Here is a 57,671-nt window from a genome sequence, read left to right as displayed (position 1 = left end):
CTATTGGCAGATTTTCAGGTGCGCAATATGCAAGACTTAGAAAAGTTAGTCCAGACTGATAAATTGGATAACCATGCCGGTTTTGGTAAAAAAAGTGTTCAGAATATTCGCGAAGCCCTGACTAGAGTAAAAAAAGAAAGTAAGCGTTTACCTTTAACTGCTGTATTTCCTGTGGTTTATCGCTTATTAGCATATATGAAGCAACATCCTGCCTGTGAGAGTATTACCTATGCAGGGTCGCTAAGAAGATTTGAGGATACTATTGGTGACGTCGATTTATTGACCACTTCCAATCAGGCGGAACAATTGATTACTCATTTCGTCAATTTCCCGGAGAGCACACTCGTTCAGTCTCAAGGTGACACAAAAGCTTCCATTATTGTTGACGAGAATTTGCAAATTGATTTGCGAGTAGTAGAACCGAACAGTTTTGGGGCTGCTTTACAATACTTTACTGGATCCAAAGATCACAATGTTCATTTACGAAATATTGCCAAAGATCAAGGCCTGAAATTAAACGAGTATGGTGTCTTTCGGGGAGAAGATAATATTGCTAGTAAAACCGAGGAAGAAGTATATAAATTATTAGGTCTAAATTTTATTCCTCCAGAATTAAGAAGAGACCAAGGTGAAATAGATGAGGCAAGAGAGAAACCATTTCCTGCTTTTATTAGCACTGAAAGCTTAGCTAGAAATATTCCTCTTGCTGAAGAGAATTGTACTGAAATTATACCGAGTATTTGGGAAAACTATCCTGTACTATTAAACAGGGTTCATGAAATCACCAAAGAAGGCAAATTCCCTTTATTCCGATTCTCAGAAAGACTACCGATAAGCAACACCTGGCAAGTTATCGCTCGCAACAGCGATAATGTCGTGCTCGACTTCAGTTCAATTAATGAACACGAACAATGGAAAAAAGAAATCGTGATCGGTTTCATGAGACGCTCCAGAGTACTGGCCGAACAGGGATTTTTGCTCTTAGCCAAGTCACAGAAACGTGCTAGTATCGGCACCGTAGAAAATAAAGCATGATTCAAATTTATACTGGTAAAGGCAAAGGGAAAACCACCGCTGGCTTGGGATTGGCAATACGAGCATTTGGCCAAGGACTCAAAGTAGCTATTATCTATTTTGATAAAGGTGGCGAAGATTACGGTGAAAGAAAGATTTTGAGCCAAATCGGTTTAGACTTTTTTCCTACCGGTCTAAATCGACGCAATAGTGATGGATCATTTCGATTTTCTATCACCCCAGAGGACACCCTAGAAGCAGAAAGAGGCTTAACTTTAGCTACTACATTACTAACTAAAGGCTACGACCTTTTAGTACTCGATGAAATTAATTCTACTGTTGCTCTAAAAATGCTAAGCACGGCAGCAGTTTGTGATTTTATCAAAAAAGTCCCCAGTACCATGGAAGTAGTACTGACTGGCCGTAATGTCCCAGAAGAAATGATGGCATTGGCAGATCTGATTACCGAGATGAAACCAATTAAGCACTATATGGAAAAAGGTGTGCCAGCAAGACGGGGCATTGAGTTTTAAGTAATTGTATGGCTGCATCGAATAGCGACACTACCCAGTCATCGCTACTGGAACAACAACAGTATTACTCACTGAGAGAGCGTCTATTAGCTTTTTATGAGCAATATCATTATCACGGCAATGCTGATGATGAAAATCAGATTTTCACTTCATATGATCAGCAAGAAGCCTTAGCTTACTTTGATGCTGCTGGTGAAAACATTAGCCACGAAGAATTATTGCAACGCCGCTCACGCATGATTTTCATGCTCGAGCAAACAAAAGCCTGGGCTCAAGGCTACAAACGTAAGTTTCTCAGCCGACTCTATCAGCTTGATATTGCTCTTGATCGAAAAAAAGAACTAGAAAAAGAATTCTGCTCAGGTTCATTTCGTGATAAAAGCCGCTTGTTCGAGTTTATTGTAGCAGAAGAAAATCGTATCGAAAGAAAAAAGACTCAACAAATGATGGAAAGAGAAAGCTATAAAAGCTCATTTTATGCTTTTTTTGAAGCCAACGCTGAGTACTTTTGTCCCGAGGACCGAATTAGCGCGTGGAATAATGTAGTGATCAGTCTCAATAGCTTTCAAACGCATATTGGTAAGATGCGCCGCCTCAGAATGCTATTAGCTATGCTGCCAGCAAATTTGGAATACGCCCGCAGTTTAGACAATAAATATCAGCAATTATTAGCTCATCACATTGAGGATGATGAGCGCAGAGGTAAATGCCTTGAGGCTTTTCGAAAGTGTACTTTTGAACATAAACTAAAACGCATCCAAGAATTAGAGAAGTCGCCCACAACTAGCGAACAGCAGCAAAAGTTAGCAAAAGAAAAGCTAGCCAATAATACTCTTTTTAATAATCTATTCGCCCTTTTTCCCCATGGCCTCACACCAGAGCAATTCGCGGATTTATCTCTTGAAGAGCAAAAAAAAGCTTTAAGCAAAAAGTTAGAGACAAATAATAGAGAAGAAGAATTGGTTACTAACCTACTCAAGCATGAAGGGATAAGCACGGAAACGCTTACCCGCTTCCGTGCAATGTCTATAGCTAGCAAAAAAGACTATTTGGCAACCGCTACGCAAACACAAAGGGAATCTACCAGTGACAAAGCTGAAACTGAACCAGAAGAGAAGCAAAAGACAGTAACCTCAATCAAACCTTTAAAAATTTGTGCCATTGCTGTATCAGTATTACGCAATCGGGAAAAAAAAGAATTTGCTGACGATAAAGCCCGAATCAAAACTATAAAAACTAAAATGATCGAAGAAGGAATATTGGGTGAGTTTACCGCTACACATTTAAATATTCTCCGCGATATTATTGCTGCTATACCTGAAGACGAAAGAGAAACTTCCCAGGCATTACAATGGATCGATAAACAAATGAGGGAACGTATTTATATGGGGGAAAGTCACAATGCCAATATCAGAAAAGAAACAACAAATCACATCAAAAGTGCTCGCACAAAAATGCCCAACTTCGCTCAAAATGCTTAATTACACTTAATCGTTAAAATCATGCTCAATCACTCCTACTTAGTACTAGATTTGGAAACTAAAAAACTATTATTTGAGGTTGGTGGCAAACAAAACCTGGGTCAATTAGGGATTTCTGTAGCAGGTGTGTTTGATTCACGAGAGCAACAGTATTTTTGTTTAAGAGAAGAAGCTATTAAAGATCTCGTTCCCCTACTTAACGGCGTAGATCGTATTGTCGGTTTCAACACAGAAGGATTTGATTTTGACGTATTACAACCTTATATTCCCGATCTCAATCTAAAAAAGCTCCCTTCTTTGGACATATTAAGTGAAATAGCAAAGATCACGGGTCACAGAGTAAGTATGGAAAAAGTAGCTCAAGCCACCCTCGGCATAGGGAAAAGTGCCGATGGCTTGATGGCAATTAAATGGTATCATGAAGGTAATTATGTTGACTTGGAAAAGTACTGTCTCCAAGATGTAGAGGTAACCAACAAACTTTATCTCTATGGTTTGGAACATGGTGAACTGAAGTTTCCTTTGAAAGACAGTAATGAAATTAAAACTATTAAAGTGAATTTCCATTTCGAGCCTGAATTAACTCTTTTTTAAAAAATTCCATGGCCCTGCTCGCTGACATCAAAAATATCACCGTACACTTGAATCAAAAAAAAATCATTGAAGATGTTTCTTTCTCCATCCATAAGGGCCAAATAATTGGCCTAGTAGGTCCCAATGGTGGCGGTAAATCTACCATACTTAAAGTACTTTTAGGTCTCCTGAAACCCAGTAGCGGCAAAGTGATTTTGGCCAATGATCTTACCTTTGGTTATTTGCCTCAAAGACCACCGAATTCATTTGAATTACCAATCACCGTCAATGAAGCCTTAGCAATATTTCAAGCAACCACAACAAAAGCCCAAGCCTTATTAAAACAATTGGCATTGAGTCACATACTCGCCAGCCCATTACGACAATTATCCGGTGGTGAATTACAAAAAGTTTTTCTCACTATCGCTTTGGCTCAAAATCCCGATTTATTATTGCTCGATGAACCTAGTGCAAATATTGATACCCATAGTGATATTGCTTTTAGAGAATTGCTCCAACAAGAGAAGGCCCAAGGGAAAAGTATCGTGATCGTTTCTCATGATGTGGATAGCATTATCCAATTAACTGATGAAATTCTGTGCTTAAACCAACGAGTTTGCTGCTATGGCAAAACCTCATTCGTGATTCGCAGTCAGGAGTTTCAAGAATTGTTTCATGACCAACATTATCACCATCATCATGAGTAATTTTTTCAGCATTTTTGATTTACCTTTCATGATGAGAGCTTTGCTGGCAGGCTGCTTAGTAGCCTTGCTTACATCGCAATTGGGCGTATTGGTTATCAGCAGAAAGTTGGCCTTTTTGGGTGATACCCTTTCTCATGCTGCTTTCACAGGTATAGCCATAGGCATAGCCTTGGGCATAAATCTCAATCTCACGGTATTTTTATTAGCGGTAATTATTGCCTTTGTACTTACTTGGCTACAAGATAAATCTTCGCTTTCTTCTGACACATATATTGCCCTACTCTACTCCTCATTATTGGCTTTTGGCATAGTAATTGTCAGTCACAGTCAAGGTTTACGAGCAGAACTTTTCCAATATCTATTTGGCGACATATTAGCTGTATCTTTTACTGATATTATAATCATGGCTAGTGTAGTCATCATCAGTATTTTACTATTAATAATTTGCTACCGGCCCCTGCTCATGATCACCATTGATCAAGACCTAGCCCATAGTCAGGGAGTGAAAGTAAAAATATACAACTATTTATTCACATTACTTTTGGCCTTAGCCACTGCAATCACTATTAAGCTCATTGGTGTATTGCTTCTTAGCGCTTTATTGATTATTCCTGCCGCTATAGCCTTAACTATAGCCAGAAGTTTAAAGCAAACCCTTATCCTTTCTTTGCTCAGCGCTGAACTGATGGCAATCATCGGCATCTTTGTTTCTTATCTATACGATTTACCTACTGGACCAACGATAATTTTGATCGGAACAGGATTTTTTGTGTTAATAAATGTACTGAAAAGATTGAGCTGGAAAACTGGTCAGTAAAAAAGTTGGACTGTGAATGTTTATTTGCTACGTCAGCATGAGATCTCTCCACGAGGTCGAGATGACAAGTGAGTGAGTTGACTCAGCAAACAATCTTGTCAGTTTTTACTGTAGCAACGAATAACTGACCCATCTGCTGAGTTACCAACTCTCCCTCAACTGTCATACCGGACTTTGATCCGGTATCCAGTTTGGTATGGCAAGGGGCTTGGGGACGATGACCTGGCTGATTGGTCAAATACTTTCTGTCTCAGCAAAAACTCATGACCAGATTGTTAGGTGAACAACCACACTCACCTGTCATCCCGAGCGCAGTCGAGGGATCTGATACTGATAAAGTCTGTAAACATTCACTTCTCCTACGGCCCAAAGAACTAAACCTTCTATGCAGCCCAAAGCTCCATCAAACTTCCCCTGGTAAAGTAACATAAGGTTCTCCTTCTTCATGCACAGCTATCAAACCATCTTTTTCTAAACCTTGTACAATTTCCGGCCAAGAATACTTTTGAATATCATAGTCTTTGGCTAATTCTGCTAAGGTAAGCTTTTGCTTGCTATGCAAAGTCTTGATTAATTGCCCACGATAGAAACGGCGGGAATGAGGGAAATGTGATTGTTTTGGTCTTTTCACTAAAAACTGTTGTTTAGCAAAAGCCTGACAACTCTCACGTAACGGACATATAGTACATAACGGTTTTGCTTTACAAATTGCCGAGCCAAAATCCATTAAGCCTTGAAAGAAAAAGCGTGAAAAAACTACTTTTTTCTTACTCGCTTCGATAATTACCTCCTCTAAGAGAGTCGTCACTCTCGCTCTTTTCGCTTCAGGCTCAGCCCAGAAGTATCGCAAAACAATTCTTTCAATATTGGTATCAATCACTACTATTTCTTTTTCAAAAGCAAAAGAGCTCAAAGCTGCAGCAGTATAAGGACCAATACCTGGCAACTTTACTAACTCTGCTGCATTATCAGGAAGTTTTCCTTGATAGTGATCGACTACTACTTGAGCCAACTTTTGTAATCGTAAAGCACGTGAGTTATAGCCCAAACCAGACCAGAGCCGCAGCACATCCGCTGTTTTGGCTTGAGCCAAAATCTCCCAAGTCGGAAAAGTAGCTAACCAGGCTTCATATTTAGGGATCACTCTCTCCACCTGAGTTTGCTGCAGCATATACTCAGAAACACAAATAGCATAAGGATCGCGCGTATTCCGCCAAGGCAAATGATGTCTGCCATGTTGATTAAACCAGTTTAGAATTGTCTTGGACCAAAACATAAAAAAATTACGAATTACGAATTACAAATTACTAATTGGGGCTCGAGGGTACAAGTGGATAAGAGAAAAAAATGCTTTTTTTCCTCATTACATTATGCTACATTCCGGGCGTGACTCTTCTTTGTTTTTTCGCGGCTAAAGTACAGGCATATTTTTCTCTACAATTCGTGCTAATGGAGTTCGAATCGTCTTGGTTCCGTGGAATTCGAGACTGAGGACACCACCCTAGATTTTATCAGGGGAACACATCTTGTACATCACGCGCTTAGAGGGGTCTACGAGTCTCGCAACTTTGTGAGACAAGTATTATTCCTAATTCCTAGCGCCTTTTTCCTCTTTGAGGGATTGCAGCGAGACTCAGGAAATAGGAACAAGGAAAAAGGAATAACTATTTATTACCGCTACGCTGAATTGGGCAGAACACTTTTCACTTTGCTCTTTACTCTTTACACTCCACTTGTAATTCGTAATTTGTAATTTTTTATGCGTTCTCATCGCTTTCTTCTCTGGACTACTTTTATTTCTGGTATGAGCTTGATGGCATTAGAGATTAATGCTTCTCGTATTTTAGCTCCCTATTTCGGCACCTCATTATTTGTCTGGAGCAGCATTATCGGTATTGTTTTGCTTGCTTTATCGATCGGCTATTACTTTGGTGGGAAAATGGCTGACAAGTATCCTCGATCAGAGATGCTTTATGGCATTCTTTGGGCTGTAGGTATCTGGATGATGGTATTACCCTGGCTTAGTACCTTTTTGCTTAATCTCATCACCCAACAAGGGATTAGTGTTTCTTTGCTGATTTCAGCTATAGTGATTAGCATTGTTCTCTTTTTGCCACCTTGTACGCTCATGGGCATGGTTTCTCCTTACGTTCTCAAGCTCTATGCAGACCATTTCAAAGAATTGGGACGAGAAGCTGGTACTCTGTATGCTATTTCCACCCTAGGAAGCTTGATTGGCACATTTCTTCCATCACTGGTTACTATCCCCTTGATTGGCAGTTTGAGAACAACACTATTTTTTGCATGCGTATTACTTATTACTGCCACTATTGGCTTAGGTAAAAAGTGGTTGATCGTTTTTCCCATTATAGCAGCTCTACTTTTAATCTTTGCTAAGCCGGCGGTAACTAATGCCTATACGGTTTATCAGACAGAATCTAGTTATGGGTACATTCATGTTTATGATCATAATGACATTCGTTTTTTACAATTAGACGCACCATATGGAGTCCATTCAATTAAACGAGCTGATTCATTGTTCACCCAAAATTATTGGGATTATTACACGGTTATCCCTTATTATCTGCCGGTAGAAAAAACACTATTATTGGGTGTAGCTGGGGGGAATATTAGTACTTTGTTAAGCCACTATTTTCCTCAAATGCAAATTACGGGGGTAGAAATTGATCCTGCGATTATTAAAACCGCTCAGCAATATTTCGATTTAGACAAACCAAATTTAAAACTGGTCGAACAAGATGCCCGCAGTTTTTTGCATCAGACTGATGAAGATTATGACTTAATTATCATGGATGCTTATCATAATTTAAATATTCCCGTACATCTCTCCACAAAAGAATTTTTTGCTGAAGCGAAAAGTCATCTCACTAATAATGGCTTACTGGCAATCAATGTCGCTCATAGTGGTCCTGGCTCTAAATTAGATAGTTATTTGGCAGCTACTCTCCATAGTATTTTCCCTTATGTTTATACAATAGACACGAATAATGGCTATAATACGGTCTTAATCGGCAGTCAAAACGCTTGGGTAATTCCAAGCAATATTAGCCAAATTCAAGCAAATTATCCTGAACTCTATCATATCTGGCGTAAATATCCTCCAATACAAATCACAGATTTTGACCTGAATTTGATCCAAACGGATGATAGCAATATCCTCGAATTGATAGCCGGTGAAGAAGCCTTCCATGTAGTGAAGAAATAAGCTAGTATTCGCTCCGCAGTTTTCCAAGCGTTGACTCAGTGGTTATTTTGTTTTATATTGACTTTTCTTTTAAAAATTTTGTTATGCATCGTTTAAGTGAAACCAGCGAACCTCCTGCCTCGGTCCATTATGAGCTAGAAGGCAGGGTACGACAGTATTTTTCAGGACCAATTCGAATAATTCAGGATCGCAATGCCGCTATTTTTCATATTCATGTCCAGGTAGCTGGAGAATCTTTTGAAATTCAAGTAATGACAGTACCAATGGATAATCACCGTTTTAATATTGTCAAAATAGTGCACGGTGAAATACCAATCTGTTCTCAATTCAATTCAAACTTCACTCCCGAAAAACCTGAATATGTCGGCCTCACCCCATGTCACATTGAACAGATCGCCCAATCATTAGCTACTCACGCAGAACAGGCGCGACAACGTTCGCACATCAGAAGAAAAGCACAATCATCTGTACGCTCACCTCGTATTTTTGCTGCACTGGGTCTGGGCATAGCCTTTTTAAGTCCTAGCTGCGTAGAAGAACTTAGTAGCAGTTCTCACGCTGTTAGTCAGGCAACAATGACAAGTTTACCATCTATTCTCACAAATGGAGCTGAACATGGTCACACCAGGAGAAAAGAGACAGCTACCCAATTGAAACAAACTCATCTCCCCAAGCCTTAATTCACTCCAGCAGATACAAAACCAGACAAAATTAAAGAAAAGTGGTATATTACTTTCTCTTTGAAATTATATGATTGATACTTTTGGCCCTGAGAAACCAACTACTACTGGATTAGACAATCTCGTCATCAATAGAGACGCAGAGAAGCTGAGCATTTCCAGAGCTGCAACTCGAGCAGCTTTGATTGAAGCAGGAGAAAGTCAAGAAATCCTAACAGCACACATGAAAGCTCTTTATGATTCTGTGAGCACAGATATCACTGAGTTGAGCAGAACATTTGATCCCTTACGAGCACTAAAAGCATTGCGACGTTTTCATGCAGATCATACTAAAGCTGTAGCAGTATTAAATCCTATCCTAACAAGCACTGAATTTCATCAGTTGGCCAGCTTTGGCGGTGGAAGAGCGTATCTTCATGCTGCTCAACAATGCCAAGAACTAACGGATTTAGCAGGAAAATACTTTATCCGTCCATTGCTAGGTACAACGATAACTACTTATGCCAGTGAAGGAGCGAAAAACACTGTTACTATCAAAAATATTGCGTTGCATGATGGTTTTGAACCTTTAGTTGAAACTGACCATGGCCATAGTTTCACTTTATCAAGTTTTATCCGTATTGCCACCGATCCTAAATTGGCCGCACCAAAATACAATACAGCAGCAAGCGTACAGCAATACATTTCATATGTTTCTGGTACTACTGTATCCCATATTCAAGTTACCAATACCACTGATGACACGTATCAAGTTCGCATTCTTACTGAGCAAGGGCCAGAGATTACATATCGGAGTCTACCAGCCATAGAATTTACAGTTCGCTACGGCCTAGACAAAAATGGCTACAAAACTTTACAAGTCATAAGAGCAAGAGATAAGTCACTGCAAGGCCAGCCTCTTACGAAAGCATCTATTGTTACGCTACTTAATCCTCACAAATCAACTAAGAAAGAAAATGCTGGTTCAGCAGCTTGGTGGCAGAAGGGGGCTAATTTATTAACCTCAGCAAGAAGCATAGCCAGAAAGTGGCTAAACAAGCTATTTTAGAAATTGACAACTCAAATAATCACAATTATATTACTATTTATTTTTATTTATAGAGACATATATGACTACTAATGTGGATCAACGAACCCAACCAGCAATTGAGGCTCAACTTATCTCCTTTCCTGAGATACAAAGTTTTGAATGGTTTGACAGGTTACTAACGGTTGCATCAGGCGCTTTAGGACAGATTGATGAAAATCCAAACAACAGATTCGTACGTGAGAGATGTACAACATTGCTCAGTGGTTTTCATGCTGAACTGACAAATTTACATGACTTATTCCAGAGAGACGTACCAATGGCATTGGTTCGACAGCCAGACGCAAAACGAGACAGTGGTACTTATTCTCCTGTAGCCTTAGCTATTTTTCATTTATCAAATTGGTTAGAAAGACGACTGCGAGGGGTAATGACAGAGTGTGAATCACAGATGTTCCCTGAAATTAAAGAACAGGTGATAGGAAAGTCTTTCAGTGTAGATTCACAAGATCTTACTGCTGGTGAACAAAGATATTTAGCTAAACTTCGCCAAGCAGAGAGTTTTGCTGAACTACGCAAGAACCTAGCTTCTGGAAAATTAAGTGATCGACATACTAGCACTCAAGAGGCAATTGAAACCGTTATCAACAATCCCCAAAACTTATCTTCACCAGTATTCCCTCTCTATCATTGGCTAAGAATACTTGTTGAAGGGAATATCATAGCTAGAAATAAAACCCTAGAACTAATTATTGCCACTTGTTCTCCACGAATTATCGGGCTCATTAATCAGAATACAGAAGTCGCCGTCGACAGGGTGGCTAGAGGAACAAAAACATATCAAATAACAGTGGCCCCAGCTCCTATTACTTTGGCAACCAACAAGCATGATGTATTAGTGGTACCATTAATGGTTGGTGAAAGAACCTATAATTTATCTGTAAGGTTCATAAGAGAACAGAGAGATCAAGTGCTTCCGACTCAAGATGTTTTTGAGTTAGTTTCGGTAGAAGCGACAACTAGATCGGAAACCAGAGCACTAAGAAAAGTGAATAGTACCTTAACAGAGAAATCCCCCCGCCTTAATGATGATACAGCTAGAACCACTTTTCTTGAGCAGATGGCAATGGCAATAGATAATTTTAACATTGCCCAAGAAAATCGCATCACCGGAAAGAAAGTCCTAGCAACTGCGAGACAACATAGAAGAGCTATTTTAGCAGCACTAGTAGGTGCACTGGGCATTCAAGCCTTAGACTTAGGACTTACCGTAAACGCTCATAGAAGTGAACCTCTACCTGCAGTCGCGAGCGGTAATAGAACACATAGAAGTACTACAATGTCACTTAGCAGCATGGATGCTGGCACTGCCTCAGCTACAAATCAGCATAATGCTAGCGTCGCTGATGCTGGAATTCCATACTTAGATTCATCACTCTTAGAAGATGTCAGTGAGGATCATATAGTGGTAGCTGTGCCGTCACCAACTCTTCCGACAGTAGCACCACCATCACTGCCTAGCCCTGCACCAACATTTGGCACTAGAGTAGATACTTTTGCTGTACAGCATGGTTACCAAGCCAATATACAGTTTGCAGTACAGACAATGTTGCGTAGAAATCGTAGTTTAACGAGCGGCCTCTCCCCAGAAGCTGTGGCTGACTATTGGGCAAGTCAAAGAGCTAAAAGTCCCGTATCTTTAGATCGTATTGATGATCCAGTGGGTCCCAGACATACCAATATTGGCGACCAATTCACCCTTTATCAAGATGGATCCAGAGGCTTTAACTTGGTACAAGTCACTCGCCGCGGTGAGCAGCGTGTTATCCATTTTAATTCTGTCACTGAGGGAAAAGATGCTGCTAATACGGAAGCCAGAGCTCGTAGAGTTCGCCTGCGCACAATTATCTTAGAAAATCGATCTGAGTCAGAGGGCCAAGAAGTCATTGCCTCACCATCAGGCGAAACCGTTCCAGCTGTAATCCCTGCGGAGCAAGCATATGCGTCAGCCTATAGCTTAGCCGATGAATTGCGCCGTCGTACAGCTAGAAGCCCTCAAAATCCTAGACATACACTGCAAAAAGGCGGAGAAAGTACACTCTACTTAGAGCCAGGCTCTACGAGGTACAATCATGCTCTTAATTATCAGCCTAAGACAGAACGTCCCCAATCGAGAGGAAGATTACAAAATCTCTGGCATAAAGTAAGTAATTGGTTTGGTGGTAGAAGAACCGCTCCTAAAACACGCTACGCTGATCCTTCATCTGCTGAATATCGCGCTATGACGACTACTGACCGAAAAGTTTGGGTAGACTCGCGAGCAGCTCACACCATCATTCATAACCTTGATGAGCAAAGACCATCGAAGACTTTGCGTCAAAGATTGAGCGGTTTTATTGCTTCTTTATGGAACTAGCTCAACAACTCTCATGGCCAGTATTTTAGAATTATGAGGACAAGCTTGCATGTAGTTCCCCCACCACTTCCCCTAGAAGAGGAAGTCACAGCTATATTAGAAAAGCTTGCTCGGGAAAGAAAACGCCTTGAAGTTAAGACACCGTCGCACAATCACACATTAATTCTGGGCACAGGAATGGTCCCTGGCGTATTGTATCGAGCAGAACCAATTGGAACCTCTGATCCACTGATCACTGTCAGAACGGATGCTAATCTCAGGGCTCAACAAGTCAGTATCGATACTGAAGCTGAAGAACTTCATCAAGCCCCCCAAGCAATTCCTGCCCTAAACTTTCTGCTGAAAGAAGTAGTGGAAGCACTATTAATAGTGGCTACCAATAGTGCTAGACAACAAGTTGATGAGATTGTGCATCATCGTCTTACACGCCTCGTAAAATTACGGGCCGCATTTAGTAATTTACAGGCTGTCATTAAAGAAAGACGGACAACAACTAGCGTAGTAATGGATGATTGGCGAATGAGCCGTTGGGAAATCTTAGTACAAGGCCTCCAAAAAATCGCCATGACCACAACAAAGGGCAAAGCCAACTACTTCCTATTTGTTCCCAAAGAAATTACTGCTTCAGGAGAAAAAAGCCAATTATTTCAGGTCAGCATACTAGCTGACGCACTAAGAATAACAATCACATTTGGTGAAATTACTCATTCACGAGCAAAAGGCGCATCAGTAAGCTATATTATTGGCAATAGTGACTGGGTTAGACCTGTGCCCTTGCCACCACTTTTCGCCACGCTTATCCAAGCAATATTGCGTGTATATGGCCAGGCCCATTAGCAGAGGATAAAAAAAGAGGTATAATAAGAAGAATACAAAAATAAAATATGGCTCAAGAAGGATTAAAGTTGTTAGATGAGGGCGTCCAAAGTGGTGTTCGTCCAGCCACACCAGCACGACCCTCCATAGCAGCAGGATCTGCTATCAGAAACACACTACGACAGATCACTACACCTGATCAGCCCTCAAGAGATGCTGAACTTGTGTATGGTACAGAAATCAAAATCATTGCTGATTGTCTCCAGACAATAAGTAAAGTCGCTGAGGAACATAAGCCTCCTTTCGCGTTTTTCTCTCCCATAGGAGTGTTAGATGAGCTCACCCAAGCGACCATTACACCGGCACGGCTTGCTACTGTTTTGAGCCGGATTGATGAAAGGATTAGAGCAATTGCGTCCCTAACCAATACGCGAAGATTTACTAATGCAATTAGCGACGCATTAGCTTCTACTCAAAGAATACGACGCAGTATCAGAGAGCAAAATCCTGCCACTACTATTGCTTTACGAATCGCAGAACCAAAAGCATCAGTGGATATAGCCTCAGGCAATACAACCCAACGAATGGAAGCAGTCTCACCTTCAGCAATGTTGGGTACTCAAACTGGATTATCGGCAAAGCTAGGTGAAAATATTGAAAGCATCGTAGCGACAAAAGAAGTCAATGAACCAGTTGTCGAAACTGTTCGGTATGATAATGGCTGGAAACCGATCTTAGCTGAATTTACCACAGCACGAAACACAAGGCCATTACCCCAGCTTAATGGGCAAGAATTCTATGCTAATCAATTACTGCAGCACTATAGAGAACTACGCAGATTGGCAAGTTTACCAGCTGATAACTCTATTGAAGAGGCGGTTGTCGCTATCAAAGCCGGCCAACTTTCTGCTCCTGACATCCAACAGCTCGCCACCACCTTACGAGACGCTTTAATAAAAAATATTCCTGCCCGCAATAATTTGCCGGCAACTACATTAAGTCTTATTCATTTCGAAGTAGGGATGATAGTGGATAATCTCTCCTACTTAATTCAAGTGAGAAACGGCACTTATCAGCCATTGAGTTTGCCAGAGATTACCTTTAGCGGAACTACAAATACTTCTGGTCCAGAAACAGTTGCTCAAGAAGAGCCAGAAAGTAGCAAATTTGTCATGGCGGAAAGACCAGTAGTAGAGCAAGAGAGCAGGGGCGGAGTAAAAGGGTGGCTAACAAAAGCCAAAGCCTGGTTGAAGAGACGCGCAGACAAACCAGCTGAAGTCAAAAAAACATCGGCACAAAAACCAAAAGTAGCAAATAGATGGTTTGCTACAGCCGCTCTAGCGGGATTTTTGGGTATATTAGGTGGACTTGGTATCAGTAGCAAAAAAAACCAGGAACAAAACGCTGACATAGCAACGACAACAGTAATAGCTCCTCAACCTGCTACTGACATTGATGCCAATGAAGCGCCTTCAATAGTAGAGGCACAAGAGCAATACTTCGAAGCAACCGGCTCTGTACGAGCAGGTTTGTCAGAACAAGAAAGTAGGAATGCCAGTGTAGAAAGAGGCATCAATGCCGCTCTGCACAATGATCAAGGAAAAGAAGTATTACGACGCATGTATGACAATGCCCCGCTTTCTCCAGGTGAACTAGATTACTTAGCCAGTAATATTGGTCACCGTTTAGCAAATCAAGTCGATCAATTACACACAAAAAACAATCGGGAACAAGTAGCCGTAGCATATTTAGGAAGTGTAGGTGAAGATCACAATTTCTCGATCAGTCTTAATCTTCCTGGTAGTAGCAATGTACAGTCCGTTACTATTAGAGCACCAGAGCTAAATACTGTTCATCGTCATGCTCAAGTTAAAGTACCAACTGCACCAACAGCGAGCACCGAAACACCAACAACAGGAATTTCACCATCAGAGACTAATCAAGCTAATTCTGCTTTGAGTGACTCTATGGTAACAAACTCCAATTCAATTGGTTATTATCCTACCTACCAAGCAAGACAACAAAACGCCTCTTCACCTGAAACTAGAGCAGTAACATCCCACCAAAAACAGAACAATGAAGTTTACCAGGCATTAGATCAATTGGCTGCTAGTGATAAATCATCATCGCTATCACTACCTGACAACAACAAGGACAGATCACGTAGAGCACCAACTGAAGCAGAAAAAGCTTTGGCAAGACTAGCTCGCATTGATACGTTGAAAGCCGAGGCTAGAGCTAGACTAGATGCCTACTATCGTCAACGTGAAGAACAAATAAGACAGCGCCAGCGCGATGCCTTAGCAAGAGCCATCAGATAAAGGCCACGCATTAGACAAAGTCTTTAGCTGTGATTAGAGTTTGCGGTAGGAAATAGCAAACTTTATGATTCTGCCAGCATCATTTTATGCTAGACCCACTTTATTGGTAGCTGAAGAATTACTGGGCCAATATTTAGTATATGAGAGCCCTCAAGGGAAATTGGTAGGAGAAATTAATGAAGTAGAAAGCTATATTGGTAGCGACGACTTAGCTAGCCATGGTGCTCGAGGTTTGGATCAAAGAAATCGGATTATGTTTGGTCCGGCTGGTTTTGCTTATATTTATTTCATTTATGGCATGTATTATTGCTTAAACGTGGTTACTCAAGAAGAGCATTTTCCTTCAGCGATCCTCATTAGATCCATTATCCCCATACTTGGTACTGATATTATGCTCAGCAATCGTTCTCTGGGAAAAAGCACAAAGACCACATCACCAAAGCAGCTCACCAATGGTCCTGGAAAAGTCTGCCAGGCTTATGGACTTACTACCAAGCATGATGGCATGCCACTTACTTGCCCACCTTTATATATCGAAAGCACCGACAAAAAGATTACAACTTTCCAGCGATCTAGCAGAATAGGAATTAGCAAAGCACAAGAACATTTGTGGCGCTTTCATTATTGAAGCAAAAGTAAATACCTAAGCATTGTTAAGGGATACTAATTCAGTTAATATTAACGGATTAGCTTAATTAAATGATAAAAAAGGGACCAGAAGAAATCGAAGGTAAAGTACCCCGTAGGGGAGAAGATAATGTCTCAGCTACCCGAGAAGCACTCGCCTTATCATTGTCCCCCTTAGAGAGATATCAGGAACAATATAACCAAGCAATTCACCTGTGGCAGACTTTAGGCATCGATATTACCTCGATTCCCCCCTGGGAGCACATAGCAGCACAAGTGACACCAGAAATATTAGCCCGCACAAAAGACTTTAGAGCAAGCCGACTGATCCTTATCCCACCAATAAGCCGCGATGCAATGATCCAAGCATTGGTTAAGAAGTTTGGAGCTGCACTGGCTCCCTATATGCACAACTTTAGTGATAATAACTTGTGGAATAATGGCAGAGAAGAAGAATTGGTATGGCAAGGCATGATTGTCGAGACAGGGAAAATACCTTTTGATCATAAAAAACAACATAAAAAGAGCAGCGACACACAAGTGATTGGCCTATTGAAAAAGTATCAAGCAATGGGGCTCAGCACAGTCAGTAGTGTTCGCGCTGCCTTAAGTATTAGGTTACTTGATCTACTTTCCGACCTACCTTTAGATACTCTCACCTTAGTAGTGCTCAATGCTGAACAAGTAGAGAAAAATCCAGCAATACCATTAGCTGGTATGTTTTGTGAAGGTAAGAAACTAACCTTCGCCCCTGCTGACAGAGGGGAAAAAGCCACTGACATTCGTCTTATTCCGGCCATTGAATTAGCGATCTAATCAGCAATAAGGTGTTGCCAATTCGCCAAGTAGTATTGATATCGATCTTCGAACTCTTCTTTGCTACTTACAGAAATGTTTAAAATTTTAAGCTTTTCTTGTAATTCTTCGTGGGCGATTACTTCCTGTCCCTCGGTCACTAATTTCTCTAATTCAATAATCCAGCCATAACCTTTGGTATAATCCAACATTACACTTACTCCTTGCCAGGAAAAAGTATAGCGTTTACGTAGCCATTTTACTTTCACACCATAGTTCAATGCGGCAAATAATTTTGCTAAATTAGCAAAATCGTCAGCAGGAACTTTGATTTCAATTTCTTCTCGGGCTGCATCATGCATATTCCCTTTCTTTAACCAGACTTTCGCTCCCTTAGTACTTTTTTGAATCCGCAAGTCTTGGTCACAATCAAAATAATGCGTTTCTTGTTCTTCTTCGTTAACAAATTGCCCATGTTCCTGAAAGTAGCTTAGCAACGCTTGATATTGTTCTTCATTCAAAAAACTGCGCAATTCTACTTCAATCATATTTGAGGAATGGTTATTAATTCTTTTTCAATTGCTTTTTGCACTTCGCCAAAGACATTGAACAAATGTTCTTCTTCCTGCACAGAGAATCTTTCTAATACGGTACTTTGTCTTTCCATACCCGGTTGATAATGTTCTGGCTTCACCCCAATTCTAAAACGATAAAATTGATCAGAGCCTAAGGCTGCAATAATAGACTTGATACCATTATGCCCAGCACTAGAACCATCTTTACGAATACGAACTTTTCCTATCGGCAAATCCAATTCATCATAGACAAGCCAAAAATGATTTACTGGTAATTTATAAAACTGCTGCACAGCCAAAACACTTTGCCCGGAAAGATTCATAAAAGTTTGCGGCTTCACTAACAAAATATCCTGATCATGCATTTTCCCCTTAGCAATTTCTGCTTGAAAATGTTTATCACTATGAAATTGCGGAAACTGCCAAGCTGTTTGCAAAGCATCTAAACAGAGAAACCCAGCATTATGCCTAGTATATTGATAATCCTTCCCTGGATTACCCAAACCAACAATGACAATCATAGCTGAAACGGTATATCTGAATAATTAATCACCAATTTACCAATAAGCACCTTAGTTTTATCATCTCCTTTTTCCCGACGCAAAATACGCATGACACCAAGTTTTTTAAAAATATCGTAGAGGCGCAGCATACCTTCTGGATTAGAACTATCGGTCATATTAGCAATTTGTTCCAAACGCTTACCCCGAATCACGATTTCTTCTGGCCCAGTTCTCTCGACAAAAAATGTCCGCGCACCTTCTGCCAAATGAGGCTTCAGAATAGCAATCTCATCCGCAGATACGGTAGGCATTTCTTCGAAATGAACTTTGGGCAGAGCCTTCAACATTGCTCCAATTTTATAAAGTAATGGCTTCAAACCTTGATGAGCAGCAGCTGAGATGGCATAAACATCATCTTTGGTAGGTACAATTTGCGCCTCTAGCAAGCCCTGTATCAATAGCTCAATCGCTGCCGGATCAATAGTATCTACTTTATTTAAGACCACGATTTCTGGTTTTTTAGCCAATTCAGCATCAAAAGTCGCTAGTTCATGACGAATAGCATGATAATCAGCCACAATATCCATACGTTGCACATCTAAAATGTGAACCAGTACCCGTGTACGTTGAATATGCCGTAAAAATTCCGTACCCAATCCCTTACCAAGATGAGCACCTTCAATTAATCCTGGAATATCAGCGACCACAAAATCAAAATCAGCAAAACGGACTACTCCTAAATTAGGTATCAGCGTAGTAAAAGGGTAATCAGCAATTTTGGGTTTAGCATTAGATATAACTGAGATCAACGTCGACTTGCCAACGGAAGGATACCCAACCAATCCCACATCAGCAATTAATTTCAACTCTAACGTTAACAGTTTTTTCTCACCATCTTCTCCGAGCTCGGCAAACTTGGGGGCCTGACGCACAGAAGAGATAAAATGGGCATTCCCAAAGCCCCCTCGACCGCCGGCAGCAATGCGCACCAATTGATTGGGATAGGACAAATCAGCAATCACCTTATCATTTTCTTTTACCACCGTACCCACTGGTACCGGCAAGATCAGATCTTCGCCATTGGCTCCTGAGCAGTTATTGGCACCGCCTTTTTCCCCATCCGCAGCCTTGAATAGTTTATGAGTGCGAAAATCAGTAAGTGTATTGATATTGGGATCAGCTTGAAAATAAATATCCGCACCATATCCCCCACTGCCACCATCCGGGCCACCAAAAGGAATAAACTTTTCTCGCCGGAAGCTCACTAAACCATTACCTCCTTTTCCAGCTTCCACAGTTATTTCTGCTAAATCACAAAATACAGACATAAAAAATTACAAATATCTCTAGAAGTGTAGAGAGCAAAGAGCAAAGAGGCAAATTATTATCGCTAATCAGCAATTGCTTTCATAAAACCGGCGAAGAGTGGATGAGGTTTTGTCGGTCGAGATAAAAATTCGGGATGAAATTGAGAACCAACCATAAAAGGATGATCCTTGATTTCTACTATTTCCACTAAATCCAAGTCAGGATTAATCCCGGCAACTATTAGCCCTACAGTCTCCAATTGATCTCGATAGGCATTATTGTATTCATACCGATGGCGATGTCTCTCTTCTAATTTGCTCTTCTTATAAGCTTGCTGCGTTTTTGTCCCTTTCATGAGCTGGCAAGAGTAGAGACCCAAGCGATTAGTACCACCTTTATCAGTAACTCCTTTTTGTGCTTCCATCAAATGAATAACTAAATCTTTTGCTTTCGGATCAAACTCTTCAGAAGTAGCTTGATTCAATTTTAGTAGATTTCGCGCCGCTTCCACCACCATCATTTGCATACCAAGACACAAGCCAAGGTAAGGAAGCTTCTTTTCTCTAGCATATTGAGCCGCCATTATTTTCCCTTCAGTTCCACGCTTGCCATAGCCACCGGGGACGATAATTCCATCAAGCTCTTCAAGTACCATAGTTCCATGTTTTTCAATATCTTCAGCATTAACACCAATAATCTCAGGCTTAATACCTTCAGCCCAGGCTGCTGCCCGAATAGCTTCAATGACACTGAAGTAGGCATCATCAAAACCAGCATATTTGGCAATTAATCCAATCTTTTTTACTTTCTTCGCTTTCTTCCTCGCCACTTGCAAAGCTTCCCACTTGCGTAAATTCACTTCATGATAAGACAAGTGTAACTTTTGACTGATAGTAAGGCCCAAATCACTTTTCTCGAACTCTAAAGGTACGGCATAAATGGACTCAGCAGTAACCGCAGGAATTACCGCTTGCTCAGGCACATTGGCAAAAAAAGCAATCTTTTTTAGGATTTCTTGCGGCAAAGGATAATCTGCCCGGGCAATAATAATATCAGGCCGTAATCCCACTTCTCGCATATCTCGAACTGATGCCTGTGCAGGCTTGGTCTTCAATTCCTTCGAAGCCAAAAGATAGGGCACAAGAACTACATGAACAAAACAAATATTATCTGCTCCCACATCCTCTCTCAATTGACGCAAGGCTTCCAAAAAAGGTTCTGCCTCAATATCGCCCACTGTACCACCAATTTCCACAGTCACCACATCAGCCTGACTTTGTTCCGCAGCTTCATGAATAGTACGTTTAATTTCATCAGTAACATGAGGAATAATTTGCACATCTCGTCCCAAGTACTCTCCCCGTCTTTCTTGAGCGAAAATACGGGTATAGATTTGCCCGGTAGTCACTGAAGAATAACGATTGAGTGCAATATCTAAAAAGCGCTCATAATGACCCAAATCTAAATCTGTCTCGGCACCATCATCAGTTACAAACACTTCACCATGACGAAAAGGATTCATGGTACCAGGATCTAAATTTAAATAAGGGTCAAACTTCATTGGGAAAACGCTATACCCCATACCTTGGAGAATAGTACCAATAGATGCAGCAGAGATCCCCTTTCCCAAACCAGAACAAACCCCACCAGTAGTGATAATAAACTTTTGCGGCATAGAGTTTAGTGACAAGATTTAGTAACAGTAATCGGTGTACTACTCATGTTATTAGGAAGAATAGCAAAAAATAACAAACTGTATTCACCATTAGCGGCAGCATGAGCAATGGTCCATTGATAGTCAGGAATATTCATTTGTGTTTCACCAGCACCGTAGGTAGCTTCAAATGGGCCAACTCGTCTGCCATCATTATGCTGCCAGTAATATTTCACAGTACCTTCTGAGCCGCTGCCATCTAAGGATAGCCCCATGCTAACCGTATACATATTGTCTCTGCCACACTGAAAAATGGTATTGGGTGCGATAGTTAATTCAGTATTGGTAATACTATTGTGACAAACAAAATTCATGGTCTTCGCTTCTGAAATCATACGCACTGGCGCAAGAACTTCCAGATTAAAAACATGCAAACCAACCCCTAAGGTAGAAGCATAACGCACTGGAATAGTAAAATTAGTTTCCACCATTCCTACCGGAATAGTAATCGTAGTCTCCGCAGTTGCCGGCACACCATTATCGAGAAGACGGTATCGGACAGTTCCTCCACTAGTAGTGCTCATCACAGCAACAGTCACTAAAGCATCAATATTTGTCGGACATGGACTAGTAAAGGAAGTTGGGGCTATATCCAGACGAATAGCACTGATCAATCGAGCGTTGTTAGCTGGCGCTGAAGAGTTCGTTCCCAAAGAAGGAGAAGGACTGGGCAATGAAGTATTATTAGTAGTTGTTGATGATGTCGGCAATGGTGCTGTTGGTATTACCGGTAATAAATCCGGCCGATCTTGATAAAAACGATATAATAAATCCGCCACCAAAGCCCGGTTCATAAACTCCCCAGGCTTCAACATGGTGTTGGCTGGGACAGCAAATAAATGATGCTCCCAAGCATAACTAGCAAAAGGGTAATACCATAGATTACTATTAACATCAGAGAAATTAGGCCTCTGCGGCAATTGTGCTGGTAAAATGCGATTCACTAGCAAGAGTAATTTCAAAGCTTCTACTCTATTCACTGATCTATTCATCCGAAATAAACCATCATCATAACCTTGGACAATAGCTAAATCAGCAGCCCGCTTGATATAAGGCGCTAGCGGTTCATTTTTGGGCACATCTGGAAAAGGATTTTCCGTTACCAAAGGCAAATTGGTATAACCAACAATCCCCATCAACATTTTCAAAAACTCCCCCCGGGTAATCGACTGTTCAGGTTTGAAAGTACCATCAGCGAAGCCATGAACAACTTGGCGATCTTTTAAAAACTGAATTTGCCTATAAAAGCTATGCGAAGGAGGAACGTCAGGAAAATTTGCTGCCCAACTAACTGGAACAAACCAGGAAAAAGCTAATACCCATAGCAAACCGATCACACTTTTTCTCATAGCAACAATAATTCTCACCCATCCTAACATAGAGTGTTCTCGAGCAAAAACGGATCGACAACACAACCGCGAAAAACATGCTTTGATCACACTTGTAGCATGGCAGATAATAACTGATCCATCTGCTGAGTTAACAACTATTCCCCGATTGTCGTACCGGACCCAGATCCGGTACCCAGCAGGGACAATAGTGCTATAGAGTAACTTGTAGTTTTAAGGGTGACATTGTCTTAGCTGGATACCAAATCCAGTTTGGTATGACAATGGAGGGAATGGTCGATAACCTAAGCTAATTTGTCATGCATTATCAACTAGCACTACCAACCATCGTCCTCGCTGGTAATGCTGTTAGCCAATCACTATCGTCCCCAACGAAAACCAACGGCTACTAGCTTGGCATATTCTGCTCGGGTAATAACATCATGCGGACGTTCAATCTCTTTGGGTACTTTGGTACCGCCACTACGGTCAATGATTTTTACCGCCTCACTGCGACTCAAAAACTTATGCGGCAAGAAATTATCTCCTTGGCCACTAACAATTGAGCGAGCTCTGGCTGTTTGCACCAAGTGTTCGAACCAATCACCTTTTTTAATATCTTTAAAACGAGCAACAATCGGATAATTGGTTTTGGGAATATTGCCGGCTAGTAAAGCAATCTTTAATCCTTCAGCTCTAGTCAGGCCTTTTTCTGGATAAAATTGATTATTATTCCCTTGGCTCAAGCCTTTGCTGCGCAATACTTGAATATATTTATATGCCCAATGCTCTGTAGTGACATCACTGAACTCGCCTGTCTTTAGTAGCGCTGTTTTTTCCTCTCGTAAATATTGCCAAACACTTTCATCTTCTCCACCCAGTCGCCAAAAAATCAAGCCAGATAGAGGATACTTCTTAGCCACATTCCACTTACTACTAATACTGTCTTTATTCTGGAAATATACCTTTCTCATGTCGGAGACTTGAGTTTCATCATTCTTTTTGTCGTATTCGATAAATGGTTCCTTACCAACTTCATCCCATTGAATACTGGGATTATGTTTCTTCAGTAGATATTGCAAATCTTTAAAAGTCACTGCATAGGTTTTTTCTTTTTCGCCCCAGTTATAGCCATACAAAGGCAAGCCTAGAATTAACTTTTCTTCAGGTACTTGAGTTTTAGCAAAATCCATGATGCTTTGTACCCATGGAGTAGAAGAAATTGGCCCCGCTTGGCTGCCGCTATAGTGTTCATCATAGGCCATAATTCTAAAGCGATCGACAGCTTCACTAATTGCCTTCCAATCTTGCGCTTGCACTGTTTCCCAGGGACCAGGATCGGATGTTTTTGCTTGTACTGCTACTGTCAGAAACTTATTTTGGGCATGTAGTTGCGTAGCCAAATCTTTTAGCAAAATGACAAAATTATCTTTGTTAGTTAATTTCAAGCCTTCGAAATCGATATCGATACCATCATAATTATTTTTCTTGACTAAATTCATCACCGTAGTAACAAACTTTTTTCTTTTAGCATCATCAGCCATTACCTGTGAGGCTCGTTCATCTTTAAAGCTATTGGTAATACTAGGAATTACCCGAATACCGTAATTGTGCAAAGTATCAATAAACTCTTTATTCTCCGAACCACTACTAGGCATCACATTGCCATTATCTTCTAGGTAATACCAAAAAGGACTAATCTCAGTAAAAAGATCCACATTATTAACTATGGTATTAGTCCCATCAATGAAATCCCAAGATGGAATCCAAGCAGAGACAATAGGATTGGCAGTCATAGCACAAGCTACCGAGCTATAAAAAACTAAAAATAGTATCAATGTTGAGAGAAAAATCTTACGCATAAAAAACTTAAACTATTAGTATTGCACTTATTCTTAATAACACAGAAGAGAATCTAAAATCTAGAAGCTAGAATCTAGATTACCTGTCCGGATTAATTCGAGCTCTCCCCCGCTGAGCCTCATTCGTAATTCGTAATCCGTAATTTGTAATTTTCACATCTTCTCCGGCACATCAATCCCCAAAAGAGCTAAACCAACTTTTAATACTTTAGCCACTTGGGCAACCAAATACAATCTCTCAGCTCTCAGCTCTTCGCTCTCAGCTCTAATCACCGGTACATCATTATAAAACTGATTAAACAAAGCAGCTATTTCCAACAAGTATTGAGCTAATATATGAGGTGTATAGCCATCAGCAGCACGAGCAATGACAATAGGAAACCTGCTCAGCAGTGACAATAATTGATGTTCCAAAGGCAGGGTATACCCAGGTTTGATATTGGCCACTTCTTGATATTCACCTTTGCGCAAAACACTTTTGATGCGCGCATGGGTATATTGCAAATATGTAGCTGTATCTCCTTCGAAATTAATAGCCGTTTCCCAAGTAAAGGTAATATCTCCAGTGCGATTATGCACTAGATCACCAAATTTTATTGCACCCAAGGCAATCATTTTAGCCAATGCGTCCTTTTCTGTCTCGGGCAAGTCTACTCCTTTTTCTAATAGCACCTGATGAGCACGAGCTATTCCTTCAGCAATTAACTGGCGCAGATAAACCACATTTCCTTTACGCGTAGACATCTTCCCCTCAGGTAGACGGACAAGCCCGAAATAAGCAAGAGTAAAATCACAATAGAGTCCTAACATTTTGGCAGTAGCAAAAAGCGAATCAAAATGAAGTTTTTGGGAGTAATCGACAAAATACACCATACGATTCAACCCGGGATATTCAGTTAGACGCCACTCAATAGTGGCAATATCTCGTGTTGAATAAAGTGTAGAACCATCTTTTTTGAGAATATAAAAAGGCGGCTTCTCTTTGCCAAAATCGACGTATACTGCGCCATCGTCCGCTGTCTTGGTAATCCCTTTTTCCTTACATAATTCGACAATATGATGCAGCCAAGGAGAATAAAATGACTCACCCAACTCAGTGTCATGATGAATACCTAAAATATTATGCAGTTCATGAAACTCTTTCATACTCTCATGATAAAACCACTGCCACAAATTCTTACTTTCCTCATCCCCTTTTTCTAATTTCGCAAACTCTTCTCTTGCCTTGTCAGTTAACGTTGTATCTTTATCTTCTTCTTCATGAAATCTAACATAGAGTTTTACCAATTCATTAATCGGATCTTGTTCAATGACCTCTTTATTTCCCCACAAACGATACGCCACAATCAGCTTGCCAAACTGGAGACCCCAATCACCCAAATGGTTATCAGTAGTTACCCACCAACCAAGAGCACGATACATATTGGCACAAGCCTGACCAATAATATTAGAACGCAGATGGCCAACAGTCATTGATTTAGCAATATTTTCGGCACCGTATTCTAAAAGAATCTTTTTATCTTTATTTTCTTGCTGCAATTCCTTAAATCCCTCATTTACTTGATGCAATAAATATTCTACCGAGCAGGTAATATTGATAAACCCAGGACCAGCAATTTCTAACTTAATAATTTCTGACAACTTTCGCCCAACCAAAGCATCTACTATGGCTTGAGCCACTTCTCTCGGATTCTTTTTCACTTGCTTACTTAATTGCATAGCAATTGGCAAGGCAATATCACCAAAGCTCAGTTCTTTGGGAAATTCCAAGACAACATCATCCAGCTCAATTTGAAAAAGCTCTTTTACTACCTCTTGAATACTTTTCTTAAGATTGGTCATAGTGATCAATAAATAGCCGACTCATCACAGCATTGCTCCATAGCTTGCTCTTTGATGCTCAAAGAATTGCTCTTCTGGACTAGCATCATCCATTATTGCAGGCGTTGGCAAAACCTGGACTATAGCAATTCTCACTTCCATAGCTGGACTAAAAGGTGGGAAGTCTCCACTGCCAGCAGTTTCTCTTCTACAACGAACACCTACAGGAGTAACAAAGAATTCCTCAATATTAAATTGCATATCGTTTTTTAGCAGCACAAAAATAACAAGAATGCCACCGTATTGCAAAACATACAGTTTGTTTTTGCTACATCTCAAACATAAAGAGAGTTATTTTTACTAGCTAGATAAAAGTGTATGATGCTGATTGTAATTTTCTCTCCTGAAGTCCAATGCTGACAATTATTCTTTTCTTCATTTTTCTTTTCGGTCTAGCGATCGGCAGCTTTACCAGTGTAATCATCACTCGCTCGCATGGCAAAAAGCCCGGCCTACTCTGGGGGAGATCAGAGTGTCCTCATTGCCAGCAACAATTAAAAGTACAACATCTCATTCCTCTTCTCAGTTATTTCTGGCAGCAAGGTAAATGTGCTTATTGCCAAAAAAAGATTGCCAGTATCTATCCTTTACTAGAATTAACCACAGGTTTGACCTTTGTCTTTCTTTTTCTGAAATTTCCCTTTCTCACCGAAGCTACATTCTCTACAGCAGTATTAGCAGACTTTAGTTTATATGCTTTTTATTTTAGTACATTAATTGCTATTGCTTTTTCTGACGTACTCTTTATGGAAATCTCTCCTTACTTGTTACTATCAGCAGCCATAGCTGCTGTTTTAATCGCTGTACTTGACTATCGATTGCTCACAATTAATACGCTCTGGAGTTTAATAATCGCTCTCGCTCTATTTGGTACTCAAATACTAGTATCCCGAGGAAAGTGGCTGGGCATTGGTGATTTTTATCTAGCACTCACTTTTGCTATTGCTCTTCCCTTACCACTATTTGGCATCAACATTATCATCTCCTATTGCTTAGGTGCCCTTTTCGCAATACTACTTTTAGTTAATAAAAAGGCCTCAATCCAAAGCAAAATCCCCTTCACACCTTTCTTAATTCTAGGGACAGTGCTGAGCACACTATTATCCAACCAGCTTTTTTTCCTCTTTTAAGCAAGCATTACAGAGCAGACGGACAAAAAAGGTTGTCCCCCGCCCCTCTTGCGATTCAAACCAAACTTTGCCTTTTAGTTGTTTAACTATTGCCTTAGCAATATAGAGACCGAGTCCAGTACCATCAGTATCTTTTTCCTTGATATTGCTAGCCCTAAATAGCTTAGTAAAAATATGCTTCTGCTCAATGGCAGGAATGCCATAACCAGTATCACTCACTTCCAGAAGAATATACTTGCCATCGCGCCTCATTCTGAGAGTAATCTTGCCTTGGGTTGGCGTATACTTAATAGCATTAGAAAGCAGATTCTGTAGCAAAATCTGGATTAGTCCGGGATCAGTATCAATCATAGGTACTAACCCCAGTCTTTTTTCAACATTAAGGCTCTTGTGATCGATAAGCGGCTGCAGCTCAGTAATAGCTGCATGAAAGACTTTATCCAATGCTGTGGGACGGAATGAAGGAATAAATTTACCCGTTTCAATACGTGATACATTTAATAAAGTATTTACTAAGTTGGTCATTCTCTGATTACCTTCATAAACCTCATTTAAATATTCTTTTTGTGCTGGTGTCAGTTTTCCCGCATCACCACTGAGCAACATTTCAGTGTACCAATTAACAATAGAAAGTGGCATACGCAATTGATGAGATGCCAAGGAAACAAATTCTGTTTTTGCTTGGTCAATTTCACGCTCTTCAGTCAAATCATGAAATACATCTAATGCGCCGATTAATTTATCACCTTGCAACATCGGCGCAGAGGTAATCACGGCAGGCAAGATACTATTATCCTGACGTCGATAGGAATAACGCGTGGTAGTAATAGTTCTTTTTTTCTCCAAAGCTTGATAAAGAGGCACTTTTTCCCACGCCAATACCTTCCCCTTCTCACTCACCAAGGTAAATACCTGTGACCATTCTTTGCCCACAACATCCGTGACATTGAGCTTCAATATTGTCGCCGCTTGTTGATTGATCATAATAACCTTCCCTTGTGCATTGGTGGCAATCACTCCATCACCAACACTTTGTAGCATTGCCTCTACCTTTCCCTTTGCCTGAGCAATTTCTTGCTTGCTGCTACGTAATTTCCTCATCGCTAGATGCAAATCATCACTATATTGTTCCAAAGTGATATTCTTCTTTTTTATCTCTTTCAACCTATTACTAAGTAAATGATACGCTCTAGCCAACCTAGTAGTCATATTATTAAAACTCTGAGCCAATTCCCCAATCTCATCTCGGGTCAGCACCGAAGCCCGAGCCCGCAGGTTTCCTGCATTAATAGCTCTAGCAATACGAGTAAGCCCAATTACTGGGGTAGTGACGTATCTTCGTAACAGAAACAAGACAATTCCGGCAACAATCAATAACAAAGCAACAATTAACAGTACTAACTGGATAGCTTGCAACCGAGCTGATTGAAAAACTAGCAAAGTCGGCTTTTCAATAACCAATGCCCAGCCATTTCCTTGAAAGTCCTTATAGCCACGTTCCGGAACAGCAGTGAGTAATGCCTGATAGGCATTACCTTCATATTGGGAAATACTTTGATACAAATTATTACCAGTAAAAATGGTACTCACACCAGCAAATACGGCCTCCAGCTGATCGTAATCAAGCTGATCAACACCTAAGCGAATACTTAATTCATATTGATTACTTGCTATTAAGTACTGTTCTCTATTGAATAAAAACACATTGGCATCATCCAATTGATTAAGGATTTCGCCAATTTGATCAAAGGCAATTGAGCCTAATAACACTTCATCGCCGTTAACTGGAGCCGCAAATAAAAGAGTGGGCAGGCTCTGTGGTTCGAAAGAAAGATCTGAATATTGTATCTTTTGCTTCATGATAGCATCCTTGATCAAAGGATCAGCCTGAGCCTTCACTTGATCATACGGCTGACTATTATTGAGCACCGCAACAACGTTTCCTTCTTTATTCAGATAATAAAAACCTTGCCATGGTCCCGTAGCGAGCACCATCGCTTGCAGGGAACGGCTATCTTGAGAAACAGGATTAGCTTTCACTTGCAAGCTAATTTGCTCAATCGACTGATAATAATCGGCCAAAAATCGATCCAGCTTATCCATAGTATTTCTGGCCAAGTCTAATTGCCCATCACCAATGACTTTTTCCAGAGCTGTTTGGGTAAATTGAAAGGTGACAAAACTTACCAAAGCTGTAGACAGCATGGCCGCACTAAAAATGAATACTGTTACCTTGGTAGAAAGTCGCATTGATTAAAATATATCCCTCCATTATACCACGGAACAAACACACAAGAATAGATAAAAAAAAGAGCCATGGCTTTTATCTCCATAGCTCTTTTGAAACAAAATAGAACTTGCTTTAACGAGTTACACTAATGGTAGCACTTAATTCTGCATCAGGAGCAGCTACTGTGATACGTCCATTAGCTGTTTTCAGGATTTCATATCCTGCTCCATTGGTAGAAGAACCAGTAGGATCAGTAGGAATAGCTGTCAAATATTTTTCATTGGTGGTCAAAACAGTCAAATCAATCAAACCAGTACATGTCCCTCCAGTCTTACAAATTTCTGTTTGAGTGGTAGTGACACTAGCAGGCAATGTGCCATTGTTATCCAAACTGTATTGATACACAGCATTAAGAATTGTATTAACATCAACTTTTCTTTGCGCATTTCGAGTTTCACCCAACTGTTTACCAGGATTAATCGCTAGGATAACAATACCCGCAAGGATCGCAATACCAGCTACCACCAGTAACACTTCAAGCAGTGTAAAACCTGCTTTATTTTTGCGTAAACAGTTCATGGAAAGAAAATTAGTAATAAACAGAACGAGTATAGGTAAGCTGCTAAAAGTCTGCAACCTCTTGCCAAGAAGAGATAATTATCGTGGGATTAATTTGTGTAATCTCTATTTCTATTTTCCGAGTAACACCATTATGTGTGCTTGAAGCGGTTACTTCACGTTCTTCTCCAGTTCCTATGGTTACAGTATAGGAACATTCAATGTCATTGATGGTTAATGAATAGGTGCCGCTATATGTGGTAGTATTCTGAATTTCTTGCAAAGCAACCTCAGCACAAGCAGTCGCAGCATTGCGCGCCTGCATGGAGCGAAGCAAAAGCAAATGATTATCAGAAGATCCCAAAGCAAGCCAAAGAAGAGAAATGACAATAGTGGCCCCAATACCTGTGACGGCAAGAACATTAATCAAAGAAACAAATCCTTTAGAATACCTTGCGAACGGCAGCTGAGCCATAAAAAGTTTTACTATAATTATATTCCGGACGACCAGAAGTGTTGTTATACGTTAACGTAAATGAAACCTGCACAACACCAGGAGTATCATTATCTTCAGCCAAATTACGAAAGGAGAGATTACTGGGCAATACATTAGCTGTACTAAGAGGGATAGGACTACCACCGCCTTCTTTGATTCTGAAAGTGCCGCCAGAAATATGAAAAGACATGGGATCCAAGGCAGAATCAGCCATATCAAGAGTTAATGATGGTGTCTGCCCACCAGCAGGTGTAGCATTAACACTATCAGCATTGCGAAGATTTTGAGTAATAAGATGCATAATTTGCCAACCTTGCTCTTCTACTTGAGTAATCACTTGCATACGAATTTGAATGCGAACAAATTGAATTAAAAGAAATGACGTCGAAGAAATCACTACTGTAGTCATCGCCAAATAGATCATAATCTCTAATGTAGAAAAACCAAACAATCCTTTATTCTTCATACTTAAAATGGCATCCAATTAGTAAGGTACGTACTGAGGCTGACTGAGCCTGTTTTGCCGGCAAATTCCCAAGCAACTGTAGCAGTGATCAATTTCTTGGTAGCGCTTTCCGTGGCAATGCTAATCTCCCGAGTAAAGAGACCATTCACATCCGCAGTACCTGATAGAGTCCAATGCCCACTAGCCACCACTAACCCGTGAGTACCATCGACCAAGTTATTCCAGTCTTTGTCTCGCATATTGCGTACTGCCTCTAAACCTTCTTCAGTATAGAACAAGGCCTGATTTTTAATCCCAATTAACCCCGTACTTTGCTGTGCATCAATAATACCAGTCAATAACCCCGCTATAGTAGAAGCTAAGATAGCGATTGCTATCGTTATTTCCAACATGGAAAAACCACGATATTTAATATGACAAGATTCCTTTGGCATTGAGTGTAATAGATTTATTTGCATTGCTAGTACTACAGGTAATAGTTCCTGTTTGTTGGGGCTTGCCAGTGAATTTCGCAAAAGTCACTTCTTGCAGGCCACTAAAGGCAACAGTAGTGGGAATAGCAAAGACTTCATCGAAATCAGAATCTCGCCCGGCATATGAGTTCCCCTTGAATATCGTTATTTCTCCTACATTCATTCGTATTCCCCATTTACTATCTTCTTTCACAGCTTGAGCCAAAATCTGAGCACGACGAATGGAACGAACTAGTGTGTGTACGGTAGTATCCAAATCACTTTGAATTTGCAAGCGATAATACAGAGGCAAGGTTACCCCAGCAAAAATCATAATGACGGCAACAGAGAGTAATAATTCAACAATAGTAAAACCTGATTTCTTCTTCATTGCATCTTAAGCGTTAAGGCCACCAATTAATTGATAAATTGGCATGATTACAGCCAAAGCAACACCAATTACTCCCAACCACACAATCACAAGCATTAATGGCTCCAATAAAACAGTAAGATTTTTGGTAGTATTGTCCACTTTGCCTTCAAAGGCCTGACCAATTTTTAGCATATTCTGTGCCAAAGCGCCGGAATGCTCTCCAGCTGCTACTAATTGTTGCAAAGGAAGAGGAATTAATCTTTCCGATCCTTTATATGATTTAAAACTATTAAAAATTGAACTGCCCTGCTCGACCTCATCATGGACATACTGATAAAACCTTTGGTAGCGCAACCAGGGCGCGGCTCGTGTCAATGCTTTAAACACATCCAACGCGGGGATACCCGCATTGAGCAAAGTACCCATGATATACCCCCAACGCGAAAGTTCCATTTCACGCAATAACTTCTTGATTACCGGTAAGAAGAAAAGAATAGATTCACCAATCGACTTCGTCCGCCGATAATAGAAAACCAAGTAAAAAATACTGATACAAAACAAGATAAAAGCTGGCACAGCAATAAATCCATAAACACTAAGAAAGTTACCAATGGCAATCAATGCGCGTGTGGTCCAAGGTAATTCAATTTTGAGTTGCGAAAAAACTGTCGTTAGCCGAGGTAAAATAAACCAAGCGATACTAATACCAATAATAAAAGTTAAACTCATAATTAGCACTGGATACATCATTGCTGAACGAATCTTTGCCTGAAACATCTGATCCTTCTCATGCTGAGCAACTACTACTTTCAAGTTTTCATTCAGCCGCCCAGATTCTTCTCCAGTACGAATTAAAGAGAGGAATTGATAAGGAAAAATATCAGCCTGTTCCAGTGATTTCCACAAAGGAACGCCAGCACTAATTTGTTCATGCATGCCCATGACAAGAGTCTTCATCGCCGGTGAGCGCATTTCGGTAGCAATTCCTGCCAATGCGGATAAAATATCCAGACCAGAATCAAGCAGAGTAGAAAGATCTTCAATAAAAGTATCTTTTTCATGACCAATCAATAGTCGCGAGAAGTGACCAACATGAAAGCGCTTATTAGCGATCTTTGACATCATAAATTAGTGGTGAAGCAACCCGTAATACCTCTTCCAGAGTAGTAATGCCATTTTTTACTTTTTCTACACCATCTTCAAATAAGGTATGTGATCCTTGTGCTCTGGCAATTTCCCAAATGGCTTTTGAAGAGGGATGATGCAAAATAAGATCTTGCATATCAGGAGAAATAGTAATGAGTTCAAAGAGCGCAATACGTCCCTTATACCCGGTACCATTGCAAACATGACAACCTTTGCCCCGATAGAATGTCTCTTCTTCATGAGAAAAGTAGTGCTTACTCTGTGGTACTAGTAATTCGATATCTGCTCTTAGTACTTGTACGCTATAACGACACGCTGTACAGAGCTTTCGCACCAAACGTTGGGCTACTACCAACTCCAAAGTAGAAGCGAGCAAAAAGGGCTCAATTCCCATATCCAAAAAGCGAGGAATAGCAGTAGCGGCATCATTGGCATGAAAAGTAGACAGCAAAAGATGACCAGTAAGAGCTGCATTCACGGCAATTTCTGCTGTTTCTTGATCACGGATTTCTCCTACTAGAATAATGTCAGGATCTTGACGCGCAATAGAGCGCAATCCTTTGGCAAAAGTAAGATTGGTCTGTGGATTTACCTGGATTTGATTTAACCCTTCCATACGATATTCCACCGGATCTTCAATAGTAGTGACATTGATTTCAGAATGCTGTAGCAACTTTAGAAGCGCATATAGTGTAGTGGTCTTACCACTACCAGTAGGTCCGGTGATTAAAATCATACCAAAAGGTTTCCTGCTAGACTTTTCAAAATGAGCTTGATCATGAGCAGAAAAACCCAAATCCGACAAATTAAGGCTACGTACATATTGAGACAACAGACGCATCACCACCTTTTCTCCCTCTAATGTCGGCACTATCGAAACACGCAAATCAACTGCCTGGTCCCCCTTCACATAACGAATAGCACCATCTTGAGCAGCATGGTGTTCATCAATGCGCAATTGGGCCAACACTTTGATCCTATTTAAAACATTTTCATAATGCTCCTTAGGAATTCGACCCACTTCATGCAAAATACCATCCAAACGAAAACGGACCAATACATCTTTAGCCTGAGGTTCAAAATGAATATCAGAAATACGATGCAAAATTGCATCTAAGAAAATAGCATCAATAATTTCTGGTGCAATCAAAGCATCACTTTGCAAGATTTTGATGAAGCGCGTACTGAGTGCTTCATTATAATATTCCAAAGCAGCATCTATATCCTCAGACAAAGAATAGGTAACAACCATACTCTTAGCTTGAGGGAAAAGCTTTTGCAATTCTGGGAGCAAATCTGCTTGCTTAGGATTGTCAGTAGCCAAGATGAACGTTTCATCTTCTTGTTTGGCCAAGACCACGCGCAACTTCCTAGCAAGATATTCAGGGATTAAAGTGACTTGGGCTTGAGTCAATGGTTTAGCATGCAAATTAGTATAGAGCACGCCATAATCTTCGGCTATTGCTTGGCCCAGAAGGTCCTTGGTAATGAGCTGATTGAGTAGCAGATAATCGATAATTGAACCATGACGATCAGCAGCATATGTTTCAGCTGATTTTATATCTTCTTCAGTGACATAGCTCTCGCGGATGAGAATTTCTTTTATTTTTTGATCATCAAATCTCATACTGTGAGTATTTTCTTAATATATTCAATCAGCGAAGCCAAAGAAATATTTGATTTGATAAAGTACTCGGTAGCGCCCAAATCTTTTGCCTTTTGGATATCTTCCTCTTGAGTAAGATTAGACAATACAATAATTTTAGTAGTATTTGCTTTCTCTTTTAGAGCTGTCAAAAGACTAAAACCATCCTGATCGGGCATTACTAAGTCTAATAGAATCAGGTCGAAGCTATCTTTTTGCAGTTTTTCCCATGCTTCTGCACCATTTACTGCAGTGCTGACAGTAAAACCGACATGAGACAATTTAAGAGAAAGTGCTCGTACTATCGCCTTTTCATCATCAACAATCAAAATCTTGGCCATGGTATGTGTTTTTGTTTCCTTCAATTATATCAAACTTTAAGAGAAAATTATAGGAAAAGCATCATTACTCAAATTCTGAACTACTTCTGCCCTCTGCCTTCATTGCGTAACTCACCTACCAACCATTCGTATTTACCAGTATGTTAAATTCAAGCAAATTTTTCTATGGCCACCATTATTGAAGTAAAAGATTTAACCAAAACATTTGTTAAACAAACATTTTGGGGAAAAGTAAAAAAACGATTCACTGCTGTAAAAGATATTAGTTTTACGATTCAAAAAGGTGAATTTGTTGGTTTTTTGGGACCAAATGGCGCTGGCAAAACCACTACTCTAAAAATGCTGAGTGGCATCTTATATCCAACTAGTGGCGAAACTAAAGTGCTCGGTTACACACCTTGGGAAAGGAAAATCGCTTTCAAAAAAAGAATTAGTATGGTCATGGGCCAAAAGTCTCAACTCTGGTGGGAATTACCACCCTTGGATACTTTTGAATTATATAAAACCATTTATCAGATTAGTGATAAACATTACCAACAACACTTAAATAAATTGATAGAATTGCTCGAAGTGCAAGATTGCCTCAATACTCCAGTACGCCAATTGTCTCTCGGCCAGAGAATGAAGTGTGAATTAATTGCCGCTCTACTCTACGAACCCGAAGTGCTATTTCTCGATGAACCTACTATCGGATTAGATTATCAATCACAAAAGAAAATGCGTGCTTTCTTAAAGCAATACAATCAGGAGACTCAAGCGACCATACTGCTCACATCTCATTATATGGATGATATCAAGGAGCTTTGTCCCCGCATCATTGTCATTAATCATGGTCATATTATTTATGATGGTACATTTGCTGAATTAGAAAAAAAGATTCATCAAGAGCGTGAAATTCATATTGATTTCGAACAAGAAAACAAAAAAGCAGATTGGCATCAATATGGAAAAGTACTCAATCAGACCCCATTGCATATAGAATTAGTAGTTCCCCAGACAAAAGTAGCCCATACCATAGGCGAAATAACCCAACATTACTCTTGTACCGATATTAAAATTATTGATAAAGAAGCTGGGGAAATTATTACTCAACTTTTAGCCTAATGGTAAGCACTCTTAAAAGTTATCTGGGTATCCTCAAAATATGTACTCATGAAGAGAAAGTTTATTATTGGGATAATATTCTATGGAGCACTAGAACATTTGTAGAGCCATTAATATTACTAATCTTTTGGGGCACCATCGCTCACACCCAAACAACAAGTAGTGTCGGCCAAACAGTAATATATTTTGTCTTTTTGGCCTTAGTTGGACGATTAACATCTACGTGGGTAGCCTCTGACACGATTAATTATATTCAATCCGGCGAATTATCTCACTTCTTACTCTCACCAGTACCAGGAAGCTACATTGCTCAAAGAATAGTTTTTGAACTGAATCTAAAAAAAAGTCGTTTGAAGGTGACTATTCCTCTAGCACTTATTTTTTATTTTGTTTTAAGCTACTACTTTTCTCTCCATATCCCTGCTCTTTCCCAGTTAGTCTTTTTCCCTTTTGCCGCAATTAGCGGCTACATCATTACCTTTTTTCTTTGGCTAATAGTTGCCAGTACCACTTTTTGGCTTTATCACAGCAGTGGCGTAATCGATTTGGTCGACAATATTATTCCTGCCTTCGATGGGTCACTGATACCATATATGTTTTTACCAGTAGCATTAGTAGAGATTTTTCAATACTTGCCTTTTCGCTACATGCTTAGTTTTCCCCTGGAAATAGTAAGTGCTCCTATGACCCCTGAAGCATTATGGTTCGGTATACTTATGAGCCTTTTTTGGGGTATCGCATTGATTCTCTTGACGCAAATAGTTTGGCATAAAGGACTTAAAGCATACCAAGGATGAGCAAAACAATATTGATTCACATTGCGGTATTGAAACTCCTTTGTCAGCGCAGCATCAAAATATTGCGCATGGAAAAAAGAAATTTCTATCTATTTTTGCTAGCATTCATTGCCGGTACGGTCTTGAATATTTTTGTATTGCACACCGCTTTTCGCAATATTCCTTATATTCAAGGCTGGAATTTCTACAATGTACTGGCCTTACTAGCCACTTACCGGCTCTGTAAAGGCATATTTTCCACATTTATTGGTAGTAATCTAGAGAAGCTCACTAATATTATTCGCAAAGGAAAGCTAGATCTGTTCTTGATCAAGCCAGCATCAGGCTGGTTTCTGATGTACTTCTCTGAAGTGGATCTAGCTCGTATCACCGATCTCATCACCGGGCTTTTTTTACTCATCTACACATTGTTTTTTATTCAATGGCAATGGTGGACCTTAATCCTCTACTTTTTCGCCTTCATTATCGGCTTAATATTAATGACTTGTACGTATCTAATAATTAGCATGACAGCCTTCCTCGATATGCGAGAGGCTGGTGTAGACTTTATCGACAAACTAATTCGCAGCACCAGCAGATTCCCTTTGCGATTTGCTAGTGACACCATTCAATTTCTGCTCACCTGGATTTTACCTTTTATGTATTTGTCTACTATTCCGGTTGAAGTCTTAGAAAATCGAACCAATATAATTGCTACATTCAGCAGTGCCTTAGCTATTTGTGCCATCTATATCTTTCTTACCAGTTATCTCTGGAAAAAGGGCTTGCAACATTATAGTTCGGCAAGTAGTTAGATGAAGGTAGAAGTCAGAGGGCAGAAATGAAGTATTGAGATGCATTAGATGCGTGCAACCACTACTCCCAATTCATCCTTCGACTCTACTTCGCGCAGCTCAGGATGAATTGGGAGGGGGGAAAGTTTTATAGAACTGTTTCCTCTGGGATATTATTCATCGGTTGCACAGGCGTGCCTTGCACCATAATCTTTCTTGGTTTCGCGCCGTCAGCTGGACCAACAATTCCTTTTTGCTCAAGTATATCTAGCAATCTTGCTGCTCTTGCATAACCAACACGTAGATGGCGTTGTAAAAGTGTTGCTGATGCTTTTTGAGTACGAATGACAAATTCAATCGCTTCCTTTTCTAAAGCGTCTTCGAAATTATCATTGCTGCCTAGGATACCCATGGTACCGGCATTAGGTAGGCCTTCGGGGATTTCACGCTTTTCTTCGATCACGTCTGTTTGGTATTCAACGGGACTTGTCAGTTTAATCTCATTGGTGACTGATTTCACTTCATCTGAACTGACGTAGATTCCTTGAACACGCATTAACCGAACATTATTGGGATCTTGGTACAACATATCGCCAGCACCTAATAAACTTTCTGCTCCCTGACGATTCAAAATAGTTCGTGAATCAATCCCTGAAGAGACTGTGAAAGCAATGCGCGCAGGAATATTCGCTTTAATTAATCCGGTGATGACATCAACTGATGGTCTTTGGGTAGCTACTATCAAATGTATACCCACAGCTCGAGCCATTTGAGCCACACGACAAATACTAGCCTCAATTTCTTTTGATGCCACCATCATCAAATCCGCCAACTCATCAATGACGATAACAATATATGGCATCTTTTCTTCTGGTTTTTTCTTATTGTAATTTTCAATATTTACCTCACCAGCACTTTCTAATTGCTTATAGCGATGATTCATTTCAGCAACAGCCCAGCGTAATGCTAGGATAGCTTTATCAGGATCGGTAATTACTGGTGTTAATAAATGGGGAATACCGCGATAAGCATTCAATTCAACACGCTTAGGATCAATTAAAATAAAGCGCATATCTTCCGGAGCATTCTGATAGAGCAGACAAACTAAAATAGCATTCATACAAACGGATTTCCCCGAACCAGTTGCTCCCGCTATTAGTAAATGCGGCATTTTTTTCAGATCAGCTGTAACAAATTCATTGTTCACATTTTTTCCTAAGGCAATGCGCAAAGGTGATTTGATCAATTTAAATGGTTCACTCAAGACCACCTCTTTTAGTTTCACCATTGCCCGCTTTTTATTAGGAATTTCAATACCGACTTTATCTTTACCAGGAATTGGTGCCTCGATACGAATACTTTCTGCTTTGAGTTTCAAGGCTATATCACTTTCTAAGGCCGTAATATTTTTAAGTTTCACCCCTGATGGTGGAGTGAAAGTATATTGAGTAACTGTAGGACCAAGATTGGCATCAATATGAATATTGTCTTCGGGACGAATAACACTAAACTCTAAAAGTGTTTGGTAAAGTTTGTGGACATTGGCTTCAATTTCTTTGGGATCTTCATAAAAGCTTTCATTATTATCACCAAGCAAAGATAATGGAGGGAATTTATAATCCCCCTTGGTAGGAGCCAATACTGTATGCAAAGGCTCTTGGGTTGAAGAAGTCAATTTTCCTGTTGGTACTGTAGCAGCAGCTGTGGAGGCTGGCCTAGTAATACTAGTAGCCAAACCTGAATTAGCAGACATTACTGGTTTAGTGCTCACATTATTTGACTGAGTGTGGGGCCTAGGAGCATGCATATCTTTCTCTTCTGGCAAATCCTCTTTCACCCATTCAATAAAACCAAATATTTTTTTGAGCGTAATATCAAAAGCAATCAATATACCAATTAGCATGGTAGCAATGAGCACAGCCAAACTACCAGCGTCACCCACGAAATAACGCAAAATACTAGTCAAAGTAAAGCCAACATAGCCACCGTACTGACCAGCTTTAGCTACTTCCAAAATAGTGTCCAAAGGTAAAGCCAAATGAATTAGTCCGAGAATAGAGAAGAAAAAGGTAGCCACACCAAAGAAACGGGCGAATGATGGCTTCAATGTTGAACTATAGAACACTAGAATTCCAGCAATTGCCAAAGCAAATGGGACTATATAAGCACCAATACCAAAAAATCTAAATAATACGCTGGCAATATTAACACCAAAAACACCAGCTTGATTCAGTAGGCTCAAACCAGTCAAAACAGACAGAGCAAATAAAAATATCACTTGAATTTCTCTATTGGTAGAGCTTTTCAACTTCAGGCTTGGCACTCTAATTTTAATTTTTTTTGAACGTCTGCGCCCCATGAAAATAATTAGCAGCTTGATGATAGCAGAACAAAAGCTCAAAAAGAATTACGAATTACAAATTACGAATTACAAATCAGCATTTAGCTTTATTGTTCCTAACATAAAACCAGGCCATTATTTCGCAGCAAGGCTTAACTATTTCATGCAATCTTCCCTGAGTGCATTCGTCATTAGTAATTCGTAATTTGTAATTATTTTAGTTGTTCCTCAATCTCTCGCAAACTAGCATCAATGTCATCCCAATGGATGGTATCTAGCTGTTCTGATAAATTACCTACGGCATCAGTGCCAGTGAAATCCACATCAAGTTCGCGAGCAATTTTTTCTAAAAAGACATCATCATTCTCCAATAAGATATCATCCAAAGAATGTTCGTAAGCAGGCATAGTATTGAGAGTTGCTGGCGCCGTATTTCTCACCACTGAAGACCCTTGAGTACATCCTGCTAAAGTTAGCATAGTCAGAATCAAACCAGTGGTAGTAAGGTGGGAAAAAGAGAGAAACATAAGAGAAGATAACAGAGAATGATAGTGAGAAATATGATAGAGCCCTTATCTATGTATATTTGTCACTATCATTAATTGATAATACGCATTGACTACTAAAAACATTACTAAGCACTGGGGCTAGGAGTAGGAGTCTGTGATGCTTGGTATATTGTTTTCAACTTTTTTGCTGCTTCTTGTAAAGTAGTATGCGCAGATTTGAGCGCTTCTTTGATTTGTTGAATACTAGTACGGAAAGCCTGGAACGCCGCTGGACGATCAGCAGCATCAGCTAAACCTTGAAATTGAGCTTCTGCAGCTGTAATCAAAGTACCAGCTGTTTGCAATTTTGCCTTTGCAGCAGCAATTAAATTCTCTACTTCAGTAATATTTACGCCCTTACTAGCTAATTCTTTAGCCTTGGTAGTCATTCGCTCAGCAATATCTCCCATACGCACTAAAGCATGCTCAAAACGCTCCTTGATACCATTCATAGCATGTGACATAGCAGTACGCTTTCCTTCAGAAAGCTCTTCTCTAATTTGTTTAATTTCTGCCTTTGCCGTTTCCTTAATTTGGCGAATCTGCGCTTTAGCAGTTTGCATGCGATCACGAAGTGGAGTTTCATTTGCAGAAACAGTGGCAAGCGGTAACAGCAGAGATAATGTCACACCACCAACAATAGCTAATTTAGAAAAAGAACGGTTCATAGAAAATGTTAAGTACATTTAATCTGTCGCGAGCATGTTACACTCTATTTTTATGTTCAACAAATCTGAGACGCAAGGCAGCCATTTCTTGTTCATTATTAAACATACCTAAAGATTTCCAGTAATTAATAAACTCCTCAAGTAAAGCACCAACGACATCAGCAAAATATAGATCACCAAAATCTCCCAAGCCTATGCATATGAACGCCAATTCATTTAAGTATTGATCCAAGGCAGCTGTAAAGAACTCAACACCTGGGAATTTTTTACCTAAATGGAATATACCTTCTGGAGCAGAAATAACAGACACGGACACAACACGTCGACTTGAGCCTGGATTGATACCAAGCGCTTCTAATGCTTGTGCCATACTCTTACCAGTCGCGAGCATTGGATCAGCCATTACCAAGACATCATCGGGCCGAAGAATAGAAACATCGGGTACAGAATGCATGGATGGATCTGATGTTGATTCTTTACGATTGGCATCAATATGAATAAATCTTTTGAAGCCTCTTTTTGCAAAAGCTTGTGCCATTGCTAAAGCACTACGCCATTCCACCGCAATCACAGTGTGCTCTGGATCAAGCTTACTTTCAGCAATAGCCCTATCAACAACTGCATCAATAATATGATCTGCCGACTCCCGAAATTCTACAGGAGGAACCTTAACTCCGGTTAATCGTTCCTTACGAATGGTTTCAAAATGAGGTGCACAATTAGGCACTCCAACTTTTAATCGAAAATTACCTTCTGCAGATTGCAAACCAGTTATATATCTTCCCGCGGTAAAGAGTTCAGGCACACTAAAAGGCTTAAACCTTACTCCTTCAGATCTACCTCTAGTCAGCATTGTTCTAAACAAATCTGCTTCATTTTGCCGTAATGCAGACTTAATATCATCCCGCAAACGAAGAAGCGCACGAGCAGCAACAACAATGCAAGCATCAACTGATGGCAATGGTTCAATAGCAGCAATCTTAGCATCCAGTGATTCTCCAGTGGCACCACTTTTCACAGCACGCGTGAAAGCTTTTTCATGTTCCCGGACTTTTGCTAAATACATAAGAATCAAGCCCCTCATATCATCAGGAAGACCCGCTAGAGGGTTAAGAAGAGGATCTTCACCACCAATTAAAACATAATGAGCTAAAGATCGAGCATGATCCCGTAAGAGAGTCGAAGCAAACTGAACTGGGGCACTCAAACCATTTAATTGAGATGCAGCTTCTGGTCCATGTAGCGCAGTAGCAAGCAAGGCCTGCTCTATTTCATCAACAGAAGGGCCGGCAGCAACTTCACCAGAAACCGACAAACCGTCTTCATTAGCCATAAAAAATATTTAGTCCCAAAAGTAGCTAATTTTGCTAATTATGGCAAATTAGTTCCGGCTATTTTCCATGACACTTCTTATACTTCTTACCGCTGCCACAGTAACAAGGATCATTGCGATCCATGGTTTTCCCCGTAGTTTTCTTGGTTACTGGTTGAGGCTTTTTCTCAGCCACACTGCTTTCCGTAAGAGTATCTTCAATTTGTTCTTGATTAGTAATCAGCTCTTTTTGTTCTTGAGGTTGAGCCATTTGGGGAGCAAAATCTACTTTAAAAATAGTATTTACTACTGAAATCTGAATAGCTGCCAGTAGTCGCTCCATAGCTAAATATGCCTCCTGCTTATACTCAATCAAAGGATCTCTTTGGCCATAGGCTTTGAGAGAAACCTTTTCTCGCAAATATTGCATATAGTCCAAGTGATCCATCCATAAAGAATCGATACTTCTCAAATATACATAGCGCTCCAACAAATGCATGGCATCAGGACTTGGTGCTTTGGCTACTTTTTGGTCATAGACAGCAATATAGAGATCCGCTAAGGCATTGCTTAATCTCTCAGCATGTTCAGTAATTTCCGCAGGAAAAGCATTCATCACTGCTGGATCACAAGGATAAATGCCAGACAAAGCTTCTCGCAAAGTATTCAAATCAATACTTCCAGTTTCAATATTTTGATGTAATTGTACTAAACGAGCAATTTCACTACGCAGAACTTCACGGATTTCACTTCTCAATTCTTTACTTTCCAATACTTTCTTTCGGCGTGCATAAATTAAATTGCGATGATGATTCATCACATTGTCATATTGCAAAACATGTTTGCGAATATCAAAGTTTCTGCCTTCCACTCTTTTTTGCGCTGCTTCGATTGAATAACTCATCATACTGTTTTCAATCTCCTGATCTTCAGGAAAATTGAGCCTACCCATCAAAGCTTTGATTCGATCCCCAGCGAAAAGACGCATGAGATCATCTTCCATGGAAACATAAAATTGGCTACTACCCGGATCACCCTGACGACCAGAACGACCACGAAGCTGATTATCAATACGACGAGATTCATGGCGCTCAGTGCCCAGAACATGCAAACCACCCACATCACCTACCCCTTCACCAAGTTGAATATCGGTACCACGACCTGCCATATTGGTGGCAATAGTCACCGCTCCCCTTTGCCCGGCCAAGGCAATGATTTCCGCTTCTTTCTCATGCAATTTGGCATTGAGTACTTGATGAGGAATACCTTCTTTTAATAAGAGTGAACTTAAATATTCTGACTTTTCAATAGAAATAGTACCAACCAATACTGGCTGGCCCTGCTCATGTTTATTCTTGATTTCTTTTACGACTGCACTAAATTTGCCACGTTCATTTTTGTATACCCGATCGGCAAAATCTTTTCTTTGCACTTGCCGATGAGTGGGAATAGAGATAACCGGTAAATTATAAATAGATTCAAATTCTTCGGCCTCAGTAGCAGCTGTACCAGTCATACCTGCTAACTTTTTGTAGAGACGAAAATAGTTTTGAAATGTAATCGTTGCCAGTGTTTTGCTCTCCTGTTTTACATCCACTTTTTCTTTCGCCTCCAAAGCCTGATGAAGACCTTCAGAATAGCGCCTTCCCGGCATGAGACGACCAGTAAACTCATCAACAATCACCACTTCACCATCTTTCACCACATAATCACGATCACGAACAAAAAGAGCATGAGAACGGAGTGCTTGCTCAATATGATGCACCTCAGTGAAACCAGCTTCAGTGTAAATATTTTTGATCCCCAACATTTGTTCCATATTGGCAATACCCTTTTCAGTCAAAGTAGCCGTTTTCATTTTTTCATCGACTACAAAATCCTCATCCTTTTTGAGCCGAGGAATTAAGGCACTATACTGAATATATTTATTAGTAGATTCCTGGGCTGGAGCAGAAATAATCAAAGGCGTACGAGCTTCATCAACTAAAATAGAATCTACTTCATCGACAATAGCGTAATGTAGTTCTCTCTGCACAATATGACTAATATCCTGCACCATATTGTCGCGCAGATAATCAAAACCAAACTCATTGTTGGTACCATAAGTAATATCGGCATGGTAAGCAGCCCTTCTATCATCATTACTAACGCCATGCACCACGACACCCACTGACAAGCCTAAATATCGGAAGAGCATACCCATCCACTCAGCGTCACGTTTAGCCAAATAGTCATTAACTGTCACAACATGAACCCCTTTACCAGTCAAAGCATTCAGATAAATTGCTAGTGTAGAAACTAGTGTCTTTCCTTCACCAGTTTTCATCTCGGCAATTTTCCCCCGATGCAGCACCATACCGCCGATCAGCTGGACATCAAAAGGAATCATATTCCACTCCTTTTCTATCCCCGAAATCGTGTACTTAGTACCTACCAAACGACGACAAGCATTCTTTACTACAGCAAAAGCCTCAATGAGCAAACTATCAAGAGACTCACCTTGAACTATTCGATCCTTAAACTCTTCAGTCTTTCTTTTGAATTGTTCTTCAGAAAGTTGCTGATATTCTTCTTCTTGAGCGTTGATCTTAGCTACCAAGTGCGAGATTTTTTTGAGCTCTTTCGCTGTATCATCCGGAAACATCCATTGCCAAATCCCCATAACGCAAAATTAAGCGAATGGAGATTAACATAGGGAGAAACTATTCTCCACTTGTATATAAAGTAGTATGTCTACGAGATATATGCTTTAGACTGACCGTACCAAGACTGTACCTTAGCACTGCTTGTGGTGCCAGAGATCCCTTCGTGAAAACATATATATCATGCTTATTAGGGATCCTTGAATCTTGCGGAGGACCAAAAAATAAGTCGGGATTCTCCAATACCTCTGGAGTGTGAGTTACAGGAAAAGCCGTTGGTCTATCATAGATAGGAAATGTCGAAAGTACTTGAGCAACAGCATCATTAGAATCAAATAACTTGTTCTCTCCGGTCCAAAATGGTTTACCTATCCACAATCCAACAATAACCTTCTTCTTCAGCTGCCTCCAGGCCACGGTATCTGCACCACTTAAAGAAAGCCGACGATGGTGAGGAGCCAAGCCAAAAACTGATCTACCCAATTTCTGCCATTGTGAAGGTGCGTCCCCTTTAGCAGAATATTGCGTACGAAGTTCTGACCATACTGAATTATCAGGATCATTACCTACCACCTGCTGGAACCAACTTTGCCAATTCACTTCAAGATACTCCACAGCTGTCCATAGCTCTTGATAGCCAGCAGCACATTGCCGCAATGCAGGAAGAACATGCGCCTGGAGATACTTAATTTGTTCAGCGCCAGGTTCTTTAGCCCCTGCTTTTAGCACATTCAATAATATTTGCCAAGGTTCAAATACCAACGCCTCCTCTGGCAACATACGCACACCTTTAGTATCAGCACTATCCGTTGTAGCAGCTTTAGCTGGAGAAAGCAGTGCTTCCAACTTTTTGATTAATGCCCCCATTCCACGTCTCACAAACTTTAAGCCTTGCATTGTTCTTAACCCCTTATAAAGTTTCTCCACTCCGGCATCAAATCCAGCAACATTTGCTGCAGCTATACATGCTAATGGTCCCTGACTTCGCACTCTAAGCTCCTTCATGAAACCTTCACTGGCTAACAGCCTGCCCACTTCAGCAATAGTAGGCAAAGCTTCATCAGCTACCATTTGACTAATAGCAGTATCGATAGAAGTAATCAATTGATTCATTTCTTGCAAAACACTCAGCTTGGTTGAGACATGAGGCAAAAAGTCTGCTGATAATTCATTGGCCAGCAAAAGAGTCCTTCTCCGGGCAGCAACATTTAATACATCATCATAAGCACTTAAAACCCACGCATTTACCTGAGCTTCAAAACTCTTCAAATCATCTACTACTACCCCCCTATCATTTTGGTCAGCCCTAATAACGATCTCATTAAATGCACTATACATAGCCCGTTCCACATGGGGATAGCGAACAACAATACGAGATTCATCGCCATATACCTCGGCCATCAAACCCTCCGCACTAACTATCTCTTTAACTCTTAGCAAAGGGCCTGGCATTGAGGCTCTCTCGAAATAATAATCTTTCACTGCATCACGAATGTCTTTCACCGTCATTCCATCCGTAAGTCTTTCTAGGACTGAACTAGGATGAATTGTGGTCTTACGTTCCCTAACCTTACCACCAGTATCTTCATCAAGTGCAATTGTTTTTCTCAAATCCTCTCTGCCAACGAGCTGTAAAAAAGTAAAATAGAGAAAAGGATATAAAAGTTCATATAGCTGTTCATTTCTTTCCCTTCCATCCACCGCGGTTACCGCATTGTCCCAAATTTTTGCCGCACACGCACCACTCATCAACAAGTTATCCAATGAACCAACAAGAAACCTAGCCTCTTCTCGAGCCATTTTCCACACTTCTGTATAATGTAACTCATATGGTCTTTTACGATAATATGAGGCATAAGCAGCTAGAGCTTCTCTTAAATAAGCCCTAATTCCAGATTGAGGGGCAAAAGTAACGCCCATGGCCCAGGTTTCAATCCCATCCAGCAACTCTCTAGGTATAGACTCAGGCTCCAATCCAGGGTTCTTACTTATTGCATTAAGTCTCTCTAAATAAGGCCTAGCATGTCGAGCTATAGCTCCCTGAACAGCTAAACCATCAAGATGGACATTTCTTCTATTGATATCTGGCGGAAATAGTTCCCTCTGTAGTTCTAATGCTGATTTACCCATACAAATAAAAACAATAAGACTAACCATTCAACACCGATAATAAAACATTGTCAAGAGAGCAACGTGTCCTTAGTATTATCCCATCTGTTTCAATCTTTCCTTCTGCGACATCGCTCCATATTTCATCAGTGTCTGCTCTAACAACCACTTGTCTTTCTTCTTTACCACACAAGTATCATGCGCTCGAGCAATAACAAAAGGATACCCTTTCCCTTTATTCACCTGATCAATCAGCATTCCCCAGGCCTCTTCTGCTAAATCTTGTCCTAATAAAAACTCTATCCTAATCACTCCCCCATTTCCTCCACTAACTTCGGATTTCGCATTTCGCACTGCACACTTATAATATACAAATCCCACCTTATACCTCTCGTCTAATTTCAAAATGGGTGACGATGCCATAAATACCGGCGAAAAACTATTGGACATAAGCACTTGCCCAAATAAATCTTCATCTAGCACTCCCTGATAATCTTGCCCAGTAACTTTCTCAATTTCATCAACCACATCTCTTCCTTGAGAGCGATCAATCACAGCCAAAACTGGCGAGTGTTTTTGATAACTATCGACCAACAGTTGCGTGTATTTAATCACCAACTTTTCTTTAGTTGCCTTTTCTAGTTGCTCCCATTGCCAACGAATCAGACTACCATCAATCAAGACGCATTGAGCAGGATATTTGGCACCAACAGAAAATTCTAGTTCCAACAAAGGATTGCTGAGAGTGGCCACATCATCTTTTTGTAAATCAATTATTTTGCGCTCAATAGTTTCTTTGCCCTTTTGGTAGTCTGTATATACTCGTGCCAAAGAAACAGCCTTGAGCTCTACTGCTCGATGACGAGAAAGTTCCAAAGGAGAGCTATCAGCAGCAATGATACTATAACCTTGAGTTGGTTTTTCTATAGCAGGAATCTGATATGCCGCCAATGGTAACTGCTCCGGCTTGATTGTTTTCCAAACCTGCTCTACTGCTTGTAAATTGCTAGCAAAACTTTGTTGTTGAGCAATCAATCGTTTTTTAACAGTCTCTGCGTATTGAAGCAATATTCCTAAGTCAGCCATAGAAAAATTACGAATTACTAATTACTAATTACGAATTACAAATTACTAATGGATGGAAGAAAACACAATCTCGAATTTATTGAGAAAATGAATTAAAATGTGCCTGATTAAGCTGTGATCTTTAATATGCATCTTTACGAAATGCGATATCAGTAACAACTACTTTTTCACCATTATAAAAATATACAATCCTGACACTTCCCTTTCTCACTCTATACAAACTGTCATATCCTTTAAGCTTCTTGATGTCCATTCCAACAAAATCCAATTTAGTTAACTTTTCTATTATTTCAAGAATTACAGATCTCTGTTTGGGCGATAATAGTAATAAAAACTTCCTATACTTCTCCATTGATTTGTTTGAACTCTTTGAGCAGTTGCTTGGCCTCAACGCCTGGATTAAAGCTGAGCCCAATCTCTTTTTTGTTGTTTCTGAAAGTAACCTTTGGTTCCTTGAAAACTAATGGCTGAATAAGCATACCACCAGCCACCTCCTGGGCAATGAAATACTTCGTTTTATAACGATCACGGAAGGATTTGGGTAAAGTAACTACTCCCTTACCAAACATAGTGAGCACAGTGTTCGTGACTTTCATATCTTTCATAGTTACACTAGTAATCCTAGCATATGAGGATTGAACTATCCACCCATGTAAAAATGAATTAAAATGCCAGCAACTATTTACTATGAACATCAAGATTATCGATGCGCAATCAAACACCGAAGCTCCTATACCAGTATCACTTTTTGATATTCCTTTCGATCCCCTTACTCAAGCACAAACGCTAGCAATCATTACCGACCGCTTGGAACAGGGAAAGAGCACTCGAATTGTCACGATCAATCCTGAATTTGTTTTAACTGCAGAAAAGAACCCAGAATTTAAGCAAGTGCTGCAAACAGCAGACTTACATTTAGCTGATGGAGCAGGAATACTTTGGGCAACGAATTTCCTTAAAAAAATTACGAATTACGAATTACGAATTACAAATTGGATTGGAGTAACACTAGAACTAATAGTGTCACTACTACTTTTTCCTTTTTTCCCAAAACGGTATCAGGATCCATTGCCAGAACGTGTCACGGGGAGTGATCTATTCGCCCCTTTAATGAACCTGTTAGCCCAAAAATCCCAATCTATCTTCCTCCTCGGCGCCGCCCCTGGCGTGGCCGAAGCCGTAGCTAATCAATTCAGAATTCAGCATTCAGCATTCAGAATTCACACTTATTCCGGCTCTCCCAATGAATCTGATGCCCACCATATCATCAAGCTAATCAATGATAGCCAAGCATCCGCCCTCTTCGTTGCTTTCCAATTTCCTAAACAAGACACGTGGATAGCGGAACACTTAGTAAAAATGCCTACTATTAAAGTAGCTATGGGCGTAGGAGGCACCTTTGATTTCATTGTTGGTGGCAAGCATGTTGGCTACGGCAAGTTCAAAGCCCGTCGTGCCCCACAACTATTTCGCAACTTGCATTTGGAATGGCTCTGGAGGCTGGTGACACAACCCTATAGACTGAAGAGAATATTTAGAGCTACTTTTGGGTTTATCTGGAAAGTCTACAAAGAAAAATTACGGATTACGAATTACTAATTACGAATTTGACAAGGAAGTTTTAATGATAGCTGTTAAGATTGCTAGTAGTTGATCTATATTTTTTAACAGTTTATCTGTTTGACTCTCTTCAGGTAAGTATATCTTTATAAGCGCAAGCCAATAGTTTACTTCTCGGGCTTCTTTTCTAGCAATAGCAAGTTTACTAATAAAATCTTTTCTACTTTGAGCTCCGATAGCCTCTTCAATATTTGCCCCAATGCTTGTTCCACTCCTCATTAACTGACTTGCAAGCTCATATTCATGACGCACTCTAAGTTTTTTAGTGAACCTTAAAATATCAATAGAGAACTGAAATGACTTTTCTTGAATAACGTTTGGTGTCGTTCCCATAGCTTAAATTTAAACGCTTAGCTAGTATAGCCATACAATTATGAAACCTTTCATTTCATTCGTAATCCGTAATTAGTAATTCATAATTTTTCTATGTTTGTCACAAAAACATTAGTACAAAAATCTATTATCAGCCTAATCATACTACTATTCACTTTCGCTTTGATTCGCACCGCTTGGATTGGTGACGATGCCTTCATCACCTTTCGCACTATCGATAATTTAGTAAATGGCTATGGAGCAGTTTGGAACATTGGCGAAAGAGTGCAGACTTATACCAATCCACTGTGGATGCTACTACTCACTGTGCCCTACTTTTTTTCTCATGAGATTTATTTCACTGCTCTATTCCTATCTATTGGCATCAGTTTAGTTGCTATTTATGTGTTACTTTTTCAGCTACAAAAAAATATGGCAGCATCCTTACTTACTGCTAGCATTTTATTAATTTCCCATGCATTCATTGATTTTTCTACTTCCGGTTTAGAAAATCCACTCACGCACTTATTGATCATAGCCTTTGTTTTTACCTATTTTTCAACCAAGGCACTACCAAGAAGGAGGCTTTTCATGTTGGCTCTCATTGCCAGCCTTGCCATGGTGAATCGTTTGGACAGCATATTATTATTTCTACCAGCATTATTATTTGAACTGTATCGGCAATTGTCGTGGCGGAATCTTTCCACTATGCTGCTCGGAGCCTTACCAGTTATTACCTGGGAAATATTTGCGCTCATTTACTATGGTTTTTTTCTCCCCAATACTTATTTTGCCAAACTACATGCCGGCATTCCTGCTATACACTTAATTTATCAAGGGCTGATTTATTGTTTAGAAAGTCTAAAAAATGATCCCATTACTCTATTGGTCATCATAGCTAGCCTAGTTTGTTCTTATCACCTTTATAAAAATACGCCATCACACACTAATTTCGCACTGCGCATTTCGCACTTCGCACTTCCCCTCGGCTCTCTTTTATACATTCTCTATGTCATCAAAAATGGCGGTGACTTCATGGCAGGCCGCTTCTTTTCAGCACCTTTCATCTTAGGATTAGCATCCTTGCAGCCCACTATCAGCGCTTTTTTCCCAGAGAAGAAAACAAAAGAGAGTGTTATTATTTCAACAAGCATATGCTTAGGTATATTCATTGCCATATCTAGCTATTGGTTTAGCCAACCAATCAGTGTTGAACCAACAATACCACTCAATGGGATTGTGAACGAAAGAGGCTTCTTTTTTCCCTCAACTGCTCTAGTCAATCAAACCCGATCGCAAGTGGTACCGCCACACTCTTGGGCTATTTATGGTGCTCAAATACGAAGCGACAATTCAAGTCATAGGAGCTATCAGCAAACAATCATTTTCCCCAATATTGGCTTTTTAGGCTACTTCGCTGGTCCTAAGATTTATATCATAGACCCATTAGGGATAGCTGATCCTTTCATTGCCAGAGAATCTATTGATTTGCAAAAAGAGTGGCGCATTGGCCATTATGTCCGCACCTTACCCAATGGCTACCTGGAAAGTAAAGAAGAAAAAAACAACAAGATTTTATCTGCTGAAAAAGCAGCTCACTATGAAACATTCCAAAAGATCATTGCAGGACCAATTTTTGCCCCCGAACGTTGGCAATTAATTTGGCAAAGAAAAGGATTTTGAATAGGTGCCATTATTTAGACTATAGGATTGACCTAATAAAATGATTTAAAGTAAAGTAATAATTTGGCATTTGTTTGCAGAGTTTTTTAGTCTTTGCTACAAACATTTTGTAACTAATTCAAAATATGCAAGCAATTTTGTGGAATATAGTATTAGCGATTGGGATTTTTTTGATTCCTTTCAATGCTCATGCCTATATAGATCCAGGAGCTGGTAGCAGCATCATACAAGTACTCATCGCCACTGCTGTCGGTGGCTTATTTGGTCTAAAAGTATTATGGCAAAAGTTTCTCTCTAGGGCTAAAAAAAAGTAACTGAAGTATTTATTGCATGTCATCCAATGATAACCAATTAGGTTCATCTTTTCGCGACCCTTCTGGCTTTATCTTTAAAAGCAAAGGCAAGATTTTTCGCCAAATAAACAAAAGCTATCAAAAGCATTATGATTTGCTCATAAGCTCTGGTTTATTTGCTAAATTAGTAAACCAAAAACAACTGATAGCTCATAATGAAGTTGACGCTTCAATAGATGCCTACAAGATAATTGAACCAGAACAAATCCCCTTCATTTCTTACCCCTATGAATGGTGTTTTGGCCAATTAAAAGATGCGGCACTACTTACGCTATCTATTCAAAAAGACGCTTTGGAACATGGCATGACCCTTAAAGATGCCAGTTCTTACAATATTCAATTTCTCCAAGGAGCGCCAATACTCATTGATACACTTTCTTTTGAATCCTACCAAGAAGGTCACCCATGGCAGGCATATCGTCAATTTTGTCAGCACTTTTTAGCCCCCTTGGCATTGATGCACTATTCTAATATCCATGCAGGCCGTTTGAGTGCAATTTGGCTAGATGGTATCCCACTGGAAGTGGCTGCTAGCTTTTTGCCATGGAAGACTAAGTGGAAGTTTTCAACTCTCATGCACATCCACCTACATGCAAAAAGTCAAAAGCACTATGAAAGAAAGGACACTAATAATCAACCAGCAAAAATGAGCAAGTTTCAGATGTTGAGTTTACTAGATAGCCTAACCTCAACCATCAAAAAACTTACTCCACATAAACAGAATACCGAATGGATAGATTATTATGATCGCACTAATTACAGTGATGAGAGTATTGAAGATAAAAAACGTATTGTTGCCCAATATATAAACCAGTTGCAACCGACGTCACTATGGGATCTTGGTGGAAATGATGGCCATTTTAGCAGGTTAGCCAGTGATAAGAATATACCGACTATTTCATTTGATATTGATCCTTTAGCCGTGGAACAAAATTATCAGCAGTTAAAATCTAAAAAAGAAATTAATCTATTACCCTTAGTCCTAGATTTAACCAATCCTAGTCCGGCAATTGGTTGGGGAAATGAAGAGCGAGAATCACTTACTGCTCGTGGTCCAGCTCATACATTATTAGCTTTAGCTATTATTCACCATTTAGCAATTTCTAATAATGTGCCCTTTGAGAAAATAGCACACTACTTTAGTCAATTAGGAGAAAACTTAATCATTGAATTTGTGCCAAAAACAGATTCGAAAGTGCAGTATCTTTTAAAGACTCGAGAAGATATTTTTGCTAATTATACCAAATCAGCTTTTGAAGAAAGCTTTGGCAATTATTTTTCGATTCAAAAAAACCAAAAAGTCAGCCACTCTGAACGTACTATATACTTAATGAAACGACATGCTAAAAATTAATACCGAAACTAAAAAGTTTATTGAAAATATTTTAGTCAGTATCTTTTTTGTTAGCACCATAGTTTTTTTTGCTCCTTTAGAATTATATTTTCATAACAGTACTGAGTTCTCATTTAGTAGCACGGAATTACTCTTATTTACTTTAATAGTTGCTACACTTAGCACAGGCATCATTATGCTTGGATTGCTTTATTTTAAACGAATTCGTGCCAGCTTGTTAATAGCTTTGTTAACACTAGGAATATTCTCTTGGTATCAAAACATTTTCGGCTGGACATCCGGCATTTTGAATGGTGTAGCCGATGAAATTGAACCTACTCTTTTATTCATTGTGACCGAGAGCACAATAATGCTTACACTCTTTGTTATTACCATCAAGAAACGAAGCTTCCTTTTACCTTACGCTGGGAAAATAGCCAGTGTTTTCATTATCAGTCAACTTGTTAGTGTTGGATTACTGATTATAAATATGCCATCAGAGCCACTATTTAAAAGTTTAGTGATAGATAATGAGAACAAATTTAACTTCTCAGCAAAAGAAAAAAACGTCGTAGTTCTCTTACTAGATTCATTTCAAACAGATGTCTTTAGAGAAATTATTACTGAACGGCCTGAATACCAAGATATGTTAAAAGGTTTCACCTATTTTCCCAACAATTTGGGAGGTTATCCCACCACATATGCCTCAGTAAGTCTGGCACTCACTGGAAACTACTACCACAATGAAATGCCGATCCAAGAGTTTATTCAACAAAACTTTTCTACAAACTCCTTACCAAAAGCATTTAAAGAGGCGGGTTACGAGGTTTCCATGCCTTTAAACATGACTCTTTATAGCACTCCAGAAATTACCAGTAGCTATAAACAAAAATCATGGTTCATCAATTGGGAAAGTTTTTTGCCTCTTTACCAATTAAGTAGTTTTAAATTATTGCCTAATAGTATTAAAAGTATTCTTGATAACCAAGATGAAATAACAAATGAACCTGATAATCAATATAAAGTGACAAATGCGGGAACAAAAACTGGTGGTCTTTTTGATGACAATATTGATTTTGTTAACCGCTTTGAGTACCAAGCAAGCACCACCGCAGACAAACCTACTTTCAAATTTTATCATCTGAAAGGTGTTCATGCTCCTTTGAATCTAAATGAAAATTTCCAATATGAATCGATGCCATTTAATCGATTATCTTTTAAGAGACAAAGTGTAGCAACACTCAAAGTGGCACAGAAGCTGCTGAAAGAAATAGAAAAATTAGGGATTTATAACAATACAGCTATTGTCATCCTTGGTGATCACGGCAATGGCTTATCACCAGAAAGTTTTTCTGAAAGAGCAGAAGACAATAAATTTCATTACAAAATTGCTAATGACATTAAGTTTGCTGCTCGTCCATTACTTTTGATTAAGGACTTCAATAATCAAACTCCTTTTTCAATCTCAGATAAACCAACAACACTTGGTGATATTCCCAAATCCCTAGCTAATATTGCCAAGTTACCAACGATATTTCCTGGCATAGATATCCTGCATGAAGAATCACCAATGAACAGGATTCGTGATTTCTTTTTTTATACCTGGGATGGTAAATGGAACAAGGACTACTTACCAACGATGAAGCAATTTACCGTATCTGGAAATACTTTCGATAATACTTCCTGGACCGATACATACAAAATGTATTCTGAAAAAGAAGTCACCAATAGCCTTTCCCCAATTCAACTAGCCACCCCTTATTCCTTTAACCTAGCCACAGAAAGCACTAATGCATATTTACAAGGCGGCTGGGGACAACCTGAGCCTAAGTACACATGGACTACTGACCGTTACGCGTCCGTACTAATCCCCGGAATAGACGCTCCTCATAATGTCATTATCGATTTTAAAGTAGTCCCATTTGTCTTGGGAGAAAAGAAATCCAGTCAAAGACTGAATATAACTATAAACAATACTACCATAGCTCAGGCGACACTAGACAAAGCTGAAACCATACAAGTTACAGTTCCCCATGCTCTCATTGAAAACAAACAAATAAAATTAGTCTTTGAGCTACCTGATGCTGTATCACCTAAAGAAGTTGGCCTAAACAGTGATGAGCGACTGTTAGGTATTGCACTCCAAGAGATGACTGTAAATAAAGTGATTCCCTATAAGTATGGAAATGTAATTGAATTCATCAAAGGTTCTGAAGGACTTGAATATTTAAAAAGTGGCTGGTCAACACCTGAGGATACACAAACTTGGAGTAGTGCCAATGAAGCTACTATAGCTATTCCTATTCACCCCTCTAGCCATGATTTACTCTTATCCGCCGACATAATGCCGCTTATAGCTGCTAAACAGTTGCCTATGCAAAATATAAAAGTACTAATTAATGATCATGTCTCCAGCACATGGCAAATGCAAAGCAACGGTGAGTATTTTTTAACTATTCCCAAAGAAGAGACTCACAATGGAATCCTACTAATACGATTTCTGATTCCCCAGGCCAGATCTCCAAAAAGTCTTGGCATCTCTGAAGATATGCGAACACTAGGAATAGCAATAAAAAAGATCATTATACGAGAAAAAAATTGATCCTTATCCACTACTTTTCTATCCCCGTTATTCTAGACATGAGAGCAAACTATCGTCAATCTGTAGCCAGTCTGCAAAATCTGGCTTAGCTTTTGGTCCATGTAACTTCACTGCGGCAGCACTTGTAGCCCACAGATGTTTTTTTTGCGACATATCAATATTTGCTCCATGCATTGCTTTACGGATTTGAGCGTTTGCTTCTCGTGCAGCCTCGATAAGAGAACTTCGCTCCACAGCAAAAGCATCTCGCGCCAAAGCAGCAGCAATCATAGCACCAGTACGTCCTTGAGTATCTTGATAAGGTTTTAATGGTGAAGCTCCATCAAATACAGCAAATCTTTCATCGTCAATAATAAGATATGTATCTTCATTGAAACGACCAGATCCTTTATCATAAATGTGCTCCACTTTCATATAAAAACCAGTTTACTCAAAATTCACAATCTTAGTATTATACACTCCTTAAAGAAAAGATCGATACTTATTTGGAGGGAAAGAATCATCAAGGGTGGCACTATGGTTTTAAACTCCACGCTACTATTACTCCGCAGGGTCTTCTTTCGAGCATTGCGATACTCCAGCGAACATGCATGACGCACAAATGCTACCCGTACTGATGCGAACCACGATGCGTATTATTATTGGGGATAGCACCTATGGAGCCCATGTGATGCGAGAAAAGATTTGGGAAAAGTTTGGCATCTTAGTACTTGCTCCTCCTCACTACACCCAGAAGACACAACTCATGACCTGGTGGCAGTGGCGACTGCTCAACGCTCGTTCCAAGATAGAGTCGGTCTTTGACTATCTCAAAGAACATCTCCATCTCGTCAGCTCATTTCCCAGATCACTCACGGGCTACTTTCTCCACTATATGCGTATCCTTCTTACCTACCAATTCCTCAAATCCTCCCCAATTACCGCCTCCATCTGACTTTCGCTATTCACGGTACTAAAGCTTGGTATATTCAATTTAATATTCCAAATGCTATTAGCCCAGAAACATTAGGAATAAGTCCTGATACAAGACAATTAGGCACTTTGGTACAGAATATGAGCATTAAGTAAAAAAGCTAATGACATTAGCTTAGATTCGGCCTCTTTCCTAGACTCAACTATTTCAACTCTGAAAACTTCACAGTTGACGCACGAGCTACTTGATGCCATAATACAAAAACCTAAAAAATATTATGGCACGACCACAGTTGGAAGGCAAAGGACACTCTTTATGGCTTCTACCTAAGGCAGATAGTTCAGCCCATCGAGATGTCAACCCATTGATCAACCGTTTAGCAAAAGTACATGGCACACCAGAGTTTGCTGTGCATGCTACTTTAATTGGAAGTG

Annotated in this window: 54 protein-coding genes (2 of these 54 cut by a window edge); 25 read left to right on the top strand and 29 right to left on the bottom strand. The window is 39.9% G+C overall.

The window, feature by feature from the left end; genetic code table 11:
* The 6 genes in view from HY817_03370 to HY817_03345 are tightly spaced (at most 21 nt apart) and all read left to right on the top strand, a layout consistent with a single transcriptional unit that may run on beyond the window.
* Window positions 1-1,035, top strand: the 3' portion of a protein-coding gene (locus HY817_03370) for a hypothetical protein (GenBank protein MBI4836276.1). Its footprint begins 330 nt before the window's first position; only the last 1,035 of its 1,365 coding nucleotides appear in the window; its start codon lies off the left edge, out of view; the stop codon is at window positions 1,033-1,035.
* Window positions 1,032-1,547 carry a cob(I)yrinic acid a,c-diamide adenosyltransferase gene (locus tag HY817_03365; protein MBI4836275.1) on the top strand — a complete coding sequence of 172 codons (516 nt, stop codon included), beginning with the start codon at window positions 1,032-1,034 and terminating at the stop codon, window positions 1,545-1,547. The genes HY817_03370 and HY817_03365 overlap by 4 nt, the downstream gene beginning before the upstream one ends.
* A gap of 8 nt (window positions 1,548-1,555) precedes the next feature.
* Window positions 1,556-3,028: a hypothetical protein gene (locus HY817_03360; GenBank protein ID MBI4836274.1), complete on the top strand. Its 1,473-nt coding sequence runs from the start codon at window positions 1,556-1,558 to the stop codon at window positions 3,026-3,028.
* 21 nt (window positions 3,029-3,049) lie between these two features.
* Window positions 3,050-3,622 (top strand): ribonuclease H-like domain-containing protein, encoded by a 573-nt coding sequence (locus HY817_03355; GenBank protein MBI4836273.1) that lies wholly within the window; start codon window positions 3,050-3,052, stop codon window positions 3,620-3,622.
* 8 nt (window positions 3,623-3,630) lie between these two features.
* Window positions 3,631-4,308, top strand: a complete 678-nt coding sequence (locus tag HY817_03350) for a metal ABC transporter ATP-binding protein (protein MBI4836272.1) — start codon at window positions 3,631-3,633, stop codon at window positions 4,306-4,308.
* Window positions 4,301-5,125: a metal ABC transporter permease gene (locus tag HY817_03345; protein MBI4836271.1), complete on the top strand. Its 825-nt coding sequence runs from the start codon at window positions 4,301-4,303 to the stop codon at window positions 5,123-5,125. Before HY817_03350 ends, HY817_03345 begins: the two co-directional genes overlap by 8 nt.
* Before the next feature lie 403 nt (window positions 5,126-5,528).
* Here HY817_03345 and HY817_03340 read toward each other — a convergent pair whose 3' ends face one another.
* Window positions 5,529-6,401 (bottom strand): A/G-specific adenine glycosylase, encoded by an 873-nt coding sequence (locus tag HY817_03340; GenBank protein MBI4836270.1) that lies wholly within the window; start codon window positions 6,399-6,401, stop codon window positions 5,529-5,531.
* A gap of 483 nt (window positions 6,402-6,884) precedes the next feature.
* Between HY817_03340 and HY817_03335 the strand changes: the two genes are divergently transcribed.
* The 8 genes from HY817_03335 to HY817_03300 all read left to right on the top strand — a co-directional run bounded on the left by HY817_03335 (window position 6,885) and on the right by HY817_03300 (window position 17,054).
* Window positions 6,885-8,351, top strand: a complete 1,467-nt coding sequence (locus HY817_03335; protein ID MBI4836269.1) for a fused MFS/spermidine synthase — start codon at window positions 6,885-6,887, stop codon at window positions 8,349-8,351.
* Between the two features lie 83 nt (window positions 8,352-8,434).
* Complete coding sequence (locus HY817_03330) at window positions 8,435-9,031, top strand: hypothetical protein (protein ID MBI4836268.1); 597 nt, start codon at window positions 8,435-8,437, stop codon at window positions 9,029-9,031.
* Between the two features lie 70 nt (window positions 9,032-9,101).
* On the top strand, window positions 9,102-10,079 hold the full coding sequence (locus tag HY817_03325; GenBank protein ID MBI4836267.1) for a hypothetical protein: 978 nt from the start codon (window positions 9,102-9,104) through the stop codon (window positions 10,077-10,079).
* A 61-nt stretch (window positions 10,080-10,140) separates the two neighbouring features.
* Window positions 10,141-12,474: a hypothetical protein gene (locus tag HY817_03320; GenBank protein ID MBI4836266.1), complete on the top strand. Its 2,334-nt coding sequence runs from the start codon at window positions 10,141-10,143 to the stop codon at window positions 12,472-12,474.
* A gap of 33 nt (window positions 12,475-12,507) precedes the next feature.
* The gene (locus tag HY817_03315) at window positions 12,508-13,311 is read left to right on the top strand and encodes a hypothetical protein (GenBank protein ID MBI4836265.1); all 804 of its coding nucleotides are present in this window, start codon (window positions 12,508-12,510) and stop codon (window positions 13,309-13,311) included.
* A gap of 47 nt (window positions 13,312-13,358) precedes the next feature.
* Window positions 13,359-15,611 (top strand): hypothetical protein, encoded by a 2,253-nt coding sequence (locus tag HY817_03310; protein ID MBI4836264.1) that lies wholly within the window; start codon window positions 13,359-13,361, stop codon window positions 15,609-15,611.
* 64 nt (window positions 15,612-15,675) lie between these two features.
* Window positions 15,676-16,239, top strand: a complete 564-nt coding sequence (locus tag HY817_03305; GenBank protein MBI4836263.1) for a DNA-3-methyladenine glycosylase — start codon at window positions 15,676-15,678, stop codon at window positions 16,237-16,239.
* Window positions 16,240-16,310: 71 nt separating this feature from the next.
* The gene (locus HY817_03300; protein MBI4836262.1) at window positions 16,311-17,054 is read left to right on the top strand and encodes a hypothetical protein; all 744 of its coding nucleotides are present in this window, start codon (window positions 16,311-16,313) and stop codon (window positions 17,052-17,054) included.
* Here HY817_03300 and HY817_03295 read toward each other — a convergent pair.
* The 8 genes from HY817_03295 to HY817_03260 all read right to left on the bottom strand — a co-directional run bounded on the left by HY817_03295 (window position 17,051) and on the right by HY817_03260 (window position 26,405).
* Entirely contained in the window at window positions 17,051-17,581 is a 531-nt protein-coding gene (locus HY817_03295) for a CYTH domain-containing protein (protein MBI4836261.1), read from the bottom strand. The genes HY817_03300 and HY817_03295 overlap by 4 nt on opposite strands.
* Window positions 17,578-18,129: an aminoacyl-tRNA hydrolase gene (locus HY817_03290; protein MBI4836260.1), complete on the bottom strand. Its 552-nt coding sequence runs from the start codon at window positions 18,127-18,129 to the stop codon at window positions 17,578-17,580. Before HY817_03290 ends, HY817_03295 begins: the two co-directional genes overlap by 4 nt.
* Complete coding sequence (obgE, locus tag HY817_03285) at window positions 18,126-19,439, bottom strand: GTPase ObgE (GenBank protein MBI4836259.1); 1,314 nt, start codon at window positions 19,437-19,439, stop codon at window positions 18,126-18,128. The genes HY817_03290 and obgE overlap by 4 nt, the downstream gene beginning before the upstream one ends.
* A 62-nt stretch (window positions 19,440-19,501) precedes the next feature.
* Entirely contained in the window at window positions 19,502-21,094 is a 1,593-nt protein-coding gene (locus tag HY817_03280; GenBank protein ID MBI4836258.1) for a CTP synthase, read from the bottom strand.
* A 5-nt stretch (window positions 21,095-21,099) separates the two neighbouring features.
* A complete protein-coding gene (locus tag HY817_03275; GenBank protein MBI4836257.1) occupies window positions 21,100-22,512 on the bottom strand; it encodes an S-layer homology domain-containing protein in 1,413 nt (470 codons plus the stop codon).
* A 329-nt stretch (window positions 22,513-22,841) separates the two neighbouring features.
* Entirely contained in the window at window positions 22,842-24,323 is a 1,482-nt protein-coding gene (locus tag HY817_03270; protein ID MBI4836256.1) for an S-layer homology domain-containing protein, read from the bottom strand.
* A 153-nt stretch (window positions 24,324-24,476) separates the two neighbouring features.
* Window positions 24,477-26,165 carry an arginine--tRNA ligase gene (gene argS / locus HY817_03265; protein ID MBI4836255.1) on the bottom strand — a complete coding sequence of 563 codons (1,689 nt, stop codon included), beginning with the start codon at window positions 26,163-26,165 and terminating at the stop codon, window positions 24,477-24,479.
* Between the two features lie 24 nt (window positions 26,166-26,189).
* Window positions 26,190-26,405, bottom strand: coding sequence for a hypothetical protein (locus HY817_03260; GenBank protein MBI4836254.1), 216 nt, complete (start codon window positions 26,403-26,405; stop codon window positions 26,190-26,192).
* A gap of 152 nt (window positions 26,406-26,557) precedes the next feature.
* Here HY817_03260 and HY817_03255 point away from each other — a divergent pair, with 152 nt between their 5' ends.
* Window positions 26,558-27,334 carry a prepilin peptidase gene (locus HY817_03255; protein MBI4836253.1) on the top strand — a complete coding sequence of 259 codons (777 nt, stop codon included), beginning with the start codon at window positions 26,558-26,560 and terminating at the stop codon, window positions 27,332-27,334.
* Here the strand turns inward: HY817_03255 and HY817_03250 are convergent.
* The 9 genes from HY817_03250 to HY817_03210 all read right to left on the bottom strand — a co-directional run bounded on the left by HY817_03250 (window position 27,305) and on the right by HY817_03210 (window position 35,041).
* Entirely contained in the window at window positions 27,305-29,584 is a 2,280-nt protein-coding gene (locus HY817_03250; protein ID MBI4836252.1) for a HAMP domain-containing protein, read from the bottom strand. The genes HY817_03255 and HY817_03250 overlap by 30 nt on opposite strands.
* Before the next feature lie 112 nt (window positions 29,585-29,696).
* A complete protein-coding gene (locus tag HY817_03245) occupies window positions 29,697-30,143 on the bottom strand; it encodes a type II secretion system protein (protein ID MBI4836251.1) in 447 nt (148 codons plus the stop codon).
* Between the two features lie 43 nt (window positions 30,144-30,186).
* Window positions 30,187-30,597, bottom strand: a complete 411-nt coding sequence (locus tag HY817_03240) for a hypothetical protein (GenBank protein MBI4836250.1) — start codon at window positions 30,595-30,597, stop codon at window positions 30,187-30,189.
* The gene (locus HY817_03235; GenBank protein MBI4836249.1) at window positions 30,566-31,084 is read right to left on the bottom strand and encodes a hypothetical protein; all 519 of its coding nucleotides are present in this window, start codon (window positions 31,082-31,084) and stop codon (window positions 30,566-30,568) included. Before HY817_03235 ends, HY817_03240 begins: the two co-directional genes overlap by 32 nt.
* A gap of 2 nt (window positions 31,085-31,086) precedes the next feature.
* Window positions 31,087-31,518, bottom strand: coding sequence for a type II secretion system protein (locus HY817_03230; GenBank protein ID MBI4836248.1), 432 nt, complete (start codon window positions 31,516-31,518; stop codon window positions 31,087-31,089).
* Window positions 31,493-31,927, bottom strand: a complete 435-nt coding sequence (locus HY817_03225) for a prepilin-type N-terminal cleavage/methylation domain-containing protein (GenBank protein ID MBI4836247.1) — start codon at window positions 31,925-31,927, stop codon at window positions 31,493-31,495. Before HY817_03225 ends, HY817_03230 begins: the two co-directional genes overlap by 26 nt.
* A 6-nt stretch (window positions 31,928-31,933) precedes the next feature.
* Entirely contained in the window at window positions 31,934-33,034 is a 1,101-nt protein-coding gene (locus HY817_03220; protein ID MBI4836246.1) for a type II secretion system F family protein, read from the bottom strand.
* The gene (locus HY817_03215; protein MBI4836245.1) at window positions 33,015-34,682 is read right to left on the bottom strand and encodes a type II/IV secretion system protein; all 1,668 of its coding nucleotides are present in this window, start codon (window positions 34,680-34,682) and stop codon (window positions 33,015-33,017) included. The genes HY817_03220 and HY817_03215 overlap by 20 nt, the downstream gene beginning before the upstream one ends.
* Complete coding sequence (locus HY817_03210) at window positions 34,679-35,041, bottom strand: response regulator (protein ID MBI4836244.1); 363 nt, start codon at window positions 35,039-35,041, stop codon at window positions 34,679-34,681. Before HY817_03210 ends, HY817_03215 begins: the two co-directional genes overlap by 4 nt.
* A 165-nt stretch (window positions 35,042-35,206) precedes the next feature.
* On the opposite strand from HY817_03210, the gene HY817_03205 reads away from it, so the two are divergent.
* Genes HY817_03205 through HY817_03195 form a run of 3 tightly spaced genes read left to right on the top strand, consistent with a single transcriptional unit; the run spans window position 35,207 to window position 37,736 of the window.
* A complete protein-coding gene (locus HY817_03205; protein MBI4836243.1) occupies window positions 35,207-36,145 on the top strand; it encodes an ATP-binding cassette domain-containing protein in 939 nt (312 codons plus the stop codon).
* Window positions 36,145-36,942: an ABC-2 family transporter protein gene (locus tag HY817_03200; GenBank protein ID MBI4836242.1), complete on the top strand. Its 798-nt coding sequence runs from the start codon at window positions 36,145-36,147 to the stop codon at window positions 36,940-36,942. The genes HY817_03205 and HY817_03200 overlap by 1 nt, the downstream gene beginning before the upstream one ends.
* The gene (locus tag HY817_03195; protein MBI4836241.1) at window positions 36,939-37,736 is read left to right on the top strand and encodes an ABC-2 family transporter protein; all 798 of its coding nucleotides are present in this window, start codon (window positions 36,939-36,941) and stop codon (window positions 37,734-37,736) included. Before HY817_03200 ends, HY817_03195 begins: the two co-directional genes overlap by 4 nt.
* Before the next feature lie 127 nt (window positions 37,737-37,863).
* On the opposite strand, the gene HY817_03190 is transcribed toward HY817_03195, so the two are convergent.
* The 9 genes from HY817_03190 to HY817_03150 form a co-directional block, all read right to left on the bottom strand.
* The gene (locus tag HY817_03190; protein ID MBI4836240.1) at window positions 37,864-40,074 is read right to left on the bottom strand and encodes a DNA translocase FtsK; all 2,211 of its coding nucleotides are present in this window, start codon (window positions 40,072-40,074) and stop codon (window positions 37,864-37,866) included.
* 194 nt (window positions 40,075-40,268) lie between these two features.
* A complete protein-coding gene (locus tag HY817_03185; GenBank protein ID MBI4836239.1) occupies window positions 40,269-40,583 on the bottom strand; it encodes a hypothetical protein in 315 nt (104 codons plus the stop codon).
* A gap of 107 nt (window positions 40,584-40,690) precedes the next feature.
* A complete protein-coding gene (locus HY817_03180) occupies window positions 40,691-41,272 on the bottom strand; it encodes a hypothetical protein (GenBank protein ID MBI4836238.1) in 582 nt (193 codons plus the stop codon).
* Between the two features lie 37 nt (window positions 41,273-41,309).
* Window positions 41,310-42,605, bottom strand: coding sequence for a hypothetical protein (locus tag HY817_03175; protein MBI4836237.1), 1,296 nt, complete (start codon window positions 42,603-42,605; stop codon window positions 41,310-41,312).
* A gap of 58 nt (window positions 42,606-42,663) precedes the next feature.
* Window positions 42,664-45,246 (bottom strand): preprotein translocase subunit SecA, encoded by a 2,583-nt coding sequence (gene secA / locus HY817_03170; protein ID MBI4836236.1) that lies wholly within the window; start codon window positions 45,244-45,246, stop codon window positions 42,664-42,666.
* A 40-nt stretch (window positions 45,247-45,286) separates the two neighbouring features.
* Window positions 45,287-47,356 carry a hypothetical protein gene (locus tag HY817_03165; GenBank protein MBI4836235.1) on the bottom strand — a complete coding sequence of 690 codons (2,070 nt, stop codon included), beginning with the start codon at window positions 47,354-47,356 and terminating at the stop codon, window positions 45,287-45,289.
* Window positions 47,357-47,431: 75 nt separating this feature from the next.
* Window positions 47,432-48,421: a DNA double-strand break repair nuclease NurA gene (locus HY817_03160; GenBank protein ID MBI4836234.1), complete on the bottom strand. Its 990-nt coding sequence runs from the start codon at window positions 48,419-48,421 to the stop codon at window positions 47,432-47,434.
* Between the two features lie 121 nt (window positions 48,422-48,542).
* The gene (locus tag HY817_03155; protein MBI4836233.1) at window positions 48,543-48,773 is read right to left on the bottom strand and encodes a type II toxin-antitoxin system mRNA interferase toxin, RelE/StbE family; all 231 of its coding nucleotides are present in this window, start codon (window positions 48,771-48,773) and stop codon (window positions 48,543-48,545) included.
* The gene (locus tag HY817_03150; GenBank protein ID MBI4836232.1) at window positions 48,760-49,026 is read right to left on the bottom strand and encodes a hypothetical protein; all 267 of its coding nucleotides are present in this window, start codon (window positions 49,024-49,026) and stop codon (window positions 48,760-48,762) included. Before HY817_03150 ends, HY817_03155 begins: the two co-directional genes overlap by 14 nt.
* An 82-nt stretch (window positions 49,027-49,108) precedes the next feature.
* Between HY817_03150 and HY817_03145 the strand changes: the two genes are divergently transcribed.
* A complete protein-coding gene (locus HY817_03145) occupies window positions 49,109-50,020 on the top strand; it encodes a WecB/TagA/CpsF family glycosyltransferase (protein ID MBI4836231.1) in 912 nt (303 codons plus the stop codon).
* On the opposite strand, the gene HY817_03140 is transcribed toward HY817_03145, so the two are convergent.
* Entirely contained in the window at window positions 50,021-50,374 is a 354-nt protein-coding gene (locus HY817_03140) for a four helix bundle protein (protein MBI4836230.1), read from the bottom strand.
* Between the two features lie 93 nt (window positions 50,375-50,467).
* On the opposite strand from HY817_03140, the gene HY817_03135 reads away from it, so the two are divergent.
* From HY817_03135 to HY817_03120, 4 genes are all read left to right on the top strand, one after another.
* On the top strand, window positions 50,468-52,036 hold the full coding sequence (locus HY817_03135; protein MBI4836229.1) for a hypothetical protein: 1,569 nt from the start codon (window positions 50,468-50,470) through the stop codon (window positions 52,034-52,036).
* 125 nt (window positions 52,037-52,161) lie between these two features.
* The gene (locus HY817_03130) at window positions 52,162-52,350 is read left to right on the top strand and encodes a hypothetical protein (protein ID MBI4836228.1); all 189 of its coding nucleotides are present in this window, start codon (window positions 52,162-52,164) and stop codon (window positions 52,348-52,350) included.
* A gap of 16 nt (window positions 52,351-52,366) precedes the next feature.
* On the top strand, window positions 52,367-53,743 hold the full coding sequence (locus HY817_03125) for an SAM-dependent methyltransferase (GenBank protein MBI4836227.1): 1,377 nt from the start codon (window positions 52,367-52,369) through the stop codon (window positions 53,741-53,743).
* The gene (locus tag HY817_03120; protein ID MBI4836226.1) at window positions 53,730-56,324 is read left to right on the top strand and encodes a sulfatase-like hydrolase/transferase; all 2,595 of its coding nucleotides are present in this window, start codon (window positions 53,730-53,732) and stop codon (window positions 56,322-56,324) included. The genes HY817_03125 and HY817_03120 overlap by 14 nt, the downstream gene beginning before the upstream one ends.
* Window positions 56,325-56,351: 27 nt before the next feature.
* Here HY817_03120 and HY817_03115 read toward each other — a convergent pair whose 3' ends face one another.
* Window positions 56,352-56,738: a hypothetical protein gene (locus HY817_03115; GenBank protein MBI4836225.1), complete on the bottom strand. Its 387-nt coding sequence runs from the start codon at window positions 56,736-56,738 to the stop codon at window positions 56,352-56,354.
* A gap of 172 nt (window positions 56,739-56,910) precedes the next feature.
* On the opposite strand from HY817_03115, the gene HY817_03110 reads away from it, so the two are divergent.
* Both HY817_03110 and HY817_03105 read left to right on the top strand, forming a co-directional pair.
* A complete protein-coding gene (locus HY817_03110) occupies window positions 56,911-57,258 on the top strand; it encodes a hypothetical protein (GenBank protein MBI4836224.1) in 348 nt (115 codons plus the stop codon).
* A gap of 256 nt (window positions 57,259-57,514) precedes the next feature.
* A protein-coding gene (locus tag HY817_03105; protein ID MBI4836223.1) for a hypothetical protein crosses the window boundary here: on the top strand, window positions 57,515-57,671 show its 5' portion. It continues 401 nt past the right edge of the window; the window shows 157 of its 558 coding nt (coding positions 1-157); the start codon lies at window positions 57,515-57,517; its stop codon lies beyond the right edge, outside the window.

Source organism: Candidatus Abawacabacteria bacterium, from assembly GCA_016207805.1.
Classification (GTDB): Bacteria; Patescibacteriota; Gracilibacteria; order RBG-16-42-10; family RBG-16-42-10; genus JACQZO01.
Note: the sequence above shows the minus strand (reverse complement) of the source record. Positions and strands in the feature narration are given on the sequence as shown.

What these genes read in the sequence shown, in the direction of transcription:
- HY817_03300 (MBI4836262.1), top strand. Translation starts at nt 16,311, where the DNA reads ATGATAAAAAAGGGACCAGAAGAAATCGAAGGTAAAGTACCCCGTAGG.
- HY817_03110 (MBI4836224.1), top strand. Translation starts at nt 56,911, where the DNA reads ATGCATGACGCACAAATGCTACCCGTACTGATGCGAACCACGATGCGT.
- HY817_03190 (MBI4836240.1), bottom strand. Translation starts at nt 40,074, where the DNA reads ATGGGGCGCAGACGTTCAAAAAAAATTAAAATTAGAGTGCCAAGCCTG.
- HY817_03355 (MBI4836273.1), top strand. Translation starts at nt 3,050, where the DNA reads ATGCTCAATCACTCCTACTTAGTACTAGATTTGGAAACTAAAAAACTA.
- argS (MBI4836255.1), bottom strand. Translation starts at nt 26,165, where the DNA reads ATGACCAATCTTAAGAAAAGTATTCAAGAGGTAGTAAAAGAGCTTTTT.
- HY817_03235 (MBI4836249.1), bottom strand. Translation starts at nt 31,084, where the DNA reads ATGAAGAATAAAGGATTGTTTGGTTTTTCTACATTAGAGATTATGATC.
- HY817_03330 (MBI4836268.1), top strand. Translation starts at nt 8,435, where the DNA reads ATGCATCGTTTAAGTGAAACCAGCGAACCTCCTGCCTCGGTCCATTAT.
- HY817_03335 (MBI4836269.1), top strand. Translation starts at nt 6,885, where the DNA reads ATGCGTTCTCATCGCTTTCTTCTCTGGACTACTTTTATTTCTGGTATG.
- HY817_03325 (MBI4836267.1), top strand. Translation starts at nt 9,102, where the DNA reads ATGATTGATACTTTTGGCCCTGAGAAACCAACTACTACTGGATTAGAC.
- HY817_03120 (MBI4836226.1), top strand. Translation starts at nt 53,730, where the DNA reads ATGCTAAAAATTAATACCGAAACTAAAAAGTTTATTGAAAATATTTTA.
- HY817_03125 (MBI4836227.1), top strand. Translation starts at nt 52,367, where the DNA reads ATGTCATCCAATGATAACCAATTAGGTTCATCTTTTCGCGACCCTTCT.
- HY817_03245 (MBI4836251.1), bottom strand. Translation starts at nt 30,143, where the DNA reads ATGAACTGTTTACGCAAAAATAAAGCAGGTTTTACACTGCTTGAAGTG.
- HY817_03255 (MBI4836253.1), top strand. Translation starts at nt 26,558, where the DNA reads ATGCTGACAATTATTCTTTTCTTCATTTTTCTTTTCGGTCTAGCGATC.
- HY817_03340 (MBI4836270.1), bottom strand. Translation starts at nt 6,401, where the DNA reads ATGTTTTGGTCCAAGACAATTCTAAACTGGTTTAATCAACATGGCAGA.
- HY817_03210 (MBI4836244.1), bottom strand. Translation starts at nt 35,041, where the DNA reads ATGGCCAAGATTTTGATTGTTGATGATGAAAAGGCGATAGTACGAGCA.
- HY817_03230 (MBI4836248.1), bottom strand. Translation starts at nt 31,518, where the DNA reads ATGCCAAAGGAATCTTGTCATATTAAATATCGTGGTTTTTCCATGTTG.
- HY817_03205 (MBI4836243.1), top strand. Translation starts at nt 35,207, where the DNA reads ATGGCCACCATTATTGAAGTAAAAGATTTAACCAAAACATTTGTTAAA.
- HY817_03360 (MBI4836274.1), top strand. Translation starts at nt 1,556, where the DNA reads ATGGCTGCATCGAATAGCGACACTACCCAGTCATCGCTACTGGAACAA.
- HY817_03140 (MBI4836230.1), bottom strand. Translation starts at nt 50,374, where the DNA reads ATGGGAACGACACCAAACGTTATTCAAGAAAAGTCATTTCAGTTCTCT.
- HY817_03290 (MBI4836260.1), bottom strand. Translation starts at nt 18,129, where the DNA reads ATGATTGTCATTGTTGGTTTGGGTAATCCAGGGAAGGATTATCAATAT.
- HY817_03270 (MBI4836256.1), bottom strand. Translation starts at nt 24,323, where the DNA reads ATGCGTAAGATTTTTCTCTCAACATTGATACTATTTTTAGTTTTTTAT.
- secA (MBI4836236.1), bottom strand. Translation starts at nt 45,246, where the DNA reads ATGGGGATTTGGCAATGGATGTTTCCGGATGATACAGCGAAAGAGCTC.
- HY817_03135 (MBI4836229.1), top strand. Translation starts at nt 50,468, where the DNA reads ATGTTTGTCACAAAAACATTAGTACAAAAATCTATTATCAGCCTAATC.
- HY817_03250 (MBI4836252.1), bottom strand. Translation starts at nt 29,584, where the DNA reads ATGCGACTTTCTACCAAGGTAACAGTATTCATTTTTAGTGCGGCCATG.
- HY817_03275 (MBI4836257.1), bottom strand. Translation starts at nt 22,512, where the DNA reads ATGTTAGGATGGGTGAGAATTATTGTTGCTATGAGAAAAAGTGTGATC.
- HY817_03280 (MBI4836258.1), bottom strand. Translation starts at nt 21,094, where the DNA reads ATGCCGCAAAAGTTTATTATCACTACTGGTGGGGTTTGTTCTGGTTTG.
- HY817_03305 (MBI4836263.1), top strand. Translation starts at nt 15,676, where the DNA reads ATGATTCTGCCAGCATCATTTTATGCTAGACCCACTTTATTGGTAGCT.
- HY817_03365 (MBI4836275.1), top strand. Translation starts at nt 1,032, where the DNA reads ATGATTCAAATTTATACTGGTAAAGGCAAAGGGAAAACCACCGCTGGC.
- HY817_03345 (MBI4836271.1), top strand. Translation starts at nt 4,301, where the DNA reads ATGAGTAATTTTTTCAGCATTTTTGATTTACCTTTCATGATGAGAGCT.
- HY817_03150 (MBI4836232.1), bottom strand. Translation starts at nt 49,026, where the DNA reads ATGAAAGATATGAAAGTCACGAACACTGTGCTCACTATGTTTGGTAAG.
- HY817_03215 (MBI4836245.1), bottom strand. Translation starts at nt 34,682, where the DNA reads ATGAGATTTGATGATCAAAAAATAAAAGAAATTCTCATCCGCGAGAGC.
- HY817_03130 (MBI4836228.1), top strand. Translation starts at nt 52,162, where the DNA reads ATGCAAGCAATTTTGTGGAATATAGTATTAGCGATTGGGATTTTTTTG.
- HY817_03180 (MBI4836238.1), bottom strand. Translation starts at nt 41,272, where the DNA reads ATGAACCGTTCTTTTTCTAAATTAGCTATTGTTGGTGGTGTGACATTA.
- HY817_03310 (MBI4836264.1), top strand. Translation starts at nt 13,359, where the DNA reads ATGGCTCAAGAAGGATTAAAGTTGTTAGATGAGGGCGTCCAAAGTGGT.
- HY817_03260 (MBI4836254.1), bottom strand. Translation starts at nt 26,405, where the DNA reads ATGCAATTTAATATTGAGGAATTCTTTGTTACTCCTGTAGGTGTTCGT.
- HY817_03225 (MBI4836247.1), bottom strand. Translation starts at nt 31,927, where the DNA reads ATGAAGAAGAAATCAGGTTTTACTATTGTTGAATTATTACTCTCTGTT.
- HY817_03295 (MBI4836261.1), bottom strand. Translation starts at nt 17,581, where the DNA reads ATGATTGAAGTAGAATTGCGCAGTTTTTTGAATGAAGAACAATATCAA.
- HY817_03145 (MBI4836231.1), top strand. Translation starts at nt 49,109, where the DNA reads ATGAACATCAAGATTATCGATGCGCAATCAAACACCGAAGCTCCTATA.
- HY817_03315 (MBI4836265.1), top strand. Translation starts at nt 12,508, where the DNA reads ATGAGGACAAGCTTGCATGTAGTTCCCCCACCACTTCCCCTAGAAGAG.
- obgE (MBI4836259.1), bottom strand. Translation starts at nt 19,439, where the DNA reads ATGTCTGTATTTTGTGATTTAGCAGAAATAACTGTGGAAGCTGGAAAA.
- HY817_03160 (MBI4836234.1), bottom strand. Translation starts at nt 48,421, where the DNA reads ATGGCTGACTTAGGAATATTGCTTCAATACGCAGAGACTGTTAAAAAA.
- HY817_03175 (MBI4836237.1), bottom strand. Translation starts at nt 42,605, where the DNA reads ATGGCTAATGAAGACGGTTTGTCGGTTTCTGGTGAAGTTGCTGCCGGC.
- HY817_03165 (MBI4836235.1), bottom strand. Translation starts at nt 47,356, where the DNA reads ATGGGTAAATCAGCATTAGAACTACAGAGGGAACTATTTCCGCCAGAT.
- HY817_03155 (MBI4836233.1), bottom strand. Translation starts at nt 48,773, where the DNA reads ATGGAGAAGTATAGGAAGTTTTTATTACTATTATCGCCCAAACAGAGA.
- HY817_03115 (MBI4836225.1), bottom strand. Translation starts at nt 56,738, where the DNA reads ATGAAAGTGGAGCACATTTATGATAAAGGATCTGGTCGTTTCAATGAA.
- HY817_03200 (MBI4836242.1), top strand. Translation starts at nt 36,145, where the DNA reads ATGGTAAGCACTCTTAAAAGTTATCTGGGTATCCTCAAAATATGTACT.
- HY817_03240 (MBI4836250.1), bottom strand. Translation starts at nt 30,597, where the DNA reads ATGGCTCAGCTGCCGTTCGCAAGGTATTCTAAAGGATTTGTTTCTTTG.
- HY817_03350 (MBI4836272.1), top strand. Translation starts at nt 3,631, where the DNA reads ATGGCCCTGCTCGCTGACATCAAAAATATCACCGTACACTTGAATCAA.
- HY817_03220 (MBI4836246.1), bottom strand. Translation starts at nt 33,034, where the DNA reads ATGATGTCAAAGATCGCTAATAAGCGCTTTCATGTTGGTCACTTCTCG.
- HY817_03185 (MBI4836239.1), bottom strand. Translation starts at nt 40,583, where the DNA reads ATGTTTCTCTCTTTTTCCCACCTTACTACCACTGGTTTGATTCTGACT.
- HY817_03195 (MBI4836241.1), top strand. Translation starts at nt 36,939, where the DNA reads ATGAGCAAAACAATATTGATTCACATTGCGGTATTGAAACTCCTTTGT.
- HY817_03320 (MBI4836266.1), top strand. Translation starts at nt 10,141, where the DNA reads ATGACTACTAATGTGGATCAACGAACCCAACCAGCAATTGAGGCTCAA.